Source organism: Bacillus sp. YBWC18 (genome assembly GCF_002998775.1).
Classification (GTDB): Bacteria; Bacillota; Bacilli; order Bacillales; family Bacillaceae; genus Bacillus.
Genome location: NZ_PVRI01000001.1, coordinates 977641 through 1033732, shown reverse-complemented (window position 1 = coordinate 1033732; position 56092 = coordinate 977641). Strand labels below are relative to the sequence as shown.

Genomic DNA, 56092 nt, shown 5'->3' with positions numbered 1-56092 from the left:
AAAGCCGCTTGAAGATGAGGAAGTAGCGGAGAAGGTGGATACGAGCCATGGGATGGTGCGGACAGAGGTGCGCAGCAAAACAGCTGATTCTCATCTAGGTCATGTCTTTCCTGATGGTCCAGGACCAAATGGTCTTCGGTATTGTATTAACTCAGCCGCTTTGAAGTTTATCCCAAAAGATGATCTTGAAAAAGAAGGCTATGGGGATTTGAAACATCTATTTGATTGATCTATTTAAAAATCGTCACATGGAAGGCATCTGCTTCCGTGTGACGATTTTTTATTTTTTATGATGCGTGTGATGTAATTGTTCAATGATGTGGAATAGCTTTTCTTTTGTAATGAGAGGCGCTTCATTTGATGTGTAATTGGTTAAGTCGACTTTTTGAAAGTCAGCGTGCAGTTGTGGTCTTGGTAAAATGGCATAAAATTGTTCATGCTCAAATAGTGCATCTGCTTCGTGCTGAAATGTGAGCTCTTCGTGAAGCTTTTCTCCAGGTCTTTTCCCAACAACGAGAATATCCGGGGATGCGACATTGATTTGAGTGGCATATTCATGAAACGCTTTTAAGAGATCAGCAAGCTGTAATGACTCCATCTTGAGAATGAACGTTTCGCCGCCTTTCATCATGATCGCTGCTTGAAGTGTGAGGGAGACAGCCTCTTCGATGGACATAAAAAAACGTGTCATATTAGGGTCAGTTACGGTCAAAGGTTTTTCATTTAACAGCTGCTGGAGCATGATGGGAATGACTGAACCTCTTGATCCAAGCACATTGCCAAAACGCACAGAGCAAAACATCGTTTTTTGATTCGGAATACTTTCGTTTGCTTGGAAAAATAGTTTTTCTGAAATTAATTTTGTTGCACCCATGGCATTTGTCGGAGAAACCGCTTTGTCAGTTGATATGTTGACAACATGACTGACTTCATGTTCGATTGCGGCTTCAATGACGTGCTGCCCTCCGATAATATTCGTTTGCACGGCTTCAAACGGATTGTCTTCACAAGTGGGTACTTGTTTTAAGGCGGCTGCATGAAAGATGATATCAACGCCTTTGACGAGCTGTCTCACGCGGCTTGCATCTCGTACATCTCCTAAAGCGAATGCAACTTCTGGATGATCTGCATACTCATTTTTCATCATGTATTGTTTGCTGTCATCTTTGCTGAAGACGATAATCTTCTTTGGAGAGCATGATGTTAATTTTTTCACAATTTGACGGCCGATCGAACCCGTACCGCCTGTGACTAATATCGTTTTGTCACGAAAAAAAGCCTTCAAACTCGTTTCTATCTTTTTGGACATATCTAATCCCCCAACTCTCATTTCTCTACTTTGCATCATATGTGAAAGAGCGGCATCCGTTTGAGGAAAAGAACCACTTTCTATATAAATTAGGTGAACAAATTATAACCATCTGCTTGACGTCTTAATAGAATATGGAGAAATAAGAGAACAAGTAGAAAAACGAGAGACCTGAACACTTCAGTACTGCGATCAGCTCGGATGAAAATGAAGAGAGCTTTGCGCGAGGGGAGAAGGGAATACATGTATAGGGGAAATCGTATTTTAGCCTTGATACCAGCTTTTAGAAGTAGGCACGATCAGCACGATGAACACATTCGCGTATTGGCGGAGCGGCCGCTCATCTATTGGACCATTCAGCCGTTACTGCAAATGATTGAGTTAGATGAAGTCATCGTCTCTACAGAGGATGTCAATACTCAAATCATTTCATCTCACTACGGAGCCCATGTGATTGAACTGCCAGACACGCATGTAACGGAACAAACACCGTCACTCATAGCTGTGAAGCATGCGCTTGCTTATTTAGAGCGTGAGGGGAAGACCTTTGATATTGTTCTATATTTGCATCCATCGTCTCCTTTAAGAGAGCCGGAAGATATTGAGAAGTGCTTGCAGCTTCTAGTAGAAGGGAGTTATGACTGCATGGCATCTTTTACAGAGGCGCTAGAAAACCCAAATGAAACATGGACACTGCATGAGAATAATGAAGCAACTTTATATAAGGACAATCACTACTTTTTCATGCCAAAGCATGAGCAGCCATATACGTATGGCCGTTTAAATGGAGCAGTGTATGCTTTTCATGTTCCATATGCAAAAGAATGCATTCATTCCTTTTTAGAAGGATCTGTTGGAGCGTATATCATGGATCGCCAAAAATCACTCGTGGTGAAACAGGAGGAAGACCTTGAGAAAGCGGAGAAAGTCTTATTGGCTCGCCGAGATGCGGAGGGTTATGCATAAGATGAATTTCAACGAGAAAAGCGCCCGGTCATAGGGCGCTTTTTACGATCTCATAAAGCCTGTGTGGAAATGTCTCAAATGTATTCCAGGGAACGACTTGTTCGTAATTGTTTCGTGCGATCGCTTTTCTTTTCTCGGCATTTGATCCATAATATTCAACCTGTTCCAGCAAATCGTCCTCATCTTTATAAAAAACGAAGCTTGAAAAAGCTTGCGGCGGTTGTAGATCCGTCAATTGAAAGCTTTCAGCTGCAGCGATATCAAACGCTCTGTTGTTCAGGCTTACATTTTGAATCATGGCTTTGTTTTTATTATAGGCAAACTGAGCCGGCCTGTGCGGGTTAAGAACAATCGCTGATTGCTGATAGATGTCCGCCATTTGCTGAGGGCTCAGCCAATTGGTCACTAGTGTGAGATCTCGATAATGTCTTCGTGACTTATTTAAATGACGATGCCATTCCTTACCTGCAACGAGAATCCGCCATTTGTTCTGTTGTAAGAGTGTATCAATGGCTTTGATGCGGTTGGGATAAGGGTAGCCGGCGAGTGCAATGTCATAGTTGCACATCTCTTCAGGCGATTCGTTTTTTTGAAAAACACGTGTATTTGCCGGAATGGGAAAGTAGTGGGTGTGACCTATGCCCAATTGTTTGTAAAATGGCAAAGCTCCTTCATCAATCGTTAATATGAGCCGCGCATCACGCGTGCAAGCAGCTGACACATCTGTATAAAAGGGATCTTCTGTCATCCACAAAACGATCGGGATCTTTTCTTGTTTGAATTGATGAAGCACTTCGCTCGGAACATGATCACCGATCATCATAAAAACAAAATCCGGAGAAAATGTCCGGATTTTGTGCATGTGAGCGGGTAGAGATTCTCGATCAATTTTTACACATGAAAAGGGGGAATCAATGAAGCTCTCTTCTACCCATTGATCAAACATGTGATAGATTCCACCGTAGCCAGAGCTGATATAAAGAACCTTCATGATGGCCCTCTCACATTAAGATGTGAACGTAACACTTTCAACTTTATCTACATCTAATAAAGTCGTTGCAGAGCCTGTTGGTGTAACTGAGCTTTCTTGTGTAACAAATACAACACCCGTTGAAGCATTGAATGCTACGAATTGAACTGGCCCGATTAAATCTCCTGAGTCAGTGACAATGCTGATGACGGTTCCTGGTGCAAGTCTTGCAAAAATCCATCTTGCTGGCTGCGAAACATCGAGTGTTGTAGCAGAATCTGAAGGTGATGCCTCAGCTGCCACTTCACTTAATAAATTGTTCAATTTTTCTTCCATTTGAACTCCTCCTTCTTCAAGATTAACTGTTAATGCACGAGTAAGTGGTTTGAAAAACACTTTCAATAGTTCTTTTTTTAATTCGGCACGCTTGTCGCTCATTTTTTCCCCATCCTTTCTTCATCAATTCAAACTCACCCCTATGTATATGCCGTTCACTTTTTTTGGTATAAGCAGAACGCTGATTCTTTGTTCTTTTTTTCATTTAATTACTTCACACATTTTTAAAAATGTTTTCAAATGCTGAGGCTAAATGAAGTGATTCTCATACTCTAGTAAAGATTAAATGTGAAGAGAGAGGGATTATGAATGGAATTTGAACAATTATTAAATGGTTGGAACGAAGAATTACTAGAAGCAGAAGGAGTACTTGAAGTCATCTTGATTTTACTTCTTCTTCGTCTTTTAGAAGAAAGTGAGGAAGAGAGTGTGTCAGACATCAAAGAATTACTTCGTCCATGGCTTGAGCTTGGCATTCCGCTGCCACGTGTTCATTTAGTCAATGGAGAGGTCCTTCAAAACGTAGTTGTTGTGCAGCTCTTTGATACAGTAGCGGTCTTTAAAAACGTGACAAATCAGCTAAGAGTGAATGTTCCTTACGTGAACATTGTCAGCTGGGGGGCTTTTTAATCTAATTAAAAAGGATAATGATCATGAAAGTATCGGTAATTTTAACAAGCTACAATAAACCTGATTTCATTGATCGTGTGCTAAAGAGTATGGTGGAACAAACGTATTCAAATTGGGAGCTTCTGATTATGGATGATGGCTCAGAACAAGGCACCCTCCAAAAGATCCAGCCCTATTTAGACGATGAACGCATTCATCTGTATTCACGCACGGTTCATCCTGCAAAACGGCTGTTAACCGTACGGTATGCGACGCTTATTAATGAAGCGCTAACCCGTATAACAGGTCAGCTCATTTGTTATTTAACAGATGATACTGTGTATCATCAAGATCGTTTGCAGAAAATGGTGGATGTTTTTCAGTCGAAGCCTCATATCGATATCGTGTATTCCTCGCAGCGGGTCGTGCATGTTGATAAGCATTTAGTTGAGACCATGAGCTTTGTCCGTGAAGCAGAACAAATCTTGGAGCATGCGTCCTTTCAAGTGGATCATTGTTCGGTCATGCACAGAAGGCGTTTGCTTCCGCTAATTCATGAAAAATACGGACAATATTGGGCTGATGAGCCTAAACACTGGCATCATGCAGATTCTGTTTTTTGGATGAGGCTGAATCAATTTGCCGCGTTTTTTCCATTAAGAGATGTACTTGATACAACGTATAAAACCCCTCATTCCTTTCATCATCTGTTTTCGAGTATGCCGTATGATCTCATTGACGGAACGGTGATTGAAAAGGAAGGGGATTACTACCAAATCGCAGGCGGCAATCTTCATGAAATTGAAAGGTGCTGGGTGAACGAAAAAAACAGGCGCGCAATTCGGGTGCCATCGTTATGTGCGATGAAATATGAGATGAAAGACATGCTGGCAGTACCAAATTATACAGTTGTCACGGCAGATCATGGGAAAACGTTCTATTATATTGAAGATCAGAAAAAAAGGCGATTTGCTGCAAAACGTGACGTGCAATATTTTCAGTTTCACCCTAAGGAGATCTATACGATTTCAAATGAACGGCTTCAGATGTTTGAAGATGGCGGCATGATTCAAGTTTCTCCAGTATTTAGTCCGCCAAACAGGCGGCTGTTTAAATGGAAACAAGATGTCTATTTACTGATGCATCATACCTTTTACCGTATTGATCCTGATGTCGTGAAGCGATTTGCTTTTTATCATCAGCCAATTAATTTATACCCTTCCCAATTTACGTTATTTCAAGAAGGAAAGCCGATAGTGCCGCTGTATATCGAATCGCTGCAAGAATTTGATATGTCTCTTTATCAAACATCAGGGCGAAAGCACTCCTCATAAGAGGGGTGCTTTTTTGACGCTATAGACAAAAAAAGCAGGAAGTTGCAAGGAAAAAGCGAAACATGAAAGGACAGGAGAACGTGTGATGAAGATGATCAAGCCGCTGAAAATCCGGCAATAGACGCCGGTTTTTTGGCACTGAAAGTGAGGGGGAAAGAATGGGGAAAGTTGTCGAAAGAGCGGATTGGTTTGAATTAATTTTAGAAGCCATTGATGAAGCCATTCATGTTGTAGATGATCAAGGCATGACGATCTTTTACAATCATAATGCCGCTAAGTTTGACTGTTTACAAAAAGAAGAGGTGATTGGCAAGTACATCCTTGAGGTGTATCCCTCTTTAACAGAAAAAACAAGTACGCTTATGCATGTTTTGAGAACTGGGAAGCCCATTTATCATTCGCTGCAAACCTATTTGAATAAAAACGGAGAAAGAATTGAAACCGTCAACACGACATTGCCCATTATTGAAGAAAGCAAGCTAATAGGCGCGGTCGAAGTCGCAAAAGATGTATCGAAGCTGTCAGCCCTTTCAAATCGTTTAGATCAAAAAAAACGGATACACGATGTGGCTGGGGCAGAACAAATGCATGATTTTGCTTCATTTTTAACAAATGACCCGTTCTTAAAAGAAATGCTTGAAAAGGCAAAAAATGCAGCTGCTTATCCGTCATCAGTTGTTGTCTACGGGGAAACAGGGACAGGGAAAGAAGTGCTCGTTCAAGCCATTGTTCATGAATCTGACCGGAAAAACCAAGTGTTCATTCCGCAAAACTGTGCAGCACTTCCAGAATCGCTACTTGAGAGCCTATTATTCGGATCAGTCAAAGGGAGCTATACGGGCGCAATTGATCGCAAGGGGCTCTTTGAATTGGCTGATGGAGGCACGCTTTTTCTTGATGAACTGCAAGCGATGCCGCTCACGCTGCAGACGAAATTATTACGTGTGTTAGAGGATGGTGTTGTGCGCCGCATTGGGGATGCAAAAGCGATTCAAGTGGATGTAAGACTCATTACTGCACTCAATATGGACCCATTTGAAGCAGTGAAAAAGCAAATTTTAAGAGAAGACTTATTTTATAGACTGCATGTGTCATCTTTTCATATCCCGCCGCTTCGTGAGAGAAAGCAAGACATCCCGCTGCTTTCCCGCCATTTCATTCAAACCTATCATCAGCAGTTTTCAAAAAACGTCAAACGCCTTTCTGAAGAAACGGAACAATTGTTTATGGCTCACCACTGGCCGGGAAACGTCAGAGAATTAAAACATACCATTGAGCATGCCGTATTGATGATGCCAAAGGAAGCGGAAGACATCACTCCTTCATACCTTCCTGCTCATTTACGTACGCAGAAGCTCGAGGAAGAAACACCCGACGCCTCCTTAAAAAGTCAGGTTTCTTCATTTGAACAAACTTTGATTCAAGAAGCTTTAAATCAGCATCATGGCAATATTAAAAAAACCGCCGCAGCCTTAAAAATCCCTCGACAAACGCTGCAGTATAAACTGAAGAAATATGCAGATGCCGAAAAATAGGCACCACCATCCATTGAATATCACGGGTAAAGCTCCTTTTGTAAAGAATAGGGGCATTTTCCCATGTTGGCACATAACTTGCATAGTATAAGGTGAATGCTGATAGGGGGAATGGATATGAATCAGAAACTGTATGAACCGGCGCGTCATTGGAAGGACATTGAGCTTTGGAAGGATGTACCTGAGGAAAAGTGGAACGACTGGATTTGGCAGCTGACGCATACCGTGAAAACGCTTGAAGATTTAGAGAAAATCGTGAACTTAACAGAAGAGGAAAGAGAAGGGGTGAAGATTTCCACCAAAACCATTCCACTCAACATTACACCCTACTATGCCTCACTGATGAATCCAGACGATCCAAGATGCCCAGTACGTATGCAATCTGTGCCAATCGCTGAGGAGCTGCATAAAACAAAATATGACTTGGAAGACCCGCTGCATGAAGATGAGGACTCGCCTGTCCCGGGGTTAACGCATCGGTACCCAGATCGTGTGCTCTTTCTTGTAACAAATCAGTGCTCCATGTACTGCCGCTATTGTACGAGAAGACGTTTTTCCGGCCAGATCGGTATGGGCGTGCCAAAAAAGCAGTTAGATGCTGCCATTGGATATATTAGAGAAACACCTGAGGTGCGGGATGTGTTAATTTCCGGCGGAGATGGGCTCTTAATCAATGATCAAGTGCTTGAATACATTTTGAAAAACTTACGAGACATTCCGCACGTGGAGATCATTCGGATAGGAACCCGCGCGCCGGTCGTCTTTCCGCAGCGCATTACAGATGAGCTGTGCGAGATTTTGAAAAAATATCATCCAGTTTGGCTGAATACCCATTTCAATACAAGCATTGAAATTACGAAAGAAGCGAAAGAAGCGTGCGAACGTCTTGTGAATGCCGGCGTCCCTGTTGGTAATCAGGCTGTCATCCTTGCAGGTATTAACGACAGTGTGCCGATTATGAAGAAGCTGATGCACGATCTCGTGAAGATACGGGTCAGACCTTATTATATCTATCAATGTGATTTATCTGAGGGGATTGGCCACTTTAGAACACCAGTATCAAAAGGTCTTGAAATCATTGAAGGCTTAAGAGGGCATACGAGCGGGTATGCCGTGCCAAGCTTTGTTGTAGATGCACCAGGAGGCGGAGGAAAGATCGCCTTACAGCCAAATTATTTATTATCGCAAAGCCCTGACAAAGTCGTCCTTCGTAACTTTGAAGGTGTGATCACCTCTTACCCTGAACCAGAGCATTACGTCGCAGGGCAGGCAGATGCGTATTTTAATGAAATTTATGAAGAGAAACAAGAACCGGCAATTGGTGTTACCGCACTATTTCAGGATGAAGCGAAATCGTTTACGCCTGAGAATTTAAGCCGGATGAAACGAAGAGAAGCATATGAGACAAATCCTGAGCATGACACACTCAAAAACAAACGTGAAAAACGAGATGAATTAAAAGAGAAAAAATATCAAGCACAGCTCAAAAAAGATCAAACTGTAAAGGAGGAGAAATGACCTTGCTGACATGTGATTGGTGTGAGGAAAACAAAGCAAACGCAGAGCAGACAACAGTCTATTGGGAACTGATCACTGGCACACAATCAATTGAAATCATCGAAACACCGTCCATTTCCTGCACGCACTGCGGCATGTTATATCAAAAGGATGAGACGGTCAAAGAGATAGAAGATCAATTAATTTTAGTGGATCAGACAAAACTTCCAGAAAAAATTTCATACGAAGAATTAATGAGCATGGAGCGGTTATTAAAGCGAAATTACTTTGACTTTTCATCATAAGTTGTACCTCCGCCTATACAAGTCATCAAATTGCTGTATAATATAACAACAAAATAGAGTGTCGCGGAGGGAAAAACAGGTGAAGTCGTTTTACCATTATTTAATGAAGTACAGACATCCAAAACCGAAAGATGAAATCAGCCATTTTGCAAATGCTGCTTATGAGGATCACAGCTTCCCGAAAGCGTCCACTGATTATCATGAGCTGTGTGCCTATTTAGAATTAAATGGCGATTATTTGAGCTCAATGACAACATTTGACGAAGCGTTTGAGCAATATGAAGTAGAAGTCAAAAAAAAATAACAAACAACCGCTTGTTCCAGATGGGAGAAGCGGTTTTTTTATGAGAAATAAAATGGCGTTTTGCATGGTGTCGTTGCCCATGCAGAATTCCTTGCGCCGGCATACGATACGTTAAGACCAAAAGTCGGGCAAGGGGGAGACAGAATGAAGGCGAAAGCACCAAAATATCAAGTAGGGGATATTGTCGTCGTTGTCATGTACGGCACAGTCGGAACGATTACAAAAGTCCATCAAATTGACCAGCACTATTTGTATGAGGTCAATCATAATGAGGTGCTTTATTTTGAAACATCACTTCAGCTTTACGATGAGTACGACGGGGTGATTGTGGATACAGAAAAGCTGGACATTGAATATGAGTTCCTCATTGGCGATGTTGTATATGTAAAAGATTACGGAAAAGAGCTATTTAAAATTATTGGCCATCGGACTGAAATATGGCGATACCTTGATGACGGCTGGGAAGATGTCATTTACGAACTCACGAGGCTAAAGGACGGAGAGTGGCTGGAAACAGAAGAGGAAGACTTAACGCTTGTCCTGAGGAAGTATGAGATGGACCAGTTCGTTCATCAGCTTCTTTTTGTGCATTACGTCGGTGAAACCTCAAAAGAAATGGAAGAAGATATGGTTCAAACGGCTCTATTACAACTAGAAGAGAAACAAGAAAGCGAAGCATCACTAGAATTCCTCGCTGTATCTATAGTGGATGAGCTTCTTGATATATATAATGACTATAAAATTCTCTACGAATTTTTCGAAGATCCAGAATACAAGGATATGATGGATTTTATATTGGAAAGTTTACACGAACATTTTGGTTAAAGAAAGACTTGTCCTAACACGAATAAAAAATAAGGCACGCAGAAAAAAACAATCACATAAAACCATCCCCTCAAGATACGGCCCATCACCTGATCAAACGTTTCTCCATCTAATATGCTTAACCATTTCATTGCCTCAAACCCCTTTTCTTTTTGTTTACTGCATTTATATGTATGGAATGAGCCATTATGACAAACTGTAATAAAAAACAGGCGTCGTTCATACATCATAAAAAAGGAGGCGGAATGTAATGAAAGAAGCAGATTTGGTGATTGATACAGAGGAAATTGCGGAATTCTTCTACATGGAGCTGGTCAAAAGAGGGTACATACCTGCTGAGCTTGAAACGTTTGAGCTGGCTGACATTACGTTTGAATATATGCTGAAAAAAGCAATGATAGTTGAAGAAGAGGCGTGGTAGGCACTATACTTTGAAGAGATTCTGAAGAGAGAGGGAGGAGAATCTTTCGCGTGTATATCCTATTTCTTTTGATTTTATTTGGCGCCATTGCTGCGCTCATGGTATCTGGTGCGGGTCAAGAATTGGACAACCAGATCATCTTATGGTTTGAGAGCATCAGACTCCCTTTTTTAAATGATGTCATGCTGACTTTGACGGACTTTGGCATTAGTGCGCTGCTCGTCCCAATCATGCTCATTTTTAGTGTCGTACTATTCATGTATAAGCGCTATTACTCTATCATGATGCTTTTTCTATTATATCTCACAGAAAAAACCATCAATCATGAACTAAAGGGAATGTTTGCTAGAGAGCGACCGGCCTTTGATCATCTTGTCAATGAAACGTATTACAGCTTTCCGAGCGGACATTCGATGAATGCAGCCACAATCTATCCTTTTATAGCTTATCTATTAGTTGAAATGATTCCATGGCTGAAAGAAAGACAAAAAATCGTCTACTTGATCACGGGGTTCTGTGTTCTTTTGATTGGGATCAGCCGAATGTATATCGGTGTTCATTATTTGACAGATGTTGCAGGCGGTTTTGCGATAGGACTTGCTTTATTTCTCATTTGTAAAAAGATTGACGAAAAATTGTCTGTCATTCGACAAAAATAGAAGAAGGAAATTGACAGACCCCAGCCAATTTTATATAAAAGGGGAGGGATTTGAATGCAATTGACGTTGAGATTTTTTCAAAAGAAACCTTCAGCATTTCACTTAACCATTTATCAGACACCTGAATATGGCGCTGCAAGCGGGCATCAGCCTGTGTACCGGACAAAGATTGGCGGCAGAACACACCTGGATGTTCTGGAAAAAGCATTCTCGACATTTAATGTACATGATACAGTCCCTAATGATTACAATGCACGGTTTATGACAACAGGTGATATTGTTGTGATTGATGATAAGAAGAAGGGAAAGTGCTATTATCAGCTTTTTCCGGCAGGATGGAAACGCAGTGAACGACTGATGACGATGAGTTAAATAGATGATTGACGATGCCAGCTTGAGCTTCAGCTGGTATTTTCTTTTTTAGGCTCAATCGTTTATACTAAATAGGATAAATCACATAGTAAACGTAAGTGGAGGCTAAAAAATGAGTGTACATATTGGAGCAGAAAAAGGACAAATTGGAGAAACGGTATTGCTGCCAGGCGACCCGCTTCGTGCGAAATATATTGCAGATACATATTTAGAAGATGTCGAATGCTATAACGAAGTGCGCGGAATGTATGGTTATACTGGAACCTACAAAGGAAAGCGCGTTTCTGTACAAGGTACCGGAATGGGCGTACCTTCTATTTCGATTTATGTGAATGAACTCATTCAAAGCTATGATGTTCAAAACTTAATCCGCGTCGGATCTTGCGGGGCTATCAAAAGGGATGTCAACGTGCGTGATGTCATTTTAGCTCAAACATCTTCAACAGACTCACAAATGAATCGTGTGGCGTTTGGACCGATTGATTACGCACCTTGCGCTGATTTTGGACTGCTTAAGAAAACCTACGATACAGCAGAAGCAAAAAATGTCGCTGTACGTGTCGGTAATGTATTTACAGCAGACCAATTTTACAATGAAAAACCACTTGAACTCATGGCTCAATACGGTATCCTAGCGATTGAAATGGAGACAACAGCTCTTTATTCGCTTGCAGCAAAATTTGATCGAAAAGCGTTATCCATTCTGACAGTGAGTGATCATGTTCTCACAGGAGAAGAAACAACGGCTGAAGAGCGTCAAACGACATTTGACGAAATGATCTTAATTGCACTAGACTCTGTTTTATAATAGTATAAAGGGTGTGCTACGATGTAGCGCATCTTTATTTTTTTTAGAAGAGCAAAAGGAAGGTATGTCATGAAGAAAAGCTATAAAATACTCTCAATCGCATCGATTCTTGGTTTGACAGCCGCACTATCGGGCTGCCAGTTGCTGGATCAAAAAAGCGGTACATCTGAATCGAACAAAACAAACGAACAAAAGAGCGCAGCAAATTCATCTACCCAGCAAAACTCAAACAATACAGCAGATTCATCGGATCAAGAGCTGACATTAAAGAGTGAATATTTCAATGACATCAAGGTGGTAAGTGGGCTGAAAACCATTCAAAATCCTGCAAACGTGCTAGCTCTTGTCAACAAAGAATACGCATTACCAGGAACCTATAAACCTTCTGATCTCGTTGTACCAAAAGTAGAATTCTCTTTTTCAGAGGATATTGAAAAACGATATATTCGTAAAGAAGCAGCGGAAGCACTTGAGAAGTTATTCAAAGATGCGAAAAAGAAAAACTTCGAGCTGGCTGCAGTATCTGGCTATCGCTCCTATGACCGTCAAAAAGTCATTTTTGATAGTGAAGTCAAATTAAAAGGCAAAGACAAAGCGCAGGAAGCAGTAGCTTTACCAGGCGAAAGTGAACATCAAACAGGTCTTGCCATGGACATTTCCTCAAAAAGTGCCGGCTTTGACATCTCTGAAAAGTTTGGTGAAACACCTGATGGCAAATGGGTGGCTAAAAACGCCTATAAATATGGTTTTATCATTCGTTATCCAAAAGGAAAAGAAGATATTACAAAATATGAATATGAGCCGTGGCATCTGCGCTATGTTGGAAAAGAAGCAGCAAAAGCGATGCATGATCACGATTTAACATTTGAAGAGTACATGAACAAAGTGAAGAAAATCTAATCAAATAAAAAGGCCTCCCAGCTATTCGGGGGGCCTTCTTTATTCTTCTTTTAAAAAAAGAACAATCCTGCTAATGCGAAACCTGTAATGAAACCAAGCCCGATGCCATAAGCGGCACCCCAGCCGTAATACCCTCCGTAATAACCAAAGCCAAAGCCGCCGCGAGAACCGCCGACTGGACGAATATACACTTTACGGTTTGTCACCCGCTCAATGCGTCCGACATGTACTCTGCCATTACGATCTGTGATTCTAGCGACTTTTCCCATGTGCTGCTGACAAAGCTTTTGATAGCGCTCCATATTTTTCCTCCTTATGACAAACTCTGTTCACTCTTATCCTATGCGAGAGACCTCATAGAGTTTGGACAAAACATATAGGAGATTCGCTCATTTTATACGGTACATTCAAATAGAATGTGGCTTAGCTGCTTCCGGTGCGCTTGAATCAGATCGTAGTGTGTTTGCAGCGTTTCGTAAAGAGAAGGCGGGATGTGTTCAGATAATTCCATTTCTGTCGGCTCCTCCTGTACCATGTGTTCATCAAATGAGAGAATGCGAAAGTCATGGAATCCTGCTGCTTTTAGCTGCTCCTTCCATTCTTCAAGTGAAAAGAGTGAGTGGAACCCGTAAAAATCTCGTACGGTGGCGAGCTCCTCTGGTGTAAGGGGTGCTTTTAACACAGCTTCATTTGCGATCATTTGACTTCCAGGGGCAAGCACTCGTTTGATCTCAGCAAGTGCAGCAGGAAGGTTTGTGAAGCTTAAAACAGATTCACTGATGAGAAGAGTGAACGCTTCATCTGGAAATGGCAGCTGTTCAATCGATGCTTGCAATGCGCGGATCGGCAGTTCTTCTCGCTCAAATCGCAGGTTGGCCTTTTCAATCATCAAAGGGTGTGTATCAATCGCCTCTACCTGATAACCGATATTTCCTAAATATGCCGCCGTTTGTCCTGTCCCGCATCCCGCATCCAGTATACGTGCATCCGGCGTCAATTTTATATGCTCAAGCATCGTTTTTGTTAACTCAATTCCGCCAGGATGGGCACTGGATACGCCAAAATAGGCAAGCATTTCTACATAATCACTCATAAAATCCCTTCTTTCCTTATCAAGTTCCTCTTTAAAGATTATGCAATGCAAGGTCAAATGGCTTATCTTTTCAAAGAGAACTTCGATCCTTTGGTTGACGGATGAAGCATCGTCCTTGATAATAATGAAAGGAGATAAAGGTGGTGTTTTTTTGAAAAAACAATTTAAGTTCGTGATCGCCATTCTGGTGACAGCGGCCCTGTCCTCTGCGATTACATTTGTGATCACAAAACAAGGGGCTGTCAGTGTCTCAGGAGACGAGAAGTTTAGTAAACTCATGGCGGCGTATACGAAGGTAAAAGATGAGTATTACGAAAAAACGGATGATCAAAAACTAGTAGATGGTGCGATTCAAGGAATGATTGCATCACTTGATGATCCATACTCTACATATATGGATCAGGAGGAAGCCGAAGGATTTAACAACACCATTTCATCATCATTTGAAGGAATTGGTGCACAAGTAGAAGAGAAGGATGGGCAAATTTTAATTGTCGCACCGATTAAAGGCTCTCCTGCTGAAAAAGCCGGGTTGAAACCTCATGATCGTATTTTAAAGGTGGATGGGAAAAGCACAAAAGGCATGTCGGTCAATAAAGCAGTTTCTCTTATTAGAGGGAAAAAAGGAACGGATGTCAAGCTGCACCTTAACCGCCAAGGAGTGGGCAATGTTGATGTGACGATCACAAGAGACACCATTCCGCTTGAAACGGTGTATGCAAAACTCACAAAAGACAAAATAGGAGAAATCCAAATTACGTCCTTTGCTGAAACAACATCGAAAGAGCTAGATAAAGCCATTGATGACCTCGAGAAAAAAGGGGCAAAAGGCTTTGTCATCGACCTGAGAGATAATCCAGGCGGCATTATGACAGAAGCGATTGAAATGAGTAATGACTTTATCGATAAAGGGAAAGTCATCATGCAAGTTGAAGAAAAAGGGAAGAAAGAAGAGTACAAGGCTGAAAAAGAACGTAAAGTTCATCAGCCGGCAGTTGTTCTTGTAAATGGCGGCTCAGCCAGCGCTGCTGAAATCATGGCGGCGGCTCTGCACCAATCTTCAGGTATCAAAATTATTGGTGAAAAGACATTTGGTAAAGGAACTGTTCAAAATGCACAAAGCTATAATGATGGTTCTAGCGTCAAGTTAACCATTGCCAAGTGGCTGACGCCGGATGGTTCTTGGATTCACAAAAAAGGAATTGAACCACAGGTCAAAGCATCGCTCCCAAGTTATGCAAAGCTGCCATACTTAAGTCCGAAAAAATCGTATCAGCTGAATGACAATGGAGATGAAGTCAAAGCGGCTCAAAAAATGTTCCAAGCGCTTGGCTACAAAGCAAAAGCAAATGGTGAGTACGATCAAGCTTTCCAGTCTATCGTCAAACGCTTCCAAACAGACAACGATCTGAAAACAGACGGTATTCTGACAGGAGATACAACGACAGTACTGATGACAAAGATCCAAGATAAGTTAAAGAACAATGATACACAAATGAAAAAAGCCATTGAAGTTTTGAAAAAAGAAATGAAATAAAGAAAGAGCAGTCCTCATAAGGGGGACTGCTCTTTTTATGTTTACGCGTTGTTTACAGTCGCTTCTGTTTTTTCGTTATCTTTTTCAAAAAGATCATTTATGACAGAATTGTCTGTGACATGCTTTTGGAAGAATGGATTCAAGATCAAGATGACCACAACGTTTGCTAGTAAACCGAGAAAACCTTCATAAAGACCGAACGTGACTTGTGAGATATTGGCTGTAAAGGTGACGATGATGCCAACAACTAACCCCGCAATCGTTGCTTCTCTCGATTGTTTTTTCCAGAACAAGCTGATCGCAATGGCTGGGAAAATTTGAACCATTCCTGAAACGCCAATGAGCTGAAGCGTTACAAGTGCTGTTGGGAAGAGCATCCCGAATAAAAGGGCCAGTCCGATGACGATAAACACCATTGAACGTGTAATGATGGTCAATCTTTTTGGTGATACATTCGGATGAATTAAGTCACGGTATAAATTATTGGCAAATAAATTCGATGCGCCAATGGCCATGATCGAGCATGGAATGAGGGAAGCCAGTGCAATTGTTGAATAAGCGAGGCCCTGCATCACACCACCATATGACGTTTGAATTAAATGAAGAAGAGCAAATCTTGGATTTGTATCTTCAGGTAAGACTAAAAAGGCAATAAATCCAAGGAAGATGACCAAAATCAATACGATGTTATAAAGAGGCAAAAACATACTGTTTTTACGGATGGCATCTGCACTTTTGGCTGTAAAAACCCCAGTTGCCGCATGTGCCCACATAAACAAAGCAAGGGCAGAAACGCCTGAAGCGGTAATGAACCATAAAATGCCTTTAGGACCGCCGTCAGGAATTGTCAGAAGCTGTGGCGCTTCCTTAGCTAACGTATTCATCATCGGGGTCCAGCCGTTAAAATGAATGATTGGCAGTGAAACCACCATAAACAGCATGATGACCCAAACGAGAATATCCTTAATAATGGCTGTATATGTAGGACCTTTAATACCACTGAAAAATGTATAAAGTGCGACTAAAATAAATGAAATAATAACAACTGCATTCACATTAATATAACTAGTACCAGCGACAGTTAACGTATCTTGAATCCCGCTTAGCTGAAGACAAATATAAGGAATCAGCATAAGTACTCCAATAATCGCAATCAAACTGGATAACAGCTTGCTGTCAAACCGCTCACGTGCATAATCAGCGAGCGTTGTGAGGTTGTGATTTTTCGCAACCGTCCATAGCTTTGGTAAGAAGAAATAAGCAATAAAATACGCTAGAACTGAATAGGGGATAGCGAAAAAAGCGACACTTCCAGCTGTATAGGCTGTACTAGTGAGCCCTAAAAAGGTATAAGCGGTATATAAATCTGCGCCTACGAGGAACCAGACGAGCAGACCGCCAAATTTTCTCCCGCCGACAGACCATTCCTCTACTGACTGTCTCGATGATTTATCCCGGCCAGCGGCAAATCCGATGACCACGACGATGAAAATAATACTTGCAGTAATCAATAAAGCTGTTAAATTTCCTTGCATTAGTCAGTTCCTCCATTTGAATGTTGCATCCGGTAAATGATGAATGTGCAGATTGGTGTGAGAACAATCCATAGTATGAGCCAGAAGTGGAAAAAAGGAAGCCCTATCACAAATGGATGAATACGATTTGCAAAGGGCAGCAGTGCAAGCTGTCCGATGAATGGAATCGCTATAAGTAGTGCCAGTATCAATTTTTTATTCATGATTCCCTCCTGAATTTTTTGTAATTTCATAATAATAGCAGTTGTCAGATTAGATCACAAGACCATTTTCAGAAAAAACAATCATTTTGGCGAATATCATACTAATATAACGCTTTCATTCTTAAAAAGGAGAAAGGGTGAAGGTGAAAAGGGGTAAAGTGAAAAGAAAGTATGTAGGAATAATATTTAAACCAAATAAAAAAAGCCTCAGCATGAAAGCTGAGGCCTTGCCAATTTTAAAGGAAATCAGATACTTGTTCGATGTCGAAACGATTGCTTTTATGAGCTTCTTTCGCTGCTTTACCAACTGAAATCAACATGACTGGCTCATAACGGCCGCTTACATTGAATTCTTTGATGAAGGCGTCTTTACTGAAACCACCCATTGCGCATGTATCATAGCCCATTGCTTTTGCAGCAATCATTAATTGCATAGCAGCTAATGAAGCATTTGAATACGCAGCTTCACGTGCATACTGCTCGCTTTGGTATGCGCCATTGATTTGAGTCATCAATGTTTCTTTGATGTCTTCAGTAATGAAGCCTTGTTCTGCCAGCTCACTGTAGATTTTTTCACCATTTTGATTGGCTTCAAGATCACCTAGTACAGCAATAACAGCTGATGCTTGTGAGATTTGCTTTTGGTTGTAAGCGATTGGAAGTAACTTCGCTTTAGATTCAGCACTATGGAAAACAGTGAAATGCCAATGCTGAAGGTTCCACGCAGATGGTGCTTTAGTTGTGATATCAAGCAGCTCTGTTAACTCTTCTTTTGTCATTTCATGAGTTGTATCATACTCTTTTACTGAAGCTCTTTGTTTTAAAATGTCAATTGTTTTTTGATCAGTCGCCATATGGATATTTCCTCCCGTTTTTGCAAATAGTATGGTACAATAACTAAAAAAGTGAGAAACTTACTTATTGTAACTAGAGCTATTTTAAATTGTATACCGTTAGTTTGTCAAACAATCATGAAAAGAAAGGCTGAAATTTATGGAATTTCAATTATGTCCACACATTCAGCAAGCTTTTTTACTGCTAGGCAAAAGGTGGAATGGTCTCATTATTCATGTATTGCTTGATGGTCCAAAGCGCTTTAAAGACATGACGGACATTATCCCATCTATCAGTCAAAAAATGCTCGCAGAGCGTTTAAAAGAACTTGAGCAAGAAAGGATTATAGAGCGAACTGTTCTGCCTGAGACGCCTGTTAAAGTCATTTATTGTTTAACTGAAAAAGGAAATGCGCTAAATAATGTGTTTCATGAGGTATCTAGGTGGGCAGGGGAGTATACAGAATCTCATGAAAAAAAGGAGCAAGCCTAGTTTCAGGTTTGCCCAAACGTTTTGACTCCTGATGAATATGCTGATGTTAGGCACATGACAAAGGAGGAGAAATGCATGTACCCTCATACTCCGTATTTCCGAGGCGGCGCCCCTGGCATTCCGCCATATGAATCCAGAGTCCCTTTGTTTTTTGGTTTTGGCGCTCCTTTAGTCGGCGGACTGCTTGGCGGATTTTTAGGAAGTGCGATTTTTAATTATCCCCGTCCATATTACCCGCCACCACCACCGCCTGCTCCACCACCTTATGGCGGCGGATATCCACCATACTATTAAGAAAAAAGAGTAAGCCTGCTTCTATATGAAAGCAGGCTTTTTATAATGGAATATCGATTTCAGAGATCCCCGGATCATCATGCTTTAAAAACATAATCTCCAAAATACCGTCCTGATACGAAGCCTTCGTTCCTTTTCTTTTTACAGCAGCAGGAAGGACAACTTTCTTCTGCGTGCCTTCCTCAGGAAAATGATCAATAAACAGCAGGTTGGCTGTATGTTTGATTTTTACTTTTTCTGTGTTCGGCCGAGCAAGCTCAATTTTAACGAACACGTGATCAGTGGTTTCGAACACTTCCACTTCGGGTTCTTTTTCTCCTTTGACGTCTGTTTCTCTCGTTTTTTGATGTTGAGAGAGTGGATCCTGAAAAGGGAACTGAGCAGGATAATTGGAGCCGAATACACTTTCCATCACTTGATTGACATACTGCTCAACGTCTTTAGGGTCTGAATTCTTTAAGGCTTCTTTTGAAAATTGCTTTTGAAAAGGGAATAATCGGTTCCAGTCAAACATGCAAATCATCCTTTCTAAATGCCCTGAATTAGTATATGCCCATTCACCTGAGTGCGTGCTATAATATACGATAGGTTTAGAAAGGAATGGTTAGATTGAACGATCAGCAACAATCAAAAGGTGTTCTCTATACGGCAGCATCTTTTACATTATGGGGACTATTCCCTTTATATTGGAAACTGATGGAGCATATTTCGTCAGGCGAAATTTTAGCGCACAGAATTTTATGGTCATTTGTTTTTATGTGCGGTATTCTACTGTATTTAAAACAAGTCCGGCCGGCGATGCAGACAGTGAAGGGTCTCATGCTGGATGGTAAAGCACTTTTTTCACTACTTTTATCTGCTATTTTAATTTCGGTTAACTGGTATGTGTACATTTGGGCAGTCAATCACCATCTCATGCTAGAAGCTAGTTTAGGGTATTATATTAATCCGCTTGTCTCTGTTTTACTAGGCATCATTTTCTTGAAAGAGCGGCTCAATAAATTACAAACCATTGCGATACTAATTGCCGCCACTGGGGTGATTCTTTCCACGATACAGTACGGTTCATTTCCTGTCGTTGCGATATTACTTGCCTTTAGCTTCGGTTTTTATGGATTGATTAAAAAAAGAATGAGCTTCACGAGTGCAATTGGATTGACAATTGAAACGCTGCTTTTAGCCCCGGCGGCCCTTGTGTACTTATTGTTCTTCTTAAAAGAACCTGTGGTGACAATGAATCCTAACAGCTTCGGATCGCTTGGTCTCTTATTCTTTGCAGGGGTTTTTACAGCGGTGCCACTTCTTTTATTCTCTGAAGGCGCAAAAAGAATTCCTCTTTATCAAGTGGGCATTTTACAATACATTGCACCGACGATTACGCTGTTTTTGGGGTTATTTGTGTATCATGAGCATTTATCTTCAGCTAAAATCGTGACGTTTCTTTGTATCTGGGTGGCGATTTTATTATTTACTACCTCTCAATTACGCATGAAAAAAACAGCGAATTCTCATTAAGTGGAACAAGCAGTTTGCTTTTTTTTGAATGCGGATCATGTCATAATAAGTTGTTACCAAAACTGTAGAGGTGATTACATGTCATCTGCCAATGAGCTTGCAGCCGCTTATCAATCTTTATGGAAAAATCGTCAGCTTGATGTCGATGATATGTCTTCTTTACTCGAGGCGATATGTGATGATTTAAGCGATGCGCGCACTCATCCGCGGGCGAGAAAATCATTCCATCAAAAATATGTGCTCGCTGTAGAGAGAATATTAGAAAGTGAGCTTGAGCATGATCATCAGCTGCAGCTGATCAGCTTACATACAAAAAAGCTGCGAGAATTAATTCAAAATGAAGGAAGGAACCACTCATGAAACCAATTCAAACGGAAGATGTCACAACACATCTTGAATCGTTTTTAAATCGTCCAGTTTTCGTTCATCTTGAAACGACAACTGGTTCTTATTCAGCTCATGTAAATGAACAAAATATGACGGTCGTGGCTTATATCCGAAATGCGAAAGTCGTCTATTCACAGGCGAAAATAAAAGGACAAGGTCCGTACCGTGTTGGAATGAAAACAGAAGATGGCTGGATTTACGCAGAAGGATTAACGGATTATGTGTTTGATGACCATGGCCGCCTGCTGTTAGCAGGGCACTTGCCAGACGGAAAACTAGCGATCTCATTACAAATTAGTGAAACACCATTTCAGGTGTAGAAGAAAGGGTGACGAGTCATGAACGAACATGTACTAGTGATGCTGCCTCACCCAGATGATGAATCCTTTGGGGTTGCAGGTCTCATTGCACAAAGCAGAAAACGCGGAATCCCAGTCACGTATGCATGCGGGACACTTGGGGAAATGGGCAGAAATATGGGCAGCCCAACATATGCCAATCGCGAAACACTTCCTGAATTAAGAAAACAGGAATTAATCAATGCCTGCAAAGAAATGGATATCACAGACTTACGTATGCTTGGACTTCGTGATAAAACATTGGAATTTGAAGACGACGAGTATTTAGCTGATGTGATGGAAAACATCATTGATGAAGTCAAACCTACACTGATTGTCACGTTTTATCCAGGACACGGTGTACACCCTGATCATGATGCGACAGGAGAAGCGGTTATTCGCGCTCTTTACCGTAAGAAAAAAGAAGACCGTCCTGTCACATACTGCATGGCCATTACGAGAAATAGAGAAGAAGTGCTGGGAAATGCAGATATTATGATCGACATTACAGATGTAGCAGATATCAAATTAAATGCACTGAGAGCGCATAGAACGCAAACAGAAGGCATGCTGAGAGAGCTTGAACAGAAGCTGAAAAACAAAGAACCTGTCGTCCAAAAATGGTTCGATGAAGAGATTTTCTGGACGTACCAATGGAATGACTAAATAAAAAAGCAGCTGACATCGATCAGCTGCTTTTTTTGTGTCGTCTTTAGTGATTGGGCGCTTGCTGAAGCAAGCGTTTTTCAATCAATCTGAGGCGGATAAAGAGGACGACGGCACCAGCGGCAAGTCCTGCAATGAGACCAACCCAATAGCCAAATGCCCCAAATGAGGTATAGGTGCCAATCAAATAGCCGGAAGGAAGACCGATCACCCAGTAAGAAACAAATGCGGCAATGAGCGTATAGTTTACATCTTTATAGCCGCGCAGAGCCCCTTGAATGGGTGCAGCAATTGCATCTGACAGCTGGAAAAAGATCGCATAAATCAAAAAGTGCTGTGTCAACTGTAAAACAGCCGATTCAGCTGTGTATAAACCAGCAATCTCTGGTCTAAATAACAAAATGAGTGCCGCCGTACACAATGAGAATAATACCGCCGTTCCAATTCCGATATAGCTGTAGTTTTGCGCGTCTTTATACCGCTTGGCACCGGCTTCAAACCCAACGACAATTGTTAAAGCCATTGAGATACTGAGCGGTAAAATATATAAGATAGAAGCAAAGTTCATCGCAGCCTGGTGACTTGCAATCGTCACAGTATCAAAGTGACCCATTAACAGCGTGACAGCTGCAAAGATACTCGTTTCAAAAAAGATCGCAAACCCAATAGGAAGACCGATTTTCAGTATTTGCCCCATACGGGAGATATTGATTCGAGGCAGTTTTTGAAACAAACGAAATGAGGCAAATGGTTCTGCTTTCATGACAATACAAATACTCATGATGAAAATGGCCCAATACGTCATCGCAGATGCAAGGCCAGCTCCCGCACCGCCAAGCTTTGGAAAGCCAAAATTCCCAAAAATAAATACATAGTTTAAAGAAAAGTTAATAGGAAGTGCTGTTAACGTGATGAACATCGTCACACGTGTTTTCCCTAATGCATCAATAAATGACCTGAGTACCGAATAACCAAACAGCGGGATGATACCAAAAGCAAGAAAACTGAGAAAATGCCGCGCAATATCCTCTACGGATTGCTCAAGTCCAAGTCCACCTAATACGTAAGGGATGCTGATTGTACCAATCGCAATCACACCGATACTTAAAAGAAAGGATAAATAAATCGCCTGAAAGACAGCCTTGGGAACATCTTTTTTATGCCCAGCGCCCATCAGCTGAGCGACAATCGGCGTAACGGCCATTAATATACCAGCAAGTCCTGTATAAACGGGTGTCCAAATACTAGAACCGATCGCAACACCCGCAAGGTCTTCTGCACTCACTTTTCCAGACATTACGGTGTCTAAAAACGTAATAAGCGAAAGACCCGCTTGAGTGATTAAAATCGGAATCAAAATGGTTAAAAATAGTGTCACCTTAGCTCGAATGCTATTTGTTTCTCTCATCATAAGTTCCTCTCTGAACAGAAATAACGAGAGGATTATATCATGCTATGTAAAAAAATCAATTCTCCGTCGGATTATTTTTCTTAGATGGCTTCGTTTTTTTAAACATTTGGGCATAAATAAAGGAAAGACTGACAACACCTAAAATGCTGCAAGCATATTGAATCACTTTCTGAATGGTCATATTAAGTCACCTCCATATCAATAGAATGCGCATAATTTGTTATTTTATGACAACAAAAGGAGGAGGGAAAAGGTCAAATGATCAATCGTACGAATGAAGAAGCGCTATTTAAAGTGGACATGAGAACACACTTGATGAAAATCATGAAGGATGCAAGTGACATTATCGATTCTCTTGATGAGATCGAGCAATGTCTACTTTGTGATCTCGAGTCATTACATGATGAGTTTAATGAAATGCACGCAGAGGCTTCCTCGTTTTATTTGCAATCGTATATGGAAGAATTCACACCTGGATTTGCTCAATTTTCGTTAGCCATTGAGAACTTATCAAAACAAAAACACGGGGCACTTATTGTGATTCAAAGGCGTGATGAGGTTGAGGATTTTATTCAAAAAGGGACAAATCTTCATGCGAAAATTAGTGCTTCATTAATAGAAAGCATTTTCTACCCAGGAAATCCACTTCATGATGGTGCTCTTTTAGTCAAAGAGAATACACTCGTATCTGCTGCAAATGTGCTCCCGCTTACTTCAAAAAAAGTTAGTCCTTCTCTCGGGACAAGACACAGGGCTGCGATCGGACTCTCCGGTATGACCGATGCACTTGTTCTCGTCGTATCAGAAGAAACGGGGAAAATGTCGTTTGCGAAAGAAGGAGTCCTTTATCCGCTCACTGTAAAAGAACCTGAAATAAGGAAATAAAAATGAATCGCTGCATTCTTCATTCGGAAGGATGCTTTTTTTCATTTGAGGAGAAAAAACAGCCAATTGAGTAAAAAGTCATTTGATACAGAAAAATTTGTCATGTAGAATAGAACTATGAAACTAGCACCGTGCTTGTTTTGACAAATTTCTAAACGTCAACTTAAAAATTCCTTAAAAAATGTTTATAAATACAGCAAACTGCCGATAGAAACGATATGGCTTTGTTTTAGCATTTTGAGTTGGCTGCTTTAGCCTATTTGTTATTGCCCAACGTCTACATGTCGAGTAATATAATAGAAATAAAGATAAAATAGTGCAAGAGAAGCAGAACCATTAAATGCTAAACTCAAAACTAGTACATAAGTCTTATTGAATGAAATATGAAAGGCGGAGATTCATCTATGAAGAAAAAAGTAGTAACCGGCCTCACAGTTTCAGCGATCGCTGGCTCAGCTGTGTTTGCTGCACCGGCAGAAGCACAGACGATCAAAGTGAAAAGCGGTGACTCACTTTGGAAGATTGCCGAACAGTACAATACAAGTATTTCGGAACTTCAATCTCTTAATCAACTAAAAACGACGATGATTTTTGCAGGACAAAGCTTGAAAATTCCTGGCGCAAAAAGCAAAAAATCCAGCTCGTCAACTGGATCAAAAGCAACGAAATCAAATGCTTCAACAACATCAAGCTACACTGTAAAGCTTGGAGATTCTTTATGGCTCATTGCAAAAAATCATAAAATGTCAGTCGCAGGCTTAAAAAGTCTAAACAGCTTAAACAGTGACTTAATTCGTCCTGGACAAAAACTAAAGGTATCTGGAAGTACGAAGACAAGCGGGGGCCAGTCATCAAACTCCTCTTCAAATTCCAGCTCAAACAATAAGACAACGAACTCAAATAGTTCATCCTCATCAAGTACATACAAGGTTAAATTAGGGGATTCTCTCTGGAAAATTGCGAATTCGCTCAATATGTCGATTGGTGAAATCAAAACATTGAATGGGATAAAATCTGATATGATTTATCCGAATCAAGTATTGAAAGTAAAAGGGACGGCTGCATCAAAACCAAGTCAGCCGAAAGCACCTGCTAAACCAAGCAACCCGCCTTCAAGCGGGAAAGCGACATCTTATACTGTAAAATCAGGCGATTCCTTATGGAAAATTGCGAATCAATTTAAAGTGCAGGTTCAATCCATCCGCACAGCAAACAGCTTAAAAAGCGATGTGCTTAGAATTGGACAAGTTCTAAAAATTAATGGTGCAGCTTCAGGCTCAACTGGGTCGAATGGTTCTACGTCTAACGGTTCGACAACTCCGGTCAATAATAACAAAAATGATGTGCCGATGAATGCAAAAATCACGACGATGATCCAAGAAGGGAAAAAGCTGACAGGCATTCCTTACAGATGGGGCGGCAATACACCATCTGGTTTTGACTGCAGCGGCTTTGTTTATTACCTCATTAATAAAGTTTCGTCTGTATCCAGATTAAGCACAGCAGGCTACTGGAGTATGATGAAACCTGTGAGCACACCTCAGGTTGGCGATTTTGTTTATTTCACAACATACAAAGCGGGTCCATCTCATATGGGACTATACCTTGGCGGAGGAGATTTCCTTCATGCAAGTGACAGCGGAGTAGGGATATCGAACTTAAGCAACCCATATTGGAAAAAAGCCTATTTAGGTGCAAAACGTTTCTTCTAAAAAAAGCCGATTTTCGGCTTTTTTTGTTTGCCTATTGATCAGGTTGTCCATACTGATAACAAAAGGGGGCAGTCATATGAAAAAGTCAGTGTGGATGATCATGATGTGTCTGGTCTTTGTCGCAACAGCATGTCATGCACCGCCGAAAAAAGAAACGACAGAAGAAATCAGCGAGGTTGCAGCACCTAAACAAGCACCAGTTACCACGACACTCATCAATGAAAACGGGCAAAAAATAGGCAGCATCGAAGTAAGAGATTCCTCAGAAAATGGGCTGGATTTACATGTGAAAGCGAAAGATCTGCCGCCTGGTCCTCATGGCTTCCATATTCACGAAACAGGAATATGTGAAGCGCCAGATTTTGAAACGGCAGGGGCTCACTTTAATCCGACACACCGGGAGCATGGATTTGATAACCCAAAAGGCCACCACGCTGGAGATATGCCTAATTTAGAAGTTGGGGCAGATGGACAAATTGATGTTGTCGTGAATGTACCAGATGTGACGTTAAAGGGAGGTCCAAACCAATTAATCGATCAATATGGACGGAGCTTTATCATTCATGCAGAAGCAGATGATTACTTAAGCAACCCTTCTGGAAACTCAGGGGAACGCATCGCTTGCGGAGCGATTACAAAAGAAATGGTAAAATAACAGATGTCTAGCCTTTATGTATTGAGTGCATAAAGGTTTTTTTAGTATACTTGGTGAGGAAAATGATCGAAGAGAGGAATTAATCATATATGTTTAACGAACAATCACTCCCAGAAGAAATTCAAGCAATGATTGAAGCAAAAGCAAAAGGACTAGAAGAAGAATTCCGTCCGCTTATTGGAACAGGCGGCTATGAATCACAGGATACGTCTATCATACAAGATGCGATGATTGCACTAGCACTCGGCAAAAACGTTCTTTTAAAAGGGCCGACTGGCTCAGGTAAAACAAAACTAGCAGAAACTTTATCTGCTTTCTTTCAGCAGCCGATGCATAGTGTGAACTGCTCGGTTGATCTTGATGCAGAAAGTTTGATTGGCTATAAAACCATTCACAATGATGGTCAAGTTGCTTCTATTGAATTTATTGAAGGACCCGTAACGAAAGCGATGAAAAAAGGCCATCTCTTATATATTGATGAAATCAACATGGCGAAGCCGGAAACACTGCCTATTTTAAACGGTGTACTCGACTACAGAAAAATGATGACAAACCCATTTACAGGCGAGGTCGTTCGAGCAGATGAAGGCTTTGGCGTGATTGCGGCAATCAATGAAGGCTATGTCGGCACAGTGCCTCTAAATGAAGCGTTAAAAAACCGTTTTGTTGTGATTGACGTTCCATATATTGGCGGCGGTATCCTAAAGGATGTACTGCAATCTCAATCTGTATTAAAGGATGAACGGTTAATCGATCAATTCGTGCAGCTCTCATCAGACCTCATTACACAGGCGCACAACGGGCAGGTAAGTGAAGAAGCGGCATCTATTCGCGCACTCCTAGACACATGTGATCTTGCGCAATTTATCCCGCCGCTTCGTGCAGTTGAACGAGGGATTGTTGAAAAGCTAGAAGATGACCGAGAAAAAGCAGCGGTAAGAAATATTGCCCAAACATTATTCGAGTGAGGTTCTGACTTTTGAAATTCATCAAATTTAATGACAGCAGAATCGATTCATTTTTATTTATGGAATTAACGGATTTAGCTAAAACGTTAGCAAAAAGTGATGATGTCGAGCTTGAATACGGAGTGCATTCTTACTATGAGCCTTTTGAAAAGAAAATTTTCATCAGCCATTTTTGGGATGACCGTAAGCAAGAAGACATGACAGCCGGGCTAAAAAGTGATGTGTTCCTCCGAGCAGTAGGAACCGTTTATAGTGATCTGACTGTCTTTCAGGAAATTATTCGCTATGCCCATACAATTTCCATTCCTGATCTATGTAAACAATTGTTTATGCTGTTTGAAGATATCCGGATTGAAGAGCGAATTAAACGCGATCGCCCAGGAACAAAAAAGGTATTTAAACGAAGAAGAGAGCTGTACCGGCGACACTTTAAGACGCAATTAACAATTAACCAAGAGCGAAGCGTTTTAACGGATGCACTCTATTGTGCAATGTATGTGAAGCTGACAGCTGATTCGCCGCTGGAAGAGATTCCGCCTCTTCACGAGCGGATCAACCCAATGATTCCGTTTATTGAATCAAGTCTTGAGCGTGTATATGAGGCGGGTTCAACAGCAGATATCGCAGTCATTGTCAAAGAATTAATGGAAGGCTTTGATGAGCTTCTTGATAAGGATATGCTGAATACGTACTTTTTCTTCCCAGAATTGGACTATGAAAAAGCGGCAAAAGAACCGCTGTTTCATGACTTGAAAAGAAAACCTAAATTAAGTGAGGACATCAAAGTCGACCGGGAAAAAGAGGGCGATGAAGATATCCACCAGGAGTATATGGAAGTGTGGCATCGAGAAACAGAAGCGCCGTCAAAAAGCTTCCTTCAATTTGATTTAGAGCACGGCGGTAAAAGTGATCTCGGGAAGGATGCAGCAAGAGAAGGCGATGACGGAGATCAAGCACTCGGCACTGTCCAAGGCTCTGCCAAGCAAACATACCGAAAAGATTATTCAAAGCTTGAGGCGCTGGAAGAGGCTGAAGGAGAAGAAAGCGGGGCGGATGCTCATGAGAATGGAAAAGAGAACAAATATGCGTTTCCAGTCATGATTTCACCTGATCCTCCCGCGCCAGAACAAATCGATGTATACAAGCAGCACGCTAAGGAGATTGAGCCTTATCAGAAACGCTTAAAACAGATGATTCAAAAAACGCTCGAACACAAAAAATCATGGCCAAAAACGGACCTTCATGCAGGACGCCTCAGTAAAAAGCTGATTCGGTATTTTACAGAGTCTAACCCGCGTCTTTTCTATAAAAAACAGGCACCTTCTTCGGAGATTGATGCTGTTTTCACTTTATTAGTAGACTGTTCTGCCAGCATGTTTGACAAGATGGACGAGACGAAAAAAGGAATTGTTCTATTTCATGAAGCGTTAAAATCCGTTCAAGTCCCACATCAAATTGTGGGGTTTTGGGAAGATACAAACGACGCAACCGAAACAAGTCAGCCGAACTATTTCAACACGGTCGTGTCGTTCAAAGATTCTTTATTTGATGCAGGTCCTTCCATTATGTCCCTTGAACCAGAAGAGGATAACCGGGATGGCTATGCGATTCGCCAAATGACAAAAATGATTTTAAAACGAAGAGAAGAGCAAAAGTTTCTCATTGTCTTTTCAGACGGAGAGCCAGCTGCCTTCAGCTACGAACAAAATGGGATCGTCGATACACATGAAGCAGTTCTTGAGGCGAGGAAAAAGGGTATTGAGGTGATCAATGTGTTTTTATCCAATTCGCCGATAGAAGAAGCACAGATAAAAACCATTCAAGATATGTATGGCAAGTTCAGCATTTTTGTACCAGATGTCGATACATTGCCGGATGTCTTATATCCATTACTGAAGAAATTACTGCATAAAAGCATTGGGGCATAAGGTTTTGCCCCTTTCTTCAAAATATTTTTCGGAATGATTTAAATTTTTTGTTTTTCTGTGAATTTTTTATCTTTAATTGAACAAAGAATGTAGAAAGTAATCCGAAACAGTGGTAGAATATTATTGGAAGCGTTTTATTACATAAATTTGGTCATTGTGTTCTGGAAGTTATATCGAGATAGTGTTCAATCACTTGATGATCAAAGTTGGGGGTAGTGTTCAAAATGTTTCAAAATGATGTGAAACAACCGTTGAGTTGGGAAGAATTTCATGGTCCGAACCTCGGCTATGTGCTCGAGCTCTACGATCAGTATGTCCAGGATCCTACTAGTGTTGATGAAGATCTAAGAGGCATATTTGTTGAACTTGGTGCACCACCGAGTGAAATGAAGGAGGAAATTGGGAAAAAAGAAAATAGCGTAGTTACTTCTGAACAAATCCAAAAGATAGCATCAGTCGTTAAACTGGCAGAAGACATCAGAACGTATGGCCATTTAAATGCTTCCGTCAATCCTCTTCGCAAAGAAAAGGAATTACAAGAGCTGTTTCCTTTAAAGGAGTACGGTTTAACAGAAGAAGACGTCAAGAATATTCCAATATCTATTATTAGTCCTGACGCACCAAAACACATTTCAAACGGCATAGAAGCCATTAACCATTTGAGAAATACGTATAAGCGTACCATTTCATTTGAGTTTGATCACGTGCATGATTTCGAAGAACGAAACTGGCTCTCAAAATCGATTGAGTCTGGTGAACTATTTAAGAAAAAACCAGCGGATAAACTAGTTTCTGTTTTCAAGAGATTAACAGAAGTTGAGCAGTTCGAACAGTTTCTTCATAAAACATTTGTTGGGCAAAAGCGCTTCTCAATAGAAGGATTAGACGCACTTGTCCCAGTACTTGATGAAATTATTTCAGAGTCTGTTACACAAGGGACTTCAAATATTAACATTGGAATGGCACACAGAGGCCGTTTAAATGTATTAGCACATGTGTTAGGAAAACCATACGAGATTATTTTCTCAGAATTCCAGCATGCGCCAAATAAAGAGCTTGTTCCATCAGAAGGCTCTATCGGCATCAGCTACGGGTGGACAGGTGATGTAAAGTACCATCTTGGAGCAGATCGCCAAATTAAAGACGAAGATACAAAGAGTGCGAGAGTCACGCTTGCTAATAACCCAAGTCACTTGGAATTCATTGATCCAATTATTGAAGGAAGCACACGTGCCGCTCAGGAAACACGTACTCAAAAAGGTTATCCAGCTCTAGACGTTGAAAAGGCATTAGCCATCTTAATTCATGGTGATGCGGCATTTCCTGGAGAAGGAATTGTGGCAGAAACATTAAATTTAAGTCAACTTGTAGGCTATCAGGTGGGCGGAACAATCCATATCATTGCAAACAATATGATCGGATTTACAACAGAAAGCAATGAATCTCGCTCAACGAAATATGCAAGTGACCTTGCAAAAGGGTTTGAGATTCCAATTGTTCACGTCAATGCAGATGATCCAGAAGCATGTTTAGCGGCTGTTCAGCTAGCTGTAGAATACCGCAAACGCTTTAAGAAGGATTTCTTAATTGACTTGATCGGTTATCGCAGATTCGGTCATAACGAAATGGATGAGCCTTCTACGACTCAGCCGATGCTGTACGATGCAGTCAGAAAGCACAAAACGGTCAAGAATATCTTTGCAGATAAACTTGTTACAGAAGGTCTTCTAACGAAAGAGCAGCGTGAAGAAATCGAGCAGGCTGTAGCGGCGAAAATAGAAGAAGCCTATCAAAAGGTGCCTTCAAAGAAAGAGCATACGATTCAAGAAATTGAACTGCCAGAACCAGTATCAAATGGCTTCCCAGCAGTGGATACATCAGTAGAATTTGATGTATTACGAAAGCTGAATGAAGAATTGATCAGCTGGCCTGAGGATTTCCAAGTATTTGGTAAGCTCAAGCGGATCCTTGAAAAACGTGCAAAAGTGTTTACAGATGACCGTAAAGTAGAATGGTCGCTTGGGGAAGCACTTGCATTTGCATCTATATTAAAAGACGGTACGCCAATTCGAATGACCGGACAGGATTCAGAGCGCGGTACTTTTGCTCAAAGAAACCTTGTTCTTCACGACAGTCAAACTGGAGATGAATTTATTGCTCTTCATGAGCTGAGTGATGCAAACGCATCATTTACTGTTCATAATAGTCCACTGTCAGAGGGCTCAGTGATCGGATTTGAATATGGTTATAATGTCTATTCTCCTGAAACGTTAGTCATTTGGGAGGCTCAATTTGGAGACTTCGCAAATGCGGCTCAAGTGTATTTCGATCAATTTATTTCAGCTGGCCGCGCAAAATGGGGGCAAAAATCAGGTCTAGTGATGCTCTTGCCGCATGGATATGAAGGACAAGGACCTGAACATTCAAGTGGTAGAACAGAGCGTTTCCTGCAATCAGCTGCTGAGAATAACTGGACAGTGGCGAACCTGACGAGTGCAGCGCAATACTTCCATATCCTTAGAAGACAGGCGAAAATGCTGCTTCGTGAAGAGATTCGTCCGCTTGTCATCATGACACCGAAGAGTCTGCTTCGTAATCCGAACACATTGTCTGAAGTCCAGGAATTAACGGATGGACAGTTCCGTCCAGTTCTTGAACAGCCAGGCCTTGTGCATGATCACGAAAAAGTATCGCGCCTCGTGCTATCTAGCGGGAAGGTATCAATCGATATTAGTGATCGTTTTACTCAAATGGAAGAGACGAAAAATTGGCTTCACATTGCGAGAGTGGAACAACTATATCCATTCCCAGCCAAAGATATTAAAGCGATTTTATCGAAACTAACAAACTTAGAAGAAATCGTATGGGTGCAAGAAGAGCCACAAAATATGGGGGCTTGGGGATACATTGAGCCATATTTACGTGAGATTGCGCCTGAAAAAGTAAAAGTACGTTACATCGGCCGAAGAAGACGTTCAAGTACGGCTGAGGGTGACCCAACTGTGCATAAAAAAGAACAAGAACGAATTGTATCTGATAGCTTGACTCGCAAAAACTAAGGGGGAAATGAAAAATGGCGGAAATTAAAGTACCTGAATTAGCGGAATCGATCTCGGAAGGAACGATTGCTCAATGGCTAAAGCAGCCGGGCGATTATGTGGAGCAGGGAGAGTACCTGTTAGAACTTGAAACAGATAAAGTCAATGTCGAACTGACAGCCGAAGAATCTGGTGTACTGAAAGAAGTGCTGAAAGATTCTGGTGACACTGTACAAGTTGGAGAAGTCATCGGAACAATTGCAGCAGGTGAAGCTGGCGGAAGCGAGTCCGCAGCTCCAGCACCTGAGCAAGAGTCTGCACCAGCTTCGAAAGAAGAACCGGCAGCTGCCCAAAAAGAAGAAGCAGTGAAAGAAGAGCCGAAATCTGGTAATGGCAGAACCATCGCTTCTCCTGCAGCTAGAAAACTGGCGAGAGAGAAGGGACTAGACTTATCTGAGATTCCAACCGTAGATCCGCTGGGCAGGGTACGAAAGCAGGATGTCGCTTCTTATCAAAAGAATGAAGCACCTGCAAGTGCACCGAAAGCCGCGCCAAAAGCAAATGCTGCGGTGCAAAATGAGCAACCAGGAAAGCCAGTTGAACGTGAGAGAATGTCACGCCGCAGACAAACGATTGCAAAACGTTTAGTTGAGGTTCAGCAAACGGCTGCGATGCTGACGACATTTAATGAAGTGGATATGACGGCCGTGATGGACTTAAGAAAGCGCCGTAAAGATGCGTTCCTTGAACAAAATGATGTAAAGCTTGGCTTCATGTCCTTCTTCACAAAAGCAGTTGTAGCAGCACTGAAGAAATATCCGCTGCTTAACGCAGAAATTCAAGGTGATGAGCTTGTCTTGAAGAAATTCTATGACATCGGCATCGCTGTTGCTGCAAACGAAGGACTTGTCGTACCGGTTGTCCGTGATGCAGACAGATTGTCGTTTGCAGGGATTGAAAAGGAAATTGGTCATCTTGCGAAAAAAGCACGAGATAACAAATTGTCTCTGAATGAGTTACAAGGTGGATCATTCACGATCACAAACGGTGGAACATTCGGTTCACTGCTTTCAACACCAATTTTAAACAGTCCTCAAGTTGGAATTTTAGGGATGCATAAAATTCAGCTTCGTCCTGTGGCAATTGATGAAGAACGTTTTGAGAACCGTCCGATGATGTATTTAGCTCTTTCTTACGACCACCGGATTGTTGATGGTAAAGAAGCAGTTGGATTCCTTGTCACGATTAAAAACTTGCTTGAAGATCCGGAGCAGCTATTGCTTGAAGGATAATCTTCAATTTGAAAAGCTAGCACCCGTTAAGGTGCTAGCTTTTTTTCTTTTTCATTTTCAGGATTTCCTTTTTTTGACCAATATGTTGCAAGCCAGGAACCAGATAAATTATGCCACACACTAAAAATGGCACTTGGTACGGCTGCAAGTGGCGAGAAGTGTGCTGTCGCTAGAGCTGCACCGAGTCCAGAGTTTTGCATGCCAACTTCAATCGAGATGGCTCTTCGAGAAGGGATATCCATTTTGCACCATTTTGCAATAAGGTAACCAAATAAAAGACCAAGTCCATTATGTAATATAACAACGGCCAATATCAGCAGTCCAGATTGAAGAATCTGCTCTTTATTTGCACTGACAACCGCAGCAATGATCACCACAATTCCGGCAACAGATACAAGCGGCAGTGCTTGAACCGCATACGATACTTGTTTTTTAAAAAACAATTTCACAAGAATACCTAAAATAATAGGGATTAATACAACTTGTACAATGGATAAAAACAGAGCCTCTGGTGATACAGGTAACCAAGATCTTGCAAAAATTAAAATGAAAACAGGGGTTAAAAACGGCGCAAGCAATGTTGATATGGTGGTTACAGCTACAGATAAAGCTGTATTTCCTTTCGCCAAAAAGGTCATGACGTTCGATGCTGTACCGCCTGGGCAGCAGCCTACGAGAACAACTCCTACTGCGATTTCAGACGGAAGCCGCAGTCCGTAAGCTAACAAAAAGGCAAGAAGCGGCATGAGTGTGTACTGCGTCAGCACCCCGATCAGAACATAAAGCGGTTTTCGAAACAATTCTTTAAAATCTTCAGTGGACAAGGTAAGCCCCATTCCAAACATAATAATACCGAGTAAAAAAGGAATATACGGTCCAATCTTAGAGAATTCGGCAGGAAAGGCAAATCCAAGAAGTGCAAAGACAATGACCCAAATCGCAAAGGTCCTTCCTGCAAAGTGACTAATAGTTAAAAGAATCTTCATTTATTGTTTCAACTCTCTTTCCTTACATATCTTTTTTATTTTAAACGAATTTTCTGAAAAAACAACCCATTCTTTATAAAGGAGATCATAATAAAATTATGTAAACTAAATTGAATTAAAAACCCCCATATAAGCATTTGCCTATATGGAGTATCGTCTTAAAAAGGGGTCCATTTCACTTGCTGAGCTTGCTTTAGTCGTGCTTCTGGCTCACGCCAGTCAACGACATTCCACCAACGGTCTACATATTGTGCTTTTTCATTCAGATATTGCAGATAGTAGGCATGTTCCCAAACGTCAAGAGCTAGAAGAGGGATCACATCCCATTGTGATAGAAATTGATGGCGTTCGGCTTGTAAAATCTCTAATCGTTGAGATCTTGGTGCCCATACAAGAATGACCCAGCCAACACCTTCTACTTGTTTGGCTGCAGCTGAAAATTGGGATTTGAATGCATCATAGCTTTCAAACGAGTGTTCAATAAGACGAAGCATTTGACCAGTGGGCTTTCGTTTTCCTGAAGGACTCATAGAAAACCAAAAAATGCAATGTAAATAGTGTCCCGCACCATTGAAGGCAAGCTCCCGTTCCCAATGCTTGATCATTTTAAAATCATTGGTTCTTCTCGCTCTTTTTAAGGCAAGCTCAGCTTGGTTCAGACCATCAACATATGATTGATGATGCTTCTGGTGATGCAAATACATAATCTCTTTTGAAATAAACGGTTCTAGTGCATCATACCGGTAAGGGAGCGGAGGTAATTTATGGTCGCCAGCTGCTACATCTCGCATTGCTTCTAGTGGTTTCATATCCTCTGCAATACTTTCAGCCAATTCGTACCACTCTTCTTCACTGGAATATTCATCATTCATGATGAACGATAAATGTTCTGTTTTCTGACGGATGTTGTCATCTTGAACTGCACCTTGAATGGAGCTAAGCCAATCTTTAAGCTGCATGCGATATTCTTCCTTATTCATTTTTACGCCTCATTTCTTCTAAAAATGTGGAACAAGCCATCATTGGAAAGACAAATGGATAGCTATGATAGGTGATGTAAAATTGCTTTGGAAGACCAATGCCTACTGGATAGTGCAAGGCTTCACTCGAGTGCTGATGATGAATCAAAAATGAGATGGCTTTTAAAATTGTTGTGTGATCCGGCTTCTCATATTGTAAAAGTGCCTCAGCAGCCCAAGCCGTTTGAACCACTGTTCCAAATGGGAGCGGGACATATCTTTTTACCTCTGCACTTTTACACGATTCTCCGAAGCTGCCATCTTCCAATTGAATTGTTTTTAAAAATCGACACGCTTTTTGAACAGCAGGATGCGATGAGGGGATGCCAGCAGCCTTTAGTCCTGTTAATGCAGCCCAGGTTCCATAAATATAGCAAACACCCCATCTGCCAAACCATGATCCGTTGTTCTCTTGATGATCAAGAAGCCATTTTACGCAATGATCTTTTTGCCTTTGCATGAGTGGTGACATGTTGTTCTCTTCAAGACCGATGAGATGAAGCACACGACCTGTAATATCAGGAGTAGATGGGTCAATGGCCGCATCCTCAGCAGATTCGAGCGGAAGATGACGAAGCAAGAAGTGATCTTGATTTTTTTCAAAAGCAGAAAAGCCGCCATCACGGTTTTGCATGGAAAGAAGCCAATCAAACCCTCGTTTCCACTGAACCGGTGCGTAGGTGTGAGGAATGGCTTTTAACACAATTTGCGTATCATCACAATCAGGGTTATTTGTGTTCAAATCTGAAAAACCAAAGCCTCCCGGAGCCGCATGCCGGTTATGAATCGCCCAATCTGCTTTCTTCATTTGCTGCCGGTTCAATAAGTACGTAAAAGACTTTTCGATAACTGGATCTTCTTGTGTTCTGCCTGCTCGCTGAGAAGCATAACTGACAAGCGCTGTATCCCAAACTGTGGATGTAGAATTCTCAGCATATTTCCTGCCCCCACAGTCAGTGACTATCTTTTTCATCCCTTTAACTGCTTTTAAAATGAGATGATGTCCTGGAGAGTATCCAAGACTCATGAGTGCATAGACCATAAAAATACTGGCACTTAAATAGCTGTACAGCGTGCCGTCTTTTTCAAGGCGGTCAAACATATACCGCTTCGCTGCCTCATACCCGAAAAAGTCGAGGCGGCTGTCGAGTGCTGTATACGACCGCATGTACGCTAGAAAGTGGTGAGTGGAACGTTCTTCTCTTGCCATAAACCAGTCAAAAGGATTTTTAGACATGTTCGCATCAAGATGTGCTAAGCTTGGAAACTGTTCATGAGAGGTATATCGTTTGTTGAGTGCAATCATCATTGGGACAAAATGAATTCTTGCATATGCACTAAGATGATAGAAGTGCAGCGGAAAGTATGTAGGGATGAGTAAAAATGAAAGTGGCGCATAGAAGTATGGCCAAGGGTGCATGCCATTGACGGCAAGCATCCACTTTGTCATAAAATGAACGTCTTTTAATCCGCCTTTTGATCGAATAAAGTGTGCTGCTTTTTCCATATGCGGCTCATCTTGTTGAAACCTGCCTGAAACAAGCATTCCACAATAGCCTTGCACAGTCGCTGTTACATGTCCCGATTGATCATGATACAAAGAAAAAGACCCATCCTCATTTTGCTTTTCGCGAATCGCTTCTGCCAATTGATGAACAAGCGTCTGATCCGAATCGCCAACAGCCTTTAACAGCATAATCAAAAAAGCATTTGTCATCATTGGGCCTTCAAAGCAGAAGACAAAAGCGCCATCTTCTCGTTGTCTGCGCTGCATTTGCATGTGCAATTCATCAATAAATTCGTTTACTTTCGTTTTGAAATCTTGCATATTCGGCCATGCTCCTTTCCTTTATTACTATATTCAGGAGCCTGCCTGTCACATGCAATCACAAAAAAGCCGATGACATGGTCACCGGCTTTATAGGCGTCATTAGTCTTGGAGATTAATCCACACACTTTTGACCTCTGTATAGTTGTTAAGGGCGTATGATCCCATTTCTCTGCCAAGACCTGATTGCTTGTATCCTCCAAATGGGGATGCAGCATCAAAGACATTATAGCAGTTGACCCAAATCGTGCCTGCTTCAAGACGTGCAGCAATGTCATGGGCATGCTTTAAGTTTTCTGTCCAAAGTCCTGCGGCTAATCCATAATCAGACTGGTTGGCTCTTTCGACCACTTCATCAATGGAATCGTAAGGAATCGCAGATAAGACAGGACCGAAGATTTCTTCTTTTGCGATGGTCATGTCATCTTCTACATCTTTAAAAACAGTAGGGGAGACAAAATAGCCAGCCTCATAAGGGCAATCGCCACCGACAACGGCTGTTGCACCTTCTGATTTACCCTTTTCGATATAGCCTAACACGCGCTCGTGCTGTTCTTTACTTACAAGAGGTCCGATTTGCGTATCTTGATGAAGACCAGCGCCTTGCTTGAGGGATGTCGCATATTTAGCCATTTGATCGACAACCTCATCATATTGGCTCCGGTGAACAAAGACCCTAGAACCTGCACAGCACACCTGGCCTTGGTTAAACATGACCCCATTTAAAGCACCTGGAATGGCTTTCTTTAAATCGGCATCTGGCAATATAATATTTGGTGATTTTCCGCCAAGTTCTAATGTGACCCTCTTAATGGATTTGGCTGCTTTCTCCATAATGAGTTTCCCAACACTTGTTGACCCCGTGAAGGCAAGCTTGTTTACATCAGGGTGATCGGTTAATGCGTTCCCAGCTGTTTCACCAAATCCAGGAACGATGTTAATCACACCTTCTGGGAAGCCGGCTTTATCCACTAATTCAGCTAAATAAAGAGCAGAGAGGGGTGTTTGTTCTGCTGGTTTTAAAACGATGGTGCAGCCAGTTGCAAGTGCAGCACCCATTTTCCACATGGCCATGAGCAGCGGGAAGTTCCAAGGAATGATTTGTCCTACAACGCCAACAGGCTCATGACGGGTATAATTAAAGTACCCTTGACTGACAGGAATGGTTTGTCCGCTTATTTTGGTCGTCCAGCCCGCATAATAGCGCATATGCTCAATGGCGAGAGGGATATCTGCATTTGTTGTTTCATTAATTGGTTTTCCGTTATCTAATGTTTCAAGCTGTGCGAGTTCTTCTTGGTTTTCTTCCATTAGATCGGCAAGCTTGAACATGAAGCGGGCGCGTTCAGCGGCAGATATGGAGCGCCAAGGACCATGAAAAGCTTTTTTTGCAGCTTTTACTGCCTCATCAATGTCTTTTGCACCTGCTTCATATACATCAATAAGGGTTTCACCTGTGGCCGGGTTAGGAGTCGAAAAGGTTTTGTTATCGTGACTTGTGACAAACTGACCGTTAATGTAGAGTTTTTTCGTCCCTTGGAGAAAAGATTCGAGTTTTGAACTAATTTGAAGTGTTGTAGAGCTCATAAATAAACAAACCTCCTTAAAGATATGGATTGTTCTGCGAGTTCTAGGTGGAAAAGCGGACCTGAAGCAAATGAACCAGTATACGCACACATATGTAAACGTATACATTTATCATATTACACGACATGTTTGAAAGCAATCCATAACACTCATTGCATTTCACGAAAAATTGGCTACAATAAATGTATAGATGAAAAAAGGAGTTTTTAAATTATGATCCATCAAAACTGGCAAACGGCTCAAACGTTAAAGCAAGTAAAATGTATACATACGAATGCGAAAAAATATATGGTCGATCGAGCACTAACGGTTGGAAGCACATATGAAGTGAAAAATGAGACAGAAGAATTCCTGTTTGTCGTTGATAATACAGGTAAAGTAGGCGGGTATTATAAAGAGTATTTCGAAGACATTTCTGCTGAATGATTTTAGTGATCATCACTCATACTAAGAAAAACAGTAAAGGGTGATGATGATGAAAAAGAAGCAAACAGACGAGCAGAATAATCAAAATGCTTGGCATGATCACGAAGATGCTGATATGGCGATTACGCTTGAGCAGATTTCCGATGTATATGCCGAGGGAACCATTGATACACCAACAGACGAATAGTCCAGATTGTTGACAAAGTGCTAAAATGATCTTTATTTTAGCACTTTGTCTTCTTTTTCAGCGTGACATGAAAACCTTTGCGGTCTAGGAAGGACGAGTACCGGAGCGGAGCGAATTTGACATTCGTGAGCACCGGCGCGCAGGACTGACAAAGAATGCGAGGGTTTGTCTACACGCTGACAGTGATTTGAAAAAATCACTGTTTTTTTATTGGTAACATTCAGCAATTTTTCTCAAAAAGAACTGAAACTTTTTTCCTGCTTTAACTGTCTAAATAAGTAGAGGAAAGAGCATCGAATCAAAAAGAAAAAGTTAAATGAAATTTAATCTATTCGTAATGGAATAACGACCATTTATAGCGTATTCTATAAGTGAGAATAAAACGTACCCACAGAGCGTGCGTCCGTTTTTTCATAAAGGAATTTGATGGAGGAAGAGGGGGTTTACGTGGGTATTTTTTCTGTCAGTAAACAAAATGATAAGAAATTCGAATCCTTACTAATTGAAGGGGAAAGAATTGAGGCTGTTTACAGACTGCGTCACGACCAAATTTGTTTCACCAATAAACGACTGATCTTTGGCGATAACCGCGTATTTTCTAAGAAGAAAGTCAGGGTCTCCTTGCCGTATCGATCAATTGAAAGTTTTGCCATTCAAGAAGCTGGCGTGTTTGATCAGGACACAGGTATGCTGCTTGTCACAAGCTCAAAAGTATTTGAACTCGATTTTTCGAAAGAGACGGATTTGAGTGATGTGCAAGCCATTTTGACAAAACATCTTTGCTGATCAACCTTGCGATTACATAGATCATGCACTTTTCTCATTCTACTTATTTTAATAGATCGCACATTGCCTGAGCCCTTACCCATATTTTCTGGGAAGGGCTTTTTTTGTTTAGGTGTTTGAATGATAGCAAAAAAGGATAAAGATGAAACAGATACAGAAAGGAGAATGAACAATGAAAGTATTAGTTGCTGGAGCAAATGGACATACAGGCAGGCTCGTCATTCGTTATTTAAAAGAAAAAGGACATGAGCCGCTTGCTCTCATTCGAGATGAAAAACAAGCGGATGCGCTAAAGGAACTTGGTGCAGCGCCTGTCATCGGTGATCTTGAAAAGGATGTGACAGATGCTGTGAAACAAGCAGATGCTGTCATCTTTGCAGCTGGTTCAGGCTCAAAAACAGGTGCAGATAAGACGATTGCAGTGGATCAAGAAGGTGCAAAACGCCTTGTCGACACAGCGAAAAAAGAAAACATTCAGCATTTTGTTATGCTGAGTTCCTATAATGCCGATGATCCAAACCAGGGAAAAGGGCAAGGAAGTATGGAAATTTATTATGAGGCGAAAAGAAAAGCAGATGAACACTTAAAACAGTCTGGGCTTTCCTATACCATCGTCCGCCCAGGTGCCTTGCTGCATGAGGAAAAGACAGGAAAGATTGAAGCTGCGGAGCATATTCCAGATGATCAAAACATTGAGATTTCAAGAGAGGACGTAGCCGCTGTACTTGTGGAAAGCTTAACGGAATCCAATGTGAAAAATAAATCCTTTGACTTGATTAAAGGGGATAAACCAGTAGAAGAAGCACTTCGCACCATGTAAGAGAAGAAAGCTGCTGCCAAAAAGGCGGCGGCTTTTTTGATGTTTTCAATTCCCTTGCAGCGGGAAGGTAATGAGAAAGGAGTGATTGACCGTGGGCTTAACGAAAGAACAAAAAGCTGATTTATACGAAAGATTGAATCAATTAAAGGGAGATGTAAAAGGATCAAAAAAGAAAGAAGAATCTATGCTAAGTGAATCCAGCGAGATTTCAAATGGTGTTGGGAACCATATCGCTGATCATGGGAGCATCTATTTAGACCGCATGACAGAACAAACGCTGGATCAAGTTGATGGCGAGCTTGAAGACGAAATTGATGCAGCACTGAAACGAATGGAAGACGGAACATATGGGATATGTGAGAAAACAGGGAAAGACATTCCATATGAACGTTTAAAAGCAGTCCCCTATACACGTTATTCAATCGATGCGAAGAAAAACGAAGAAACGACTCAAGACCCAAACGAGTTTGACCGTAATTTCTCTGATCAAATGCGTGATTTAACAAATAGGGAAACAATGGATCAGATGCATTCAGATACGTATGAACGATTAGAGGAAGAGCAGGATGTTGACATAGACGAAGAAAAATAGGATAATAAGTTGAAGTTACATTTTTTCAGAATAATGTTTTCTTATGTGTGCAAGGACAAATATCTTGTATATATAAGTATTTCTTAGAAAAAAGATCTCTTGAAATTTAATAAACTTTCGTGTAATATAGTTTAAAGGCTGCGATGCGCGTAATGTTAATTAAGTTTTAACCTTTAAGCTGTAATAGGGAGTTTTATATTGAAGCCGGAATGTCATGCCTCCTTAGAGAGGAAGACAGGAACGTTTCTGCAAACACCCACTTTGAGGAGTGGTGGTTTAAAACTTTCTTACTTAGATTACGGCATCCGCAGCTTTTCCTAGGATGATTCAAGCCATTTTCCATTTCGGAAAATGGCTTTTTATTTTGTGAAAATGCGAAATTGGACAGATCGCCTGTAGAGGCAAGAATATATGTTAAAATGGACAAAACTAATGACGGAGAGGGAATTGGATGTTAGAACAAGCAGAAGCACTCCTGAAACAATACTATGGCTTTGATGTCTTTAGAAAAGGACAGAAACAAGCCATTGAAGCGATTGTAAATAAACAAAAGGATACTGTCTGCATTATGCCGACAGGCGGTGGGAAGTCAGTTTGCTATCAGATCCCTGCCCTCATGATGGAAGGTACAACGATCGTTGTATCTCCGCTTATTTCTTTAATGAAGGATCAGGTCGATGCGTTAAATGAGATGGGAATACGTTCTTCCTTTTTAAACAGCACACTTTCCGCAGCTGAAATGAATGAAAGGCTGAAAAAATGCGAAAATGGGGAATATGAGCTGCTTTATATCACACCTGAACGCTTACAAAATGAACGTTTTTTTCAGCTGCTGGATCGGTTAACGATCCCTTTAATCGCGATTGATGAAGCGCACTGTATATCTGAGTGGGGGCATGATTTTAGGCCAAGTTATCGCTTCATTCAAGAATGCTTGAACAAGCTGTCAAAAAGACCGGTGATTGTCGCATTAACAGCTACAGCGACGAAAAAGGTTCACCAAGATATATGTGAACAGCTTGGCATGAACGGAGAAGAAACCATCTTTACTGGGTTTGCTAGAGAAAATTTGTCCTTTCAAGTGATCAAAGGGGAAAATAGTGACCGTTTTATCACACAATATATGAAGAAAAACAGTCTTGAGTCTGGCATTATTTATACAGCAACTCGTAAAGAAGCGGATAACATTTATAATCGACTAAAAAAACAAAAGATCAAAGCTGGCGTTTATCATGGCGGATTGGATGACCATACGAGAGAAGAGCAGCAAAACCTGTTTTTAAATGATGACATCCAGGTTATGGTCGCTACATCAGCATTTGGCATGGGAATCAATAAGTCGAATGTACGTTTTGTGATCCATCATCAAATTCCAAGGGATATTGAAAGCTACTATCAAGAAGCTGGGCGTGCCGGCAGAGATGGGCTTGAAAGTGAATGTATTTTACTGTTTTCACCTCAAGGTGTAAGAGTGCAGCGTTTTCTCATTGAACAGTCAATAGAAGATGAGACGCGCTACCAACATGAGCTGCTTAAATTAAGGCAAATGGTGGATTACTGTCATACCGAGCAATGTCTGCAGCAATTTGTCATGGACTATTTTGATCAAACAGCTAGTTCGCCTTGCGGAAAATGCAGCAACTGCCTTGATGAGAGAGAGCGTGAAGAGGTCACAAGAGAAGCACAGATGGTGTTATCTTGTACAGTGAGGATGAATGAGCGATTCGGTAAAATGATGATAGCCCAAGTACTGGCAGGCTCTAAAAACAAAAAAGTGCTTGAGCTAGGTTTCGACCGTCTCCCTACATATGCTTTAATGAAACAACATTCGGCTCAGCAAATCAGTGACTTCATTGAATTTTTAATTACAGAAGAGTATTTGCACATGTCTGAAGGTGCTTACCCAACACTTAAGGTGACCCATAAAGGGAAGAAAGTGTTAGTTGGACAAGAGACAGTGTATAAAAAGCAGGCGATCAAAGCAGAGGCCATTCAAGAAAATGATGCATTATTTGAGCGATTGAGATCGCTGAGAATGAAGCTAGCCAGAGAGCAAGGTGTCCCGCCGTTTGTTGTTTTTTCTGATCAAACATTGAAGGAAATGTCAGCTGTAGAGCCTCAAACAGATGAAGAATTACTCCAAATTAAGGGGATTGGCGCTCAAAAAAGAGAGAAATACGGAGATGTTTTTTTAGAAGAAATTCGTTTATTTATAGAAAAAGAGAAAAAATAAAGTGTTTAAAGAAGAAAAATAAATTTTTTTTCGCTGCACTTGGACACGTTTTCATCAGGTCGTTTTCGATCCTTTTAAAACCTTGATATGGCGGGGAATCAAGCCGTTTTGTGGTCTGATTTACCAATGGAGAGAGATGTTTCATGTAAAGGAACTGTAATCTAAAACATATCGTTTTGTTATTGAAATGACATTTACATATGTTACGATAGCACTCGTTAGCCGCCATAAAAAGCTAACAAGGGAGGATTTACTTTATGAAGAAGACTATTATGTCCTTGGTTGCTGTTGCAGCAATCTCAACAACAGCATTTGGAGCGCAGCAAGCTTCTGCAAAGGAAATCACTGTGAAGAAAGGTGATACACTTTGGGGAATCTCTCAAAAAAATGATGTGTCTCTAAAAGACCTAAAGGGTTGGAACAATTTATCTACTGATATGATCTATGTAGGTGATAAATTGACAATCTCTTCAAAAGAGAAAACTCAGGAGCAGTATAAAGTCCAGAAGGGGGACAGCCTCTGGAAAATCGCTCAAAAATTCAATGTGTCAATTAGCGATATTAAGTCTTGGAATAACTTAAACTCAGATATAATTATGGTTGGTTCAACACTAAGTGTTGCTGGCCAAAGCTCGGCTCCGGTAAGCTCAGAACCTGTTCAAAAACAGGAACCTGTCCAAAAAGAGCAAACAACGAAAAAAGCTGCTCCTAAAAAGGAAACAGCTAAAGCAGAATCATCTTCTGCTAGTCAGAGTGTACAAAAAGAAATGACTGTTACGGCTACGGCTTATACAGCAAATGATGGTGGCATTTCAGGTATCACTGCAACAGGGGTAAACTTAAACAAAAACCCAAACGCAAAAGTCATTGCAGTAGATCCTAATGTCATTCCATTAGGAAGTAAGGTTTATGTTGAAGGCTACGGTGCAGCCATCGCAGCAGATACTGGCGGCGCAATTAAAGGTAACAAAATTGATGTGCATGTACCAAGCAAATCCCAAGCGCAAAATTGGGGCGTAAAATCAGTCAAAGTAAAAGTACTTAACTAGTAAACAATTGTTTTTTGGAAGAAAGCATCAGGTGGCGGCCTGATGCTTTTATTATACCCTTTTTTTGGTCAAAAATACACATATTTTTCTGAAAAGTTTGCATTTTCGACAAAAAGCAGCGCATATCTTATGATACACGCTGGTTTTTGTCGTTAGCTGTCCACCCAATAAATTTCTCCGCTTTGTTCTTTCCAATTGATTTGGACATCAAATTGATGTTTTTCATAAAAATGAATCAAGCGATCCACGTGATTCCAGTCCCTTTTGACGAGGTCGCCAGTAATCACTGGTATGTTCTGCTCTCTTGCGATTTCTTTTAAATGCTTCATACAGATGGAGCCGTACCCATTATCTGGCGGGCCTTTAATATCGGCAATATGAATCTTTCCTTCTTCAGGATATTCCGCAATTAAGGAAAAATCAGATTGTCCGCGAAAAGCTTTTTCACAATCGCTCAACATAATTTTACATGTATCTGCACTTTCAATGGCAGAGACGATCATCCACTCATCTTCTTTCGCTTGATCGATGCCAATGATTTTTGCTTTTTTCGAAATATCTTTCATATTTTCTTGCATTCGATACATTTGGAACTGCAATTGCTGTAATTCTTGCTCTAACGTCTTCACATCTTTGGCTGTTTCCTGTAAGATTGACAAGTCCATTACTCCTTTCATATCAGAAATGATAAAAATCACATAAATTCCAATTCTAAAGGAAGTGGATGGATCTTTCAAGTCGTTAGAACGCCTGCAACCCTTAAGTTTGTCTAAAATTCGACGAAGACAGCGAATTCATTGACTTTATAGAGAAAGTTAAATAACATACTCTTAGTCGGAACTAATAAAGAGAGGTTTTCAAACATGAACGAACAGAATCAAAAACCGAAAAATTTCACTGGTATTGTGATCATTTTAACAATTGCCATAAACGGATTAATCGCTTTATTATTTTTAATGCCAAAATCAGATAAATTTAGTCATCTGGATATTACATTTTTGCCGTTACTTAATGCCGTGATGAACAGCTTTACGTTTATCTTTTTACTTTCAGCACTCATCATGATTAAACAAAAGAACATTAAAGCGCATAGACGATTTATCTTTGCTGCATTTTCAACGACACTTGTCTTTTTAATTTCGTATGTGACATATCATTCAATGGCAGCTGATACCCATTTCGGAGGAGAAGGGATCATCCGTCCAATTTACTTCTTTATTTTAATCACACATATCGTCTTATCAGCTGTAATTGTACCGCTTGCCCTGATTACTCTTTTTAGAGGCGCACAGATGCAAGTCGAGCGTCACCGTAAAATTGCCCGCTGGACAATGCCGCTATGGCTTTATGTCAGTCTCACTGGCGTCATTGTGTATATGATGATTTCTCCATATTACAGCTAACGTATGCCCAACTGGACATACGTTCTTTTATTTACAAGAGGCAGTGCTTTGGATAAAATGGGAATTGGGTATCCGACTTGCACGGTATCTTCCCATCTATAGACTCACATCATTTCTGGCCGTTTGCTCGTTTGGAGAACAACAATTGAACGAAACGGGGGTTATATGATGACTGAACAACTGCATTATAAACCGGGGCTTGAAGACATTGTGGCAAGCGAAACGTCTATCTCATACTTAGATGTGCAGCAAGAAGAAATTGTAATTCGCGGGTATGACCTCATCGAGTTGGCACAAAAAAAGACCTATTTAGAAACAGCCTATCTGCTTATTTATGGAAGATTACCAGATACCATGGAATATCACCAATTTCAGCAAGACATTTCCTCACAAACCAACTTACATCCAACCATTCAAACCATTTTAACAAAGCTGCCAAAAACCACTCATCCGATGGATGCCATGAGAACGTGCATATCTGCTCTTAGTGGGTACGATGATGCATTACATGATCGATCAGAAGCGTGCCAGCAAAGGCGTGCTGTTCGATTACTCGGCCAGCTGCCGGCCATTGTTGCTGGAAGCTATCATATTCTCACAAAAGACGCCGCTATTACTCCAGATCAGACCAAATCCTACACTGAAACCTTTTTAGCCATGCTCACAGGACGTACTCCAACACAAGACGAAATCACCGCTTTTGACCAAACACTCACATTATATAGTGAACATGAACTGCCTAATTCAACGTTTGCCGCTAGAGTCATCGCATCCACACATTCTGACATGTATGGTGCTTTTACTGGAGCGATTTCTTCATTAAAAGGTGACTTGCACGGGGGAGCGAATGAAGCTGTCATGCACATGCTTCTCGAAGGAAAAACAACGGAAGGATTCCTTGCGCTGATTGAACGAAAATTAGCCGCAAAAGAAAAAATGATGGGCTTTGGCCATAGGGTATACATGAGAAAAATGGACCCAAGAGCCGCTCTTTTAAAACGATCATTGAAAACGCTTACGGAATCAAAGGGAGATACAACGCTTTATGACATGTGTGTAGCAGGAGAGGCATACATGAAAGAGAAGAAAAACCTCTATCCGAATCTTGATTATTACGCTGCACCTATTTATTACGTGCTCGGGATTCCGATTTCACTTTATACACCGATTTTCTTTGCTGCGAGAGCTAGCGGATTAGCTGCCCATGTCATTGAACAGCATTTGCATAATCGCATTTTTAGACCGAGAGTCCGGTATTTAGGGCCAAGAGGATTAAAAGTCTCAGATGATGATAGAAAAACGGGGGAATGAACATGAATAAAACAGCAGTCGCCAATCAAACGGATCAGCTATTGGAAGAAATCGCAGCCTATGCAGTAGACGGGGAGATTACGAGCAAAGAAGCCATTGAAACAGCGCGGTATGTACTGATAGACACACTCGGCTGCGGAATGCTGGCGCTCAATTTTCCGGAATGTACGAAGCATCTTGGCCCCATCGTACCTGGTACCGTTGTGCCTAACGGAGCAAGAGTTCCAGGCACTTCGTTTGTGCTAGATCCTGTTCAAGCGGCTTTTGATATAGGCTGTATGATTCGCTGGTTAGATTATAATGACACGTGGCTTGCAGAGGAGTGGGGACATCCGTCAGATAACTTAGGCGGAATATTAGCTGTAAGTGATTACATCAGCAGAACGCGGCTTGCAAACGGTGAAGAGCCGCTTTCGATGAATGACGTACTGCATGCGATCGTCAAGGCACATGAAATTCAAGGTGTGCTCGCTTTAGAAAATTGTCTGAATCGAAATGGCTTGGATCATGTGTTATTTGTCAAAGTGGCAACAAGTGCTGTTGTGTGTGCATTGCTTGGCGGAACAAAGGAAGACGTGCAGCATGTTTTATCGCAAGCGTTTGTTGATAATTCTCCGCTTAGGACGTATCGCCACGCCCCAAACACAGGATCAAGGAAATCGTGGGCAGCGGGTGATGCAACAAGCCGCGGGGTAAGACTGGCAATGATGACACTAAAAGGGGAAATGGGCTATCAAACACCGCTTAGTGCTGAGAAGTGGGGCTTTGAAGATGTTCTTATGCAAGGAAAATCTCTCACACTCGCTCAGCCGCTAGGATCATACGTCATAGAAAATGTGCTTTTCAAAATTGCTTATCCTGCTGAGTTTCATGCCCAGACGGCTGCAGAGGCCGCTATGATGCTGCATGATGCTGTAAAAGATCGATTAGATGACATTGACCGGGTAGAGATTACAACACATGAATCAGCGATTCGCATTATTGATAAGAAGGGGCCGCTGTATAACCCAGCAGACCGCGATCATTGCTTGCAGTATATTACCGCGATTGGATTGATCTATGGTGAGCTAACAGCTGACCATTATGAAGAAGAAACGGCGCGAAATCCGGCCATTGATCGTCTCCGGGACCAAATGGTTGTCAAAGAAGATAAACGTTATACAGCAGATTATTTAGATCCGAAAAAGAGATCAATAGCAAACTGTGTGCAAATCTTCTTTAAAGACGGGACGATGACAGATCGAATTGAAATTGAATACCCGCTTGGTCATCGCAGAAGAAGACAGGAAGGCATTCCGCTGCTTGAAAAGAAATGGGTCTATCATTTGAAGACAAGATTTCCACAAAAACAAGTGGATCAAATTGTGTCACTCTGTCAAAATCCAAATCAATTAAAAACAACAACCGTACCAGCATTTATGGACCTATTCGTTATATAAGGGGGAACTAGTGTGTGGATCGTGAATGATGAATCAAGTCAAGCAGATTTAGCCGCAGCCTTTAAAGAACAAATGCACAAATCAGCTTTATTTCAAATCCCAGGCGTTCACGATGGAATGTCTGCGCTTTATGCAAAAAAAATGGGCTTCCAAGGGCTCTATTTATCTGGCGCCGCTTTTTGTGCCAGCAAAGGACTGCCTGATCTCGGCATGATCCATTCAACGGAAATGGCTGAAAAAGCGAAGGAAATCATTCGAGCTTCTCAGCTGCCGCTTTTGGTCGATATGGATACTGGCTATGGCGGCGTATTGAATGCTGCAAGGGCGGCAAAAGAAATGGTAGAGAGCAAGGTGGCAGCTGTTCAAATTGAAGATCAGCAAATGCCGAAAAAATGCGGACATTTAAACGGAAAATCGCTCGTTCCAGTAGAAGAGATGATCGCGAAAATCAAAGCCATCAAACAAGCGGCACCAACGCTTTTGGTGATTGCAAGAACCGATGCAAAGTCTGTAAACGGGATGGAGGATGTCATCCGCAGAGGCAATCTTTATCTCGAAGCAGGAGCTGATGCTATTTTTCCTGAGGCGCTCATTACAGCTGAAGACTTCACGCATGCGTCAAGCAGCATAAAAGGACCGCTTCTTGCAAATATGACGGAGTTTGGTAAGACTCCTTATTATCATGCAGATGAATTTTCGATGTTTGGATTTCAGATGGTCATCTACCCTGTGTCATCACTTAGAGTCGCTGCAAAAGCGTATGAGCGTTTATTTACAGAAATCATGGAGAAGGGGACGCAGCAAGGAATTTTGAAGGACATGCAAACGAGAAAAGAGCTGTATGAAACGATTCAATATGATGACTATGAGGAAATGGATCAGCATTTAGCGAAAACGATCCTGCCGGAAATCGGGAAAGAACAGCGATAAAATGAAAAGCACTTCCTAAACGGAAGTGCTTTTTTACGATGATGGTGTGGATGATGAAGCCAATTTCATCTTTTCTTCAACTGTTTTCGTTTTTTCTTTTACTTTTTCAGCATAAGTGAAATCACCGTAGCAATACGGATAGCGGAAGTTATCTTTGTTGCCTCCGCACGTATAGACTTCGGGGTTTTGTTTCACTTGCTTTTTGGAGTATTGCTTTGCCAATTTCTCGGAATGTTTTCCCCCGTTTTTTGCAACAAAATCAATATAGCCGATTCCCATATTATAGCTTTGAATAATGGTTTCCAAATCAACGCCTTTTTTCTTCCCATGCTTGTACATAGTAGAAAAATGATGGACTCCTTGTCTAATGCTTTTCTGAGGGTCATTGATTTCATTTCGTTTCAAACCAAGAGATTCAGAGGACTGCATTGGATCTCCGCCTCTGCCTTTTGATTCTTGATACATCATACCGAGGATTAACGCGGTATATTGATCTAAATCTTGATCTCTTAGCTCTGTTTCTACAAGCGGCTTGTAATCATCCAATCTCGACAAAACAATTGATTCCGTATCAATCGGCAGCTTTTTTAATTCCTTTTGATTAAAGGACATGACAATGGCTGCTAATACGAAAACAAACAGAAAAATCGTGAAGCAGCCTGAAATGGCAAAACATCCTGTTTTTTTCTTTTTCAAGGTCAGTTCACCCCTGTTTTGCCCCGCTTTTAAAAGGGAAGTACAGCCTTTTTATTATGCCATATCCTGTACAGGATACCAAGTGAAAACCTTATAATCAATCATACCCAAATGTAAATTCGGGTCTTGTTTTCAGTCTGTAGCAGAAATAAACAAAACCGATAATCAGCCAAAGCATACCAATGATTAATGCATTTGTACTGATGCTCGTTAACAGCCAAATACAAAAGGCCGTCCCGCACAGAGGGATCAATGCGTATCTCAATGTATTGAGCACACCTCTTTGTTTTTGTCTGACGAAATAGTACGCAAAAACAGACAAGTTCACAAAAGTGAATCCAATCAACGCGCCGAAGCTGATAAAGGAATAAATGACTTCAAGTTCGCCAACGACTGCGGTTAAGGAGAAAGCACCAATTAATAAAATATTAAAAACAGGGGTTTTTAATCTCGGATGAATATATCCGAAGAAACGCTTCGGTAACGACTCATCTCTACCCATTGCATATAACAGCCTTGCTGCACTTGCATGTGACGATAAGGAAGAAGAGATGACAGCGACCATTGTGCCAGCTAAAAAGAACGAGTGGAGAAATGCGCCCCCCACAAATTCCGCAATTTCAAGTGAGGCAGCATCGGGATGCTTGAACTGTTGAAAATTTGGAAATACCTGCTGCAAAAAATAAGACGTCAAGGTAAACAGTACGCCTCCAATGGCGACGGTTAAGAAGATGGCAAGTGGGATCGTCTTTTTTGGCTTAATGGTTTCCTCAGACATGGTCGAAATTGCATCAAATCCTAGAAACGAAAAACATAAAATGGTCGCTCCTGAAAAAATAAGCGCTGGTTCTAAGCTCGCTGAATAAAAAGGCCGGGCGGACAATAATTCTCCACTTCCAGCGTTTTGTGTGAGCCCATAAATAACAAACCCAACAAAAGTGACGGCGACAATGACCTGGAAGGTCACAAATAGTGCCGTGATGTTGGCTGTAAGCCGAATACCGATTACATTGACAGTCGTTATGGCGATAGCAAGTATGATGATCCAAATGTAATGAGGTACATCAGGAAAGGCTGCGGTTAAATAAGCACTTCCGATCGCAAAATTCACCATAGGCAAAAATAAATAATCCAGTAAAAGTGTCCAGCCCACAAGGAAGCCGACATGAGGATGAATACTTTTTTGCGCATATGTATAAGCAGATCCTGCTTTTGGAAAAGCCTTCACCATATTCCCATAGCTAAGCGCTGTCAATAGTAATGCAAGTAACGTAAATATATAAGCTGCAGCGACGTGTCCTTTCGTCAGCTGAGCAACAATGCCGTATGAATCAAATACGACAAGTGGATCCATATAAGCAAGCCCGATCACAACAAGTGGAAAGACAGTCAGGCTGCGTTTTAGTCTTGGCTCTTCAGTCAATTTGCCTATCAGCTCCTCTAAAAAAATGAATAAATAATGCTCATTTTAAAAAGAATGCTACCAAGTGTCAATGCTATTTGAGTAAATCTTTTTTCTAAAGTGTGCCCGCTTTGCATGCCGGACGTTTTGGTATATGATGATACAGAGAATAAGTCGTGATTTGACGGACAAGAAAGGTGAAGCAAAATGAAGGAAGAACTGAATACAAATCAAGAACAGGAACGGATGGAGCTGGATGAAGAAAGTCTATTTCTTGTCTCCCAAACCTTTAAAGCTTTATCTGATCCGACTCGTATTCGAATTCTGCACCTGCTGTCTCAAGGTGAACACTCGGTAAATGATATAGCAGAAACACTGAATCTCATGCAATCAACCGTTTCTCATCAGCTGCGCTTTTTAAAAAACCTTCGTCTCGTGAAATCTAGACGAGCAGGGACCTCGATTTTTTACAGCCCTGAAGATCAGCATGTGATGGAAGTGCTTGAACAGATGATTCACCATGCACAGCACGATTGATAAAAAACCTTCCTACGCCTATAGGAAGGTTTTTATGCATGATGCACATGTGTCGATCGTTTACTTGCTTTCATCATGTGATAAGAAAAAACAACATAGTAAGCAGCTAAAAGAAAAAAGCTGAGCATAGTCATCGCATCATCGCTCACAATATGCTGATATAGTTCAACGACACTGATCTTGGTCATCGAATGGTTTGTCAGCTCAACCAGCTTAAAACTAAGCCTGGATAAAAACAAACATAAAATGAAGCTTTCAATCCATTTACTCGTTTTCATATACAGCCGGCCATTTTCTTCTTTCATTCGAATCGTCTGATAGGCATGAATAGCCAGGCTGCTTCCAAAAAGCATGCCAATAGCGGCATAGATGAAGATACTGTGATTTTGCCATCCTTCTGATAGGAGAATAAGGGCAGAGAGACCAAAGATATACATTCTCATCAAAAGACTGATGGGGCGTACAAGCTGATAGCGTCTCATTCGATTCATTCGAATCATGATGCAGATCAACATAATGCTCCCAATCATGAACAACTGCCACACGTTATGTGTCATGATGCAACCTCCTCCTGCACGTGCAGGGATGTAAACGAATGCTGGCTGTTACTTATCTTTACCATTCTTTCTTTTTTTATCAAAACAAAACCTACATTTATGAAAAAGAGGAAAAGTCATGAAAATCGACCGCATTTTATCTATTGTGATGCTGCTCATTAGCAAGAAGCAGGTACAGGCGAAAGATCTTGCTGAACTCCACGAAGTGAGCGTGAGGACCATTTATCGTGATATTGATACCATCAATCAAGCGGGAATCCCTATTGTGACAACCCAAGGAGCAGGTGGAGGCATTTCACTTGTTGAGGACTATCGTTTAGAGAAAAAATTATTTACCGATGATGACATCGAGGTCATTTTAACAGCCCTCGAAAGCATGACGAGTGCGTACTCCTTTAAAGAAAGTGAGCATGTACTGAAAAAAATCAAATCGCTCATTCCCACGCATACGGGTGAGAGCGAAAAACAGCATCATGTCTTCATTGATTTAAGCTCCTGGGGAAAAGACAGCCAGGCAGAGCAGAAGCTCCAGCTCATCCATACAGCTGCCTCAGCGCACCAATATATTCAGTTCACCTATCGCAATGCGAAAGGCGAAACACTTCCACGCAAAGTGGAGCCTTATACGCTTGTTTTAAAAGGAAGGCATTGGTATTTGTATGCGTTTTGTTGTGTGAAAAAAGCTTTTCGTCTGTTCAAGCTGACCAGAATGACGGGTCTTGTCACCATTTCAGGATATTTCCAACCGAAAAGAATCAAAAACGAAGAGAAGCCTTGGAATGACTCTTGGCAAGAACAACCATCGGTCAGCTCTGTCACGCTCAGGTTAACGGAAGCATCAGTGGGCAAAGTGAAGGAATGGGTGGATGAGAACGAATTGAACGTATGTTCAGACGGAAGCTATCTTGCCACCATCACTGTACCTCAAGATGATTGGTTAAATAGTTTCCTATTCCATTTAGGTCCAGATGTCGACATTCTTTCCCCGAAGCATGTCAAAGAAGCGTTTGATCTCCAGTTGAAACAATTTCTCAAACGAATGGAAACTTGACACAATGTTGTCAGGTTTCTTTTTATATGATAGAAAAAAAGGAGATGAGAATGTATGTACGATATCGTGACATTAGAGAAACAATGGATGAAAGGGTTGTCTGTTCGAACAACAAACGAAATGGAGCTGACAAAAGAGCGGAAGATTGCACCTCTTTGGCAGCAATTTTTTGCGCAGCAGCTTCACGGGGGACAAGCTCCCGTCATAGGGCTGTATTCAGATTATGAAAAAGATGAGCATGGCTCTTATTTATTCACAGCGGGACACTTTGTGGATCAGCACTTAGAACATGTAAAAGAGATTCCCTCGTCCACGTACGCAAGATTTCGAACGAGAAAGGGGCCGATTGAAGAAGTTGTGCTTGAAACATGGCAGCAGATTTGGACGTGGGATGAGCGCCATTACCGCACATATACAGGCGACTTTGAATGGTATGATGAAAGATCTATAGATCCAAAAGAAGCGCAAATTGATATTTATATTGCGGTCGATGAAAAAATAGTTGCTAAAACTAATAGTATTAGTTAATATAAAACTAACAACATTAGTTTTAGGGGGACACTTGATGAGATTGACAACTTTTGACCGTCTGCACCAGCTCACATTGATGCCGCGATTATTTCCGGTAAATTGTTATGTATTTGAGGAAGAGAATGGGCTCATCTTAATTGATGCTGCTTTAAAAATGGCAGCAAAGCCGATCATCGAATTTGCCCGTCAAAAGAACAAACCCATACACAAAATTATTCTCACCCATAGTCATATGGATCATATAGGCGCATTAGATGAAGTGAAAAAAGTTTTTCCAGAGGCAGTCGTCTATTTATCAAAACGCGATGCCCGCCTATTTGAGGGTGACTTATCCTTGCTTCCTGGCGAACCCCAGCAAAAAATCAAAGGCAGTTTTTCGAAAAATATTCACACAAAACCGGATGTGCTTGTCGAAGAAGGAGATGAGATTGGGCCGCTGAAAGTTATTGCGACACCAGGGCACACACCTGGCAGCATTTCCTTATACGATGGAAGGTCAGGAGTTGTGATTGCTGGGGATGCCCTTGTAACAAAAGGCGGCTTATCAGTAACGGGTGAATTTCGCTGGACCTTCCCGTTCCCGGCCTTTGCTACATGGGATGCAGAAACCGCACTCAAAAGTGCCGAAAAATTACTGGCACTTCGCTTATCCTGTCTTGCTGCAGGACATGGCGATCTCATCATAAAACCTCATGAAAAGCTGCAAGCTGCCGTTCGTAAAAGGCAGCAGCAGCTGAAGAAAGGGGAGCAGTAAACCGTGTCTCCAAGAATGGGTATCACGCAAGAAAA

General features: G+C 41.3%; 64 protein-coding genes and 1 other RNA gene (2 of these 65 running past the window's edge). 45 read left to right on the top strand and 20 right to left on the bottom strand.

Going from position 1 to position 56092, the window contains the following annotated elements; all coding sequences use genetic code 11:
- A protein-coding gene (msrB, locus tag C6348_RS05330) for a peptide-methionine (R)-S-oxide reductase MsrB (protein ID WP_060596568.1) crosses the window boundary here: on the top strand, window positions 1–229 show its 3' portion. It extends 203 nt beyond the left edge of the window; only the last 229 of its 432 coding nucleotides appear in the window; its start codon lies off the left edge, out of view; it ends in the stop codon at window positions 227–229.
- 51 nt (window positions 230–280) lie between these two features.
- Here msrB and C6348_RS05325 read toward each other — a convergent pair whose 3' ends face one another.
- Window positions 281–1309: an SDR family NAD(P)-dependent oxidoreductase gene (locus tag C6348_RS05325; RefSeq protein WP_106042205.1), complete on the bottom strand. Its 1029-nt coding sequence runs from the start codon at window positions 1307–1309 to the stop codon at window positions 281–283.
- A 243-nt stretch (window positions 1310–1552) separates the two neighbouring features.
- Here C6348_RS05325 and C6348_RS05320 point away from each other — a divergent pair, with 243 nt between their 5' ends.
- Window positions 1553–2275 (top strand): acylneuraminate cytidylyltransferase family protein, encoded by a 723-nt coding sequence (locus tag C6348_RS05320; RefSeq protein WP_106042203.1) that lies wholly within the window; start codon window positions 1553–1555, stop codon window positions 2273–2275.
- Window positions 2276–2303: 28 nt separating this feature from the next.
- Here the strand turns inward: C6348_RS05320 and C6348_RS05315 are convergent, their stop codons facing one another.
- Both C6348_RS05315 and C6348_RS05310 read right to left on the bottom strand, forming a co-directional pair.
- Window positions 2304–3266 carry a CgeB family protein gene (locus C6348_RS05315; RefSeq protein ID WP_106042201.1) on the bottom strand — a complete coding sequence of 321 codons (963 nt, stop codon included), beginning with the start codon at window positions 3264–3266 and terminating at the stop codon, window positions 2304–2306.
- A gap of 15 nt (window positions 3267–3281) precedes the next feature.
- Window positions 3282–3683, bottom strand: coding sequence for a hypothetical protein (locus C6348_RS05310; RefSeq protein ID WP_106031081.1), 402 nt, complete (start codon window positions 3681–3683; stop codon window positions 3282–3284).
- A gap of 207 nt (window positions 3684–3890) precedes the next feature.
- Between C6348_RS05310 and cgeC the strand changes: the two genes are divergently transcribed.
- From cgeC to C6348_RS05275, 7 genes are all read left to right on the top strand, one after another.
- Window positions 3891–4211 carry a spore maturation protein CgeC gene (cgeC, locus tag C6348_RS05305; RefSeq protein WP_034660957.1) on the top strand — a complete coding sequence of 107 codons (321 nt, stop codon included), beginning with the start codon at window positions 3891–3893 and terminating at the stop codon, window positions 4209–4211.
- Window positions 4212–4228: 17 nt separating this feature from the next.
- Window positions 4229–5524 carry a glycosyltransferase family A protein gene (locus C6348_RS05300; protein ID WP_106042199.1) on the top strand — a complete coding sequence of 432 codons (1296 nt, stop codon included), beginning with the start codon at window positions 4229–4231 and terminating at the stop codon, window positions 5522–5524.
- Window positions 5525–5682: 158 nt separating this feature from the next.
- A complete protein-coding gene (locus C6348_RS05295) occupies window positions 5683–7059 on the top strand; it encodes a sigma-54 interaction domain-containing protein (protein ID WP_106042197.1) in 1377 nt (458 codons plus the stop codon).
- 117 nt (window positions 7060–7176) lie between these two features.
- Window positions 7177–8577 carry a lysine 2,3-aminomutase gene (gene kamA, locus C6348_RS05290; protein ID WP_034660953.1) on the top strand — a complete coding sequence of 467 codons (1401 nt, stop codon included), beginning with the start codon at window positions 7177–7179 and terminating at the stop codon, window positions 8575–8577.
- A gap of 2 nt (window positions 8578–8579) precedes the next feature.
- A complete protein-coding gene (locus C6348_RS05285; RefSeq protein WP_080869528.1) occupies window positions 8580–8861 on the top strand; it encodes a YokU family protein in 282 nt (93 codons plus the stop codon).
- A gap of 79 nt (window positions 8862–8940) precedes the next feature.
- Window positions 8941–9165, top strand: a complete 225-nt coding sequence (locus tag C6348_RS05280) for a YozE family protein (protein WP_003215834.1) — start codon at window positions 8941–8943, stop codon at window positions 9163–9165.
- A gap of 144 nt (window positions 9166–9309) precedes the next feature.
- Entirely contained in the window at window positions 9310–9990 is a 681-nt protein-coding gene (locus C6348_RS05275; protein ID WP_012010279.1) for a hypothetical protein, read from the top strand.
- Here C6348_RS05275 and C6348_RS19160 read toward each other — a convergent pair.
- Window positions 9987–10121, bottom strand: a complete 135-nt coding sequence (locus tag C6348_RS19160; protein WP_258182067.1) for a hypothetical protein — start codon at window positions 10119–10121, stop codon at window positions 9987–9989. The genes C6348_RS05275 and C6348_RS19160 overlap by 4 nt on opposite strands.
- 119 nt (window positions 10122–10240) lie before the next feature.
- Between C6348_RS19160 and C6348_RS05270 the strand changes: the two genes are divergently transcribed.
- From C6348_RS05270 to C6348_RS05250, 5 genes are all read left to right on the top strand, one after another.
- Window positions 10241–10411 carry a YozD family protein gene (locus tag C6348_RS05270; RefSeq protein ID WP_066030762.1) on the top strand — a complete coding sequence of 57 codons (171 nt, stop codon included), beginning with the start codon at window positions 10241–10243 and terminating at the stop codon, window positions 10409–10411.
- A 50-nt stretch (window positions 10412–10461) separates the two neighbouring features.
- Window positions 10462–11070, top strand: coding sequence for a phosphatase PAP2 family protein (locus C6348_RS05265; protein WP_106039181.1), 609 nt, complete (start codon window positions 10462–10464; stop codon window positions 11068–11070).
- A gap of 54 nt (window positions 11071–11124) precedes the next feature.
- Window positions 11125–11442, top strand: coding sequence for a YodL domain-containing protein (locus C6348_RS05260; RefSeq protein ID WP_095285295.1), 318 nt, complete (start codon window positions 11125–11127; stop codon window positions 11440–11442).
- 112 nt (window positions 11443–11554) lie between these two features.
- On the top strand, window positions 11555–12250 hold the full coding sequence (deoD, locus tag C6348_RS05255; protein ID WP_106042195.1) for a purine-nucleoside phosphorylase: 696 nt from the start codon (window positions 11555–11557) through the stop codon (window positions 12248–12250).
- Window positions 12251–12319: 69 nt separating this feature from the next.
- A complete protein-coding gene (locus C6348_RS05250; protein WP_060596558.1) occupies window positions 12320–13150 on the top strand; it encodes a M15 family metallopeptidase in 831 nt (276 codons plus the stop codon).
- Window positions 13151–13200: 50 nt separating this feature from the next.
- Here C6348_RS05250 and C6348_RS05245 read toward each other — a convergent pair whose 3' ends face one another.
- Window positions 13201–13452 carry a hypothetical protein gene (locus tag C6348_RS05245; RefSeq protein ID WP_003216113.1) on the bottom strand — a complete coding sequence of 84 codons (252 nt, stop codon included), beginning with the start codon at window positions 13450–13452 and terminating at the stop codon, window positions 13201–13203.
- Window positions 13453–13544: 92 nt separating this feature from the next.
- Window positions 13545–14243: a class I SAM-dependent methyltransferase gene (locus C6348_RS05240; protein WP_060596696.1), complete on the bottom strand. Its 699-nt coding sequence runs from the start codon at window positions 14241–14243 to the stop codon at window positions 13545–13547.
- A gap of 151 nt (window positions 14244–14394) precedes the next feature.
- Here C6348_RS05240 and C6348_RS05235 point away from each other — a divergent pair, with 151 nt between their 5' ends.
- The gene (locus tag C6348_RS05235; protein ID WP_034660946.1) at window positions 14395–15780 is read left to right on the top strand and encodes a S41 family peptidase; all 1386 of its coding nucleotides are present in this window, start codon (window positions 14395–14397) and stop codon (window positions 15778–15780) included.
- Between the two features lie 41 nt (window positions 15781–15821).
- Here the strand turns inward: C6348_RS05235 and C6348_RS05230 are convergent, their stop codons facing one another.
- From C6348_RS05230 to C6348_RS05220, 3 genes are all read right to left on the bottom strand, one after another.
- The gene (locus C6348_RS05230; protein WP_034660944.1) at window positions 15822–17315 is read right to left on the bottom strand and encodes a sodium:solute symporter family protein; all 1494 of its coding nucleotides are present in this window, start codon (window positions 17313–17315) and stop codon (window positions 15822–15824) included.
- Window positions 17315–17518 (bottom strand): DUF3311 domain-containing protein, encoded by a 204-nt coding sequence (locus C6348_RS05225; RefSeq protein ID WP_106042193.1) that lies wholly within the window; start codon window positions 17516–17518, stop codon window positions 17315–17317. The genes C6348_RS05230 and C6348_RS05225 overlap by 1 nt, the downstream gene beginning before the upstream one ends.
- A gap of 236 nt (window positions 17519–17754) precedes the next feature.
- The gene (locus C6348_RS05220; protein ID WP_034660941.1) at window positions 17755–18372 is read right to left on the bottom strand and encodes a nitroreductase family protein; all 618 of its coding nucleotides are present in this window, start codon (window positions 18370–18372) and stop codon (window positions 17755–17757) included.
- 139 nt (window positions 18373–18511) lie between these two features.
- Between C6348_RS05220 and C6348_RS05215 the strand changes: the two genes are divergently transcribed.
- Both C6348_RS05215 and C6348_RS05210 read left to right on the top strand, forming a co-directional pair.
- Window positions 18512–18844, top strand: a complete 333-nt coding sequence (locus C6348_RS05215; RefSeq protein WP_034660940.1) for a winged helix-turn-helix transcriptional regulator — start codon at window positions 18512–18514, stop codon at window positions 18842–18844.
- Window positions 18845–18919: 75 nt separating this feature from the next.
- A complete protein-coding gene (locus tag C6348_RS05210) occupies window positions 18920–19138 on the top strand; it encodes a hypothetical protein (RefSeq protein WP_024422697.1) in 219 nt (72 codons plus the stop codon).
- Window positions 19139–19178: 40 nt separating this feature from the next.
- Here C6348_RS05210 and C6348_RS05205 read toward each other — a convergent pair whose 3' ends face one another.
- Window positions 19179–19652, bottom strand: coding sequence for an Hsp20/alpha crystallin family protein (locus C6348_RS05205; protein ID WP_106039180.1), 474 nt, complete (start codon window positions 19650–19652; stop codon window positions 19179–19181).
- Between the two features lie 95 nt (window positions 19653–19747).
- On the opposite strand from C6348_RS05205, the gene rarD reads away from it, so the two are divergent.
- The 4 genes from rarD (at window position 19748) to bshB2 (ending at window position 22044) form a co-directional block, all read left to right on the top strand.
- Window positions 19748–20653, top strand: coding sequence for an EamA family transporter RarD (gene rarD, locus C6348_RS05200; RefSeq protein WP_095285293.1), 906 nt, complete (start codon window positions 19748–19750; stop codon window positions 20651–20653).
- 78 nt (window positions 20654–20731) lie between these two features.
- Window positions 20732–21013, top strand: a complete 282-nt coding sequence (locus C6348_RS05195; RefSeq protein ID WP_034660935.1) for a hypothetical protein — start codon at window positions 20732–20734, stop codon at window positions 21011–21013.
- On the top strand, window positions 21010–21360 hold the full coding sequence (locus C6348_RS05190; RefSeq protein ID WP_034660934.1) for a YojF family protein: 351 nt from the start codon (window positions 21010–21012) through the stop codon (window positions 21358–21360). Before C6348_RS05195 ends, C6348_RS05190 begins: the two co-directional genes overlap by 4 nt.
- Window positions 21361–21378: 18 nt before the next feature.
- Window positions 21379–22044: a bacillithiol biosynthesis deacetylase BshB2 gene (gene bshB2 / locus C6348_RS05185; RefSeq protein WP_034660932.1), complete on the top strand. Its 666-nt coding sequence runs from the start codon at window positions 21379–21381 to the stop codon at window positions 22042–22044.
- A 46-nt stretch (window positions 22045–22090) separates the two neighbouring features.
- Here bshB2 and C6348_RS05180 read toward each other — a convergent pair whose 3' ends face one another.
- Together C6348_RS05180 and C6348_RS19155 are read right to left on the bottom strand one after the other, a co-directional pair.
- The gene (locus tag C6348_RS05180; protein WP_106042191.1) at window positions 22091–23452 is read right to left on the bottom strand and encodes an MATE family efflux transporter; all 1362 of its coding nucleotides are present in this window, start codon (window positions 23450–23452) and stop codon (window positions 22091–22093) included.
- A 58-nt stretch (window positions 23453–23510) separates the two neighbouring features.
- The gene (locus C6348_RS19155; protein WP_003215647.1) at window positions 23511–23636 is read right to left on the bottom strand and encodes a hypothetical protein; all 126 of its coding nucleotides are present in this window, start codon (window positions 23634–23636) and stop codon (window positions 23511–23513) included.
- 77 nt (window positions 23637–23713) lie between these two features.
- On the opposite strand from C6348_RS19155, the gene cdaS reads away from it, so the two are divergent.
- From cdaS to odhB, 7 genes are all read left to right on the top strand, one after another.
- Window positions 23714–24340, top strand: a complete 627-nt coding sequence (gene cdaS, locus C6348_RS05175) for a sporulation-specific diadenylate cyclase CdaS (RefSeq protein ID WP_034660930.1) — start codon at window positions 23714–23716, stop codon at window positions 24338–24340.
- 404 nt (window positions 24341–24744) lie between these two features.
- A complete protein-coding gene (locus tag C6348_RS05170; protein WP_142394258.1) occupies window positions 24745–26052 on the top strand; it encodes a C40 family peptidase in 1308 nt (435 codons plus the stop codon).
- A gap of 76 nt (window positions 26053–26128) precedes the next feature.
- On the top strand, window positions 26129–26707 hold the full coding sequence (locus C6348_RS05165; protein ID WP_106042187.1) for a superoxide dismutase family protein: 579 nt from the start codon (window positions 26129–26131) through the stop codon (window positions 26705–26707).
- A gap of 89 nt (window positions 26708–26796) precedes the next feature.
- Window positions 26797–27675, top strand: coding sequence for an AAA family ATPase (locus C6348_RS05160; RefSeq protein WP_106039176.1), 879 nt, complete (start codon window positions 26797–26799; stop codon window positions 27673–27675).
- Window positions 27676–27686: 11 nt separating this feature from the next.
- Window positions 27687–29603 (top strand): vWA domain-containing protein, encoded by a 1917-nt coding sequence (locus C6348_RS05155; protein ID WP_106042185.1) that lies wholly within the window; start codon window positions 27687–27689, stop codon window positions 29601–29603.
- 224 nt (window positions 29604–29827) lie between these two features.
- A complete protein-coding gene (sucA, locus tag C6348_RS05150) occupies window positions 29828–32662 on the top strand; it encodes a 2-oxoglutarate dehydrogenase E1 component (protein ID WP_106042183.1) in 2835 nt (944 codons plus the stop codon).
- Window positions 32663–32676: 14 nt separating this feature from the next.
- Complete coding sequence (gene odhB, locus C6348_RS05145) at window positions 32677–33933, top strand: 2-oxoglutarate dehydrogenase complex dihydrolipoyllysine-residue succinyltransferase (RefSeq protein WP_034660924.1); 1257 nt, start codon at window positions 32677–32679, stop codon at window positions 33931–33933.
- A 26-nt stretch (window positions 33934–33959) separates the two neighbouring features.
- Here odhB and C6348_RS05140 read toward each other — a convergent pair whose 3' ends face one another.
- From C6348_RS05140 to C6348_RS05125, 4 genes are all read right to left on the bottom strand, one after another.
- On the bottom strand, window positions 33960–34919 hold the full coding sequence (locus C6348_RS05140) for a bile acid:sodium symporter family protein (RefSeq protein ID WP_106042181.1): 960 nt from the start codon (window positions 34917–34919) through the stop codon (window positions 33960–33962).
- A gap of 158 nt (window positions 34920–35077) precedes the next feature.
- Window positions 35078–35899 carry a superoxide dismutase gene (locus tag C6348_RS05135; RefSeq protein WP_106042179.1) on the bottom strand — a complete coding sequence of 274 codons (822 nt, stop codon included), beginning with the start codon at window positions 35897–35899 and terminating at the stop codon, window positions 35078–35080.
- Complete coding sequence (locus tag C6348_RS05130) at window positions 35892–37766, bottom strand: terpene cyclase/mutase family protein (protein WP_106042177.1); 1875 nt, start codon at window positions 37764–37766, stop codon at window positions 35892–35894. Before C6348_RS05130 ends, C6348_RS05135 begins: the two co-directional genes overlap by 8 nt.
- Window positions 37767–37868: 102 nt before the next feature.
- Window positions 37869–39353, bottom strand: a complete 1485-nt coding sequence (locus C6348_RS05125) for an aldehyde dehydrogenase family protein (protein WP_106042175.1) — start codon at window positions 39351–39353, stop codon at window positions 37869–37871.
- A 213-nt stretch (window positions 39354–39566) separates the two neighbouring features.
- On the opposite strand from C6348_RS05125, the gene C6348_RS05120 reads away from it, so the two are divergent.
- From C6348_RS05120 to C6348_RS05085, 8 genes are all read left to right on the top strand, one after another.
- Window positions 39567–39779, top strand: a complete 213-nt coding sequence (locus C6348_RS05120) for a DUF6501 family protein (RefSeq protein ID WP_012010250.1) — start codon at window positions 39567–39569, stop codon at window positions 39777–39779.
- 49 nt (window positions 39780–39828) lie between these two features.
- Window positions 39829–39966 (top strand): DUF4025 domain-containing protein, encoded by a 138-nt coding sequence (locus C6348_RS05115; RefSeq protein ID WP_223251515.1) that lies wholly within the window; start codon window positions 39829–39831, stop codon window positions 39964–39966.
- Between the two features lie 447 nt (window positions 39967–40413).
- On the top strand, window positions 40414–40752 hold the full coding sequence (locus tag C6348_RS05110) for a PH domain-containing protein (RefSeq protein ID WP_024422682.1): 339 nt from the start codon (window positions 40414–40416) through the stop codon (window positions 40750–40752).
- 172 nt (window positions 40753–40924) lie between these two features.
- The gene (locus tag C6348_RS05105) at window positions 40925–41572 is read left to right on the top strand and encodes an SDR family oxidoreductase (protein WP_034660919.1); all 648 of its coding nucleotides are present in this window, start codon (window positions 40925–40927) and stop codon (window positions 41570–41572) included.
- 91 nt (window positions 41573–41663) lie between these two features.
- The gene (locus C6348_RS05100; protein ID WP_034660918.1) at window positions 41664–42164 is read left to right on the top strand and encodes a TraR/DksA family transcriptional regulator; all 501 of its coding nucleotides are present in this window, start codon (window positions 41664–41666) and stop codon (window positions 42162–42164) included.
- Between the two features lie 132 nt (window positions 42165–42296).
- Window positions 42297–42482, top strand: a non-coding RNA gene (gene ssrS, locus C6348_RS05095) — 6S RNA.
- A gap of 133 nt (window positions 42483–42615) precedes the next feature.
- The gene (gene recQ / locus C6348_RS05090; protein WP_106031093.1) at window positions 42616–44397 is read left to right on the top strand and encodes a DNA helicase RecQ; all 1782 of its coding nucleotides are present in this window, start codon (window positions 42616–42618) and stop codon (window positions 44395–44397) included.
- A gap of 257 nt (window positions 44398–44654) precedes the next feature.
- The gene (locus C6348_RS05085; protein WP_106042171.1) at window positions 44655–45446 is read left to right on the top strand and encodes a LysM peptidoglycan-binding and 3D domain-containing protein; all 792 of its coding nucleotides are present in this window, start codon (window positions 44655–44657) and stop codon (window positions 45444–45446) included.
- A gap of 152 nt (window positions 45447–45598) precedes the next feature.
- On the opposite strand, the gene C6348_RS05080 is transcribed toward C6348_RS05085, so the two are convergent.
- Window positions 45599–46111, bottom strand: a complete 513-nt coding sequence (locus tag C6348_RS05080) for a GNAT family protein (RefSeq protein ID WP_060596695.1) — start codon at window positions 46109–46111, stop codon at window positions 45599–45601.
- A 198-nt stretch (window positions 46112–46309) separates the two neighbouring features.
- On the opposite strand from C6348_RS05080, the gene C6348_RS05075 reads away from it, so the two are divergent.
- The 4 genes from C6348_RS05075 (at window position 46310) to prpB (ending at window position 50529) form a co-directional block, all read left to right on the top strand.
- On the top strand, window positions 46310–46849 hold the full coding sequence (locus C6348_RS05075; RefSeq protein WP_003215636.1) for a DUF420 domain-containing protein: 540 nt from the start codon (window positions 46310–46312) through the stop codon (window positions 46847–46849).
- A 168-nt stretch (window positions 46850–47017) separates the two neighbouring features.
- Window positions 47018–48160 (top strand): citrate synthase, encoded by a 1143-nt coding sequence (gene mmgD, locus C6348_RS05070; protein WP_106042169.1) that lies wholly within the window; start codon window positions 47018–47020, stop codon window positions 48158–48160.
- A 2-nt stretch (window positions 48161–48162) separates the two neighbouring features.
- Window positions 48163–49599 (top strand): bifunctional 2-methylcitrate dehydratase/aconitate hydratase, encoded by a 1437-nt coding sequence (locus tag C6348_RS05065; RefSeq protein ID WP_106037308.1) that lies wholly within the window; start codon window positions 48163–48165, stop codon window positions 49597–49599.
- Window positions 49600–49611: 12 nt separating this feature from the next.
- Entirely contained in the window at window positions 49612–50529 is a 918-nt protein-coding gene (gene prpB / locus C6348_RS05060; protein WP_060596539.1) for a methylisocitrate lyase, read from the top strand.
- Window positions 50530–50562: 33 nt separating this feature from the next.
- Here the strand turns inward: prpB and C6348_RS05055 are convergent, their stop codons facing one another.
- Together C6348_RS05055 and C6348_RS05050 are read right to left on the bottom strand one after the other, a co-directional pair.
- Entirely contained in the window at window positions 50563–51225 is a 663-nt protein-coding gene (locus C6348_RS05055; RefSeq protein ID WP_034660911.1) for a lysozyme family protein, read from the bottom strand.
- A gap of 97 nt (window positions 51226–51322) precedes the next feature.
- Window positions 51323–52648 carry an APC family permease gene (locus tag C6348_RS05050; RefSeq protein WP_034660910.1) on the bottom strand — a complete coding sequence of 442 codons (1326 nt, stop codon included), beginning with the start codon at window positions 52646–52648 and terminating at the stop codon, window positions 51323–51325.
- A 186-nt stretch (window positions 52649–52834) separates the two neighbouring features.
- On the opposite strand from C6348_RS05050, the gene czrA reads away from it, so the two are divergent.
- Entirely contained in the window at window positions 52835–53164 is a 330-nt protein-coding gene (gene czrA, locus C6348_RS05045) for a Zn(II)-responsive metalloregulatory transcriptional repressor CzrA (RefSeq protein ID WP_007500691.1), read from the top strand.
- A 32-nt stretch (window positions 53165–53196) separates the two neighbouring features.
- On the opposite strand, the gene C6348_RS05040 is transcribed toward czrA, so the two are convergent.
- Window positions 53197–53721 carry a CcdC protein domain-containing protein gene (locus tag C6348_RS05040; protein WP_066030776.1) on the bottom strand — a complete coding sequence of 175 codons (525 nt, stop codon included), beginning with the start codon at window positions 53719–53721 and terminating at the stop codon, window positions 53197–53199.
- Window positions 53722–53839: 118 nt separating this feature from the next.
- Here C6348_RS05040 and C6348_RS05035 point away from each other — a divergent pair, with 118 nt between their 5' ends.
- The 4 genes in view from C6348_RS05035 to C6348_RS05020 are tightly spaced (at most 54 nt apart) and all read left to right on the top strand, a layout consistent with a single transcriptional unit that may run on beyond the window.
- The gene (locus C6348_RS05035; protein WP_034660908.1) at window positions 53840–54772 is read left to right on the top strand and encodes a helix-turn-helix transcriptional regulator; all 933 of its coding nucleotides are present in this window, start codon (window positions 53840–53842) and stop codon (window positions 54770–54772) included.
- A 54-nt stretch (window positions 54773–54826) separates the two neighbouring features.
- The gene (locus C6348_RS05030; protein WP_106042166.1) at window positions 54827–55300 is read left to right on the top strand and encodes a GyrI-like domain-containing protein; all 474 of its coding nucleotides are present in this window, start codon (window positions 54827–54829) and stop codon (window positions 55298–55300) included.
- A 37-nt stretch (window positions 55301–55337) separates the two neighbouring features.
- Window positions 55338–56057, top strand: a complete 720-nt coding sequence (locus C6348_RS05025) for an MBL fold metallo-hydrolase (RefSeq protein ID WP_106042164.1) — start codon at window positions 55338–55340, stop codon at window positions 56055–56057.
- A gap of 3 nt (window positions 56058–56060) precedes the next feature.
- Window positions 56061–56092, top strand: the 5' end (the start) of a protein-coding gene (locus tag C6348_RS05020; RefSeq protein ID WP_034660905.1) for a TetR/AcrR family transcriptional regulator. The gene runs 541 nt beyond the window's last position; 32 of the gene's 573 nt are visible here — the first part of the coding sequence; the start codon lies at window positions 56061–56063; its stop codon lies beyond the right edge, outside the window.

Excerpts from the sequence above, each read along its gene's own strand:
- C6348_RS05325 (WP_106042205.1), bottom strand. The coding sequence starts at position 1,309 with ATGTCCAAAAAGATAGAAACGAGTTTGAAGGCTTTTTTTCGTGACAAA.
- C6348_RS05320 (WP_106042203.1), top strand. The coding sequence starts at position 1,553 with ATGTATAGGGGAAATCGTATTTTAGCCTTGATACCAGCTTTTAGAAGT.
- C6348_RS05315 (WP_106042201.1), bottom strand. The coding sequence starts at position 3,266 with ATGAAGGTTCTTTATATCAGCTCTGGCTACGGTGGAATCTATCACATG.
- C6348_RS05310 (WP_106031081.1), bottom strand. The coding sequence starts at position 3,683 with ATGAGCGACAAGCGTGCCGAATTAAAAAAAGAACTATTGAAAGTGTTT.
- cgeC (WP_034660957.1), top strand. The coding sequence starts at position 3,891 with ATGGAATTTGAACAATTATTAAATGGTTGGAACGAAGAATTACTAGAA.
- C6348_RS05300 (WP_106042199.1), top strand. The coding sequence starts at position 4,229 with ATGATCATGAAAGTATCGGTAATTTTAACAAGCTACAATAAACCTGAT.
- C6348_RS05295 (WP_106042197.1), top strand. The coding sequence starts at position 5,683 with ATGGGGAAAGTTGTCGAAAGAGCGGATTGGTTTGAATTAATTTTAGAA.
- kamA (WP_034660953.1), top strand. The coding sequence starts at position 7,177 with ATGAATCAGAAACTGTATGAACCGGCGCGTCATTGGAAGGACATTGAG.
- C6348_RS05275 (WP_012010279.1), top strand. The coding sequence starts at position 9,310 with ATGAAGGCGAAAGCACCAAAATATCAAGTAGGGGATATTGTCGTCGTT.
- C6348_RS19160 (WP_258182067.1), bottom strand. The coding sequence starts at position 10,121 with ATGAAATGGTTAAGCATATTAGATGGAGAAACGTTTGATCAGGTGATG.
- C6348_RS05270 (WP_066030762.1), top strand. The coding sequence starts at position 10,241 with ATGAAAGAAGCAGATTTGGTGATTGATACAGAGGAAATTGCGGAATTC.
- C6348_RS05260 (WP_095285295.1), top strand. The coding sequence starts at position 11,125 with ATGCAATTGACGTTGAGATTTTTTCAAAAGAAACCTTCAGCATTTCAC.
- deoD (WP_106042195.1), top strand. The coding sequence starts at position 11,555 with ATGAGTGTACATATTGGAGCAGAAAAAGGACAAATTGGAGAAACGGTA.
- C6348_RS05250 (WP_060596558.1), top strand. The coding sequence starts at position 12,320 with ATGAAGAAAAGCTATAAAATACTCTCAATCGCATCGATTCTTGGTTTG.
- C6348_RS05245 (WP_003216113.1), bottom strand. The coding sequence starts at position 13,452 with ATGGAGCGCTATCAAAAGCTTTGTCAGCAGCACATGGGAAAAGTCGCT.
- C6348_RS05240 (WP_060596696.1), bottom strand. The coding sequence starts at position 14,243 with ATGAGTGATTATGTAGAAATGCTTGCCTATTTTGGCGTATCCAGTGCC.
- C6348_RS05230 (WP_034660944.1), bottom strand. The coding sequence starts at position 17,315 with ATGCAAGGAAATTTAACAGCTTTATTGATTACTGCAAGTATTATTTTC.
- C6348_RS05225 (WP_106042193.1), bottom strand. The coding sequence starts at position 17,518 with ATGAATAAAAAATTGATACTGGCACTACTTATAGCGATTCCATTCATC.
- C6348_RS05220 (WP_034660941.1), bottom strand. The coding sequence starts at position 18,372 with ATGGCGACTGATCAAAAAACAATTGACATTTTAAAACAAAGAGCTTCA.
- C6348_RS05215 (WP_034660940.1), top strand. The coding sequence starts at position 18,512 with ATGGAATTTCAATTATGTCCACACATTCAGCAAGCTTTTTTACTGCTA.
- C6348_RS05210 (WP_024422697.1), top strand. The coding sequence starts at position 18,920 with ATGTACCCTCATACTCCGTATTTCCGAGGCGGCGCCCCTGGCATTCCG.
- C6348_RS05205 (WP_106039180.1), bottom strand. The coding sequence starts at position 19,652 with ATGTTTGACTGGAACCGATTATTCCCTTTTCAAAAGCAATTTTCAAAA.
- C6348_RS05195 (WP_034660935.1), top strand. The coding sequence starts at position 20,732 with ATGTCATCTGCCAATGAGCTTGCAGCCGCTTATCAATCTTTATGGAAA.
- C6348_RS05190 (WP_034660934.1), top strand. The coding sequence starts at position 21,010 with ATGAAACCAATTCAAACGGAAGATGTCACAACACATCTTGAATCGTTT.
- bshB2 (WP_034660932.1), top strand. The coding sequence starts at position 21,379 with ATGAACGAACATGTACTAGTGATGCTGCCTCACCCAGATGATGAATCC.
- C6348_RS05180 (WP_106042191.1), bottom strand. The coding sequence starts at position 23,452 with ATGAGAGAAACAAATAGCATTCGAGCTAAGGTGACACTATTTTTAACC.
- C6348_RS19155 (WP_003215647.1), bottom strand. The coding sequence starts at position 23,636 with ATGACCATTCAGAAAGTGATTCAATATGCTTGCAGCATTTTAGGTGTT.
- cdaS (WP_034660930.1), top strand. The coding sequence starts at position 23,714 with ATGATCAATCGTACGAATGAAGAAGCGCTATTTAAAGTGGACATGAGA.
- C6348_RS05170 (WP_142394258.1), top strand. The coding sequence starts at position 24,745 with ATGAAGAAAAAAGTAGTAACCGGCCTCACAGTTTCAGCGATCGCTGGC.
- C6348_RS05165 (WP_106042187.1), top strand. The coding sequence starts at position 26,129 with ATGAAAAAGTCAGTGTGGATGATCATGATGTGTCTGGTCTTTGTCGCA.
- C6348_RS05160 (WP_106039176.1), top strand. The coding sequence starts at position 26,797 with ATGTTTAACGAACAATCACTCCCAGAAGAAATTCAAGCAATGATTGAA.
- sucA (WP_106042183.1), top strand. The coding sequence starts at position 29,828 with ATGTTTCAAAATGATGTGAAACAACCGTTGAGTTGGGAAGAATTTCAT.
- odhB (WP_034660924.1), top strand. The coding sequence starts at position 32,677 with ATGGCGGAAATTAAAGTACCTGAATTAGCGGAATCGATCTCGGAAGGA.
- C6348_RS05140 (WP_106042181.1), bottom strand. The coding sequence starts at position 34,919 with ATGAAGATTCTTTTAACTATTAGTCACTTTGCAGGAAGGACCTTTGCG.
- C6348_RS05135 (WP_106042179.1), bottom strand. The coding sequence starts at position 35,899 with ATGAATAAGGAAGAATATCGCATGCAGCTTAAAGATTGGCTTAGCTCC.
- C6348_RS05130 (WP_106042177.1), bottom strand. The coding sequence starts at position 37,766 with ATGCAAGATTTCAAAACGAAAGTAAACGAATTTATTGATGAATTGCAC.
- C6348_RS05125 (WP_106042175.1), bottom strand. The coding sequence starts at position 39,353 with ATGAGCTCTACAACACTTCAAATTAGTTCAAAACTCGAATCTTTTCTC.
- C6348_RS05120 (WP_012010250.1), top strand. The coding sequence starts at position 39,567 with ATGATCCATCAAAACTGGCAAACGGCTCAAACGTTAAAGCAAGTAAAA.
- C6348_RS05115 (WP_223251515.1), top strand. The coding sequence starts at position 39,829 with ATGAAAAAGAAGCAAACAGACGAGCAGAATAATCAAAATGCTTGGCAT.
- C6348_RS05105 (WP_034660919.1), top strand. The coding sequence starts at position 40,925 with ATGAAAGTATTAGTTGCTGGAGCAAATGGACATACAGGCAGGCTCGTC.
- recQ (WP_106031093.1), top strand. The coding sequence starts at position 42,616 with ATGTTAGAACAAGCAGAAGCACTCCTGAAACAATACTATGGCTTTGAT.
- C6348_RS05085 (WP_106042171.1), top strand. The coding sequence starts at position 44,655 with ATGAAGAAGACTATTATGTCCTTGGTTGCTGTTGCAGCAATCTCAACA.
- C6348_RS05080 (WP_060596695.1), bottom strand. The coding sequence starts at position 46,111 with ATGGACTTGTCAATCTTACAGGAAACAGCCAAAGATGTGAAGACGTTA.
- C6348_RS05075 (WP_003215636.1), top strand. The coding sequence starts at position 46,310 with ATGAACGAACAGAATCAAAAACCGAAAAATTTCACTGGTATTGTGATC.
- mmgD (WP_106042169.1), top strand. The coding sequence starts at position 47,018 with ATGACTGAACAACTGCATTATAAACCGGGGCTTGAAGACATTGTGGCA.
- C6348_RS05065 (WP_106037308.1), top strand. The coding sequence starts at position 48,163 with ATGAATAAAACAGCAGTCGCCAATCAAACGGATCAGCTATTGGAAGAA.
- czrA (WP_007500691.1), top strand. The coding sequence starts at position 52,835 with ATGAAGGAAGAACTGAATACAAATCAAGAACAGGAACGGATGGAGCTG.
- C6348_RS05040 (WP_066030776.1), bottom strand. The coding sequence starts at position 53,721 with ATGACACATAACGTGTGGCAGTTGTTCATGATTGGGAGCATTATGTTG.
- C6348_RS05035 (WP_034660908.1), top strand. The coding sequence starts at position 53,840 with ATGAAAATCGACCGCATTTTATCTATTGTGATGCTGCTCATTAGCAAG.
- C6348_RS05030 (WP_106042166.1), top strand. The coding sequence starts at position 54,827 with ATGTACGATATCGTGACATTAGAGAAACAATGGATGAAAGGGTTGTCT.
- C6348_RS05025 (WP_106042164.1), top strand. The coding sequence starts at position 55,338 with ATGAGATTGACAACTTTTGACCGTCTGCACCAGCTCACATTGATGCCG.